Genomic DNA, 57,671 nt, shown 5'->3' with positions numbered 1-57,671 from the left:
ACATCAGCTTGTTGCGCGATGGAAGCCACGGTATCGAAAGCAATGCTGTTACTGTTATCAAGAATATAACGAGCCACCTGCTTCAGGCGTTTACTCAGCGTCTCATAGCGACGACGGATATCGTCCTGCAACAGGGTTAATTGGGTTGGATTATTGGTCATGACTTCGGCCCGTCAAAAAAGAAAATATGGCTGGATAATGAGCGCTATAGTACCAGATGGATGGAAAATTTCATTTGTTTGACGCTATCGTGACGCTTATTTCATCGGTTTATGAAATGCCTCACAAAAAGAATTGATTAGCGGCAGTGCTGATGCCAATAAAAAAGCGGCCCTGACGAGCCGCTTTTGTCCTGCTTTATAACCAATCAGCCACGCGCCGCGCGCCAGTAGCCAATCAGTCGCAGATAGTTGCCTTTCACCGTTTCAATCAGCGCTTTGTCATCCAGCTCGCCGTTGAGCCATTGGCGTGACGGCTGGCCGAAGATGGTACGGCCGACGGCGAAGCCTTTCACCCACGGAGCCTGCGCTGCAGCGGCGAAACCGGCTTTCAGCGTCTCTTCTGGTGCATCAAGACCGAGCAGCAAAATGCCGCGGCAGTGGGGATCGTTCTGCTCGATCAGCCCGCTGATGGCCTGCCAGCTCTCTGCCGACAGCGGTGGCAGTTTCCACCAGTCCGGCTGAATACCGAGGCTGTAGAAGTGGCTCAGCATGTCGTAGTAGTAGGATTCGTTACGGTCTGGATTGCTCTCAGGCAGAATCAGCTCCAGCAGCAGTTCATGCCCGCTCTTGTTACAGCCGTTCCAGACGTCGAGTACCAACTCATCCTGCTCTTTACGCAGTTCGGCGCTGTCGTGCGGATGGTAGAACACCAGGCATTTAACCACGTGTTCTGCCGGCCAGTCGACCAGCTGTGAACCGATGTTGCCGTGCTCCAGACGCAGTGGGCGTGAGCTGGGTAGCTCGATCGGGCGGCCAATCCACCAGTTATTGCCGGTGATGGCATTCAGCGCTTTCTGACCGTAAGTGGTGTCCGCAAGGATGCCGCTTTTCTCATTTAAACCGGCTTCATTAGCGGCTTCCTGCGCGGCCTGCAACAGCAGCAGTTTCAACTGTGGGATCTTATCTTCACTGACGCCGGCTTCGCGCGCCATATCGGCCAGCTGCTTGCGATGGTCGAACGCGAACACGTTCAACTCAGGCCACTGCTGTTTGCGCGTGGTAACGCGGTGCAGATGGTTCAGACGCGCATCCAGGTCAGGACGTTTCACATCTTTATCGCGGCCGAGGAAATCGTCCAGCTCTTCTTTAGTTGGCATTGCTGGTGCGCAGCCGTGGCGAGACACCACCAGTGCGCCGCAGGCATTGGCGTAGCGGCAAGCCTGTTCCCAGCTCTCATCGTTAAGCCAGCCGCGCAACAGGCCAGACATAAAGGCATCGCCTGCACCCAATACGTTCAGTACTTCAACGCGCACGCCGGTTTGCAGTTTGGTCTGCTCCCAGCTGTCTGGAATATCACCTTCGAACACCACGCAACCTAGCGGACCGCGTTTGCACACCAGCGTCGCTTTACTCGCCTGACGCACATTTTTTAGTGCCGTCAGTGTATCAGTGCTGCCGCCGGCAATATGGAACTCTTCTTCCGTTCCGACCACCAAATCGAAATAGTGCAGCACTTCCTGCAGCTGTTTGGTGACTTCACCGGATTCAACGAAACGGGTTTCGCCATCGCCCAGAGAGGTCAGACCCCACAGCACCGGGCGATAGTCGATATCCAGCGCAGTGCGCAGGCCATTACGTTTAGCGATATCCAGGGCTTTCAATACCGCCGCACGGGTCTGCGGATGTGACAGATGCGTGCCGGTTACAGCCACCGCCCGGGAAGAGGTGATGAACTCCTCTTGAATATCTTCCGGCACCAGACCCATATCGGCGCAGTTGTCGCGGTAGAAGATCAGCGGGAAGGTGTCTTCATCTTTAATACCGAGGATCACTAAACCCGTCAGACGGTCTTTATCGGTAATCAATCCATCGGTGTTGCAACCCACGCGCTGCAATGCTTCACGCAGAAAACGGCCGTTGTGTTCATCCCCTACGCGCGCCAGCATGGCCGATTTCAGACCCTGAATAGCCGTTCCATAAGCCACGTTACCGGAAGAACCGCCCAGATATTTATTAAAGCTGGTCATATCCTCCAGACGTGATCCGATTTGCTGACCGTAGAGGTCGACGGCGATGCGTCCGATACAAATCACATCAAGCCGCTTCTGTTGTGTACTCATACCTGTGGTTTCCTTTGTGATAAGCAGACACTGGGGCGAAAACGCCCAACATCAAGCGCTATGCTTCCGGGTTCTCAAGGTGCCTGATTGGCTATGGATGCAGTATGAGGAATGAAAATTCCAAATACAATATGAAATGAAACATTCATCGCGATTTTGTGAGCCAGGTAAAACTCTGTGCCATGCGGTATAACGGCACTCTATTTGGTATGAGTTTCACTGTTGCTCTGGCTTGTGAGCCAGGTCGCAGGAAAATGGCTGGGAATAAAGGAAGCTACTGAAGTGAAATGAAATTTCACTCTCTCACTGAAATGCTATTTTGTTGTTCCACTTTTACCCCTGCAACTGCCTTCGTGGCCAACGTTTCATCGCTGAATTTGATCTCCATCGCAAAATGAAATGTTTCTTCTGTAATCTCGTTTAATGAAAAAATTATTTGTTTATAATCGCCTCACGTTTCACTTATCCGCGGGTGCCGTAACGGCAGCGAAAACCCGAACCGCGTTGTACCTCACGTCAGGTACCAGCATGTAAAGGAAGAAGCATATGGGCACAATCAGACTTACCACGGCACAGGCGCTGGTGAAATTTCTTGATAACCAGTATCTGAACGTTGACGGCGTTGAAACCAAATTTGTGAAAGGCATTTTTGCCATTTTCGGTCACGGCAACGTGCTGGGATTGGGACAGGCGCTGGAGCAGGACAGCGGCGATCTGGTGGTGCATCAGGGGCGTAACGAGCAGGGCATGGCGCATGCGGCCATTGGTTTTGCCAAGCAGTCGCTGCGTCGCCAGATTATCGCCTGTACTTCTTCGGTTGGACCTGGCGCGGCAAACATGATCACCGCCGCGGCCACCGCCACCGCGAACCGTATTCCTTTACTGCTGCTGCCGGGCGATGTGTTTGCCACGCGCCAGCCGGATCCGGTGCTGCAGCAGATTGAACAGAGCCACGATCTCAGCATCAGCACCAACGATGCCTTCCGTGCCGTAAGCAAATACTGGGACCGCGTCAGCCGTCCTGAACAGCTGATGACTGCCTGCATCAACGCCTTGCGTGTGCTGACCGATCCGGCAGAAACCGGCGCGGTCACGATTGCACTGCCGCAGGATGTGCAGGGTGAAGCCTGGGATTTCCCGGAATACTTCTTCCAGAAACGTGTGCATCGTCTGGATCGCCGTTTGCCCACCGCTGCCCAGCTGGAAGATGCGCTGTCGCTCATCGCGCGTAAACACAAGCCGCTGATCATCGTGGGTGGCGGTCTGAAATATTCCGACGCCGGCGCAGCGCTGCTGAAGTTCGCCGAGCGTTTCAATATTCCGTTTGCTGAAACGCAGGCGGGCAAAGGCACCATCGTTTCTGATCATCCACTGAATGTCGGTGGCGTTGGCGAAACCGGCTGTCTGGCGGCCAACCTGCTGGCGAAAGAAGCCGATCTGGTGATTGGTATCGGTACGCGCTACACCGATTTCACCACCGCCTCGAAATGGATTTTCCAGAATCCAGAAGTGAACTACCTCAATATCAACGTCAGCAACTTCGACAGCTACAAGCTCGATGCAGTGCAGCTGTTGGCCGATGCGCGTGAAGGTTTGACCGCACTGGAAAGCGGCCTGAAAGGCTTTGAAAACCACTGGGGCGGTCAGGTTGAGCAGGCACAAAGCAAGCTGTTGAGAGAGACGCAGCGCGTGTATGCCGCCACTTACAACACCGACGATTTCATTCCTGAAATCGCCGACCACATCGATCGTGAAGCGCTATTTGCGGAGTTCGAGCGCCTGACGCAATCGGTACTGACGCAGAGCAGCGTGCTGGGCACCTTAAACGAGCAGCTCCCAAAGGATGCAGTGATTGTCGCGGCAGCGGGCAGTCTGCCGGGCGACCTGCAACGCATGTGGCGCACCAAAGATTACAACTCGTACCACGTTGAGTACGGCTACTCGTGCATGGGCTATGAAGTCAACGCCGCACTGGGCGTGAAACTGGCGCAGCCGCAGCGTGAAGTCTATGTGATGGTCGGTGATGGCTCGTTCATGATGCTGCACTCCGAGCTGGTCACCTCGATTCAGGAAGGGGCCAAAATCAACGTGGTGCTGCTGGATAACATGACCAACGGCTGCATCAACAATCTGCAGATGGAACACGGCATGGACAGCTTCACCACCGAGTTCCGCTTCCGTAACCCGGAAGGCGGCAAGCTGGACGGTGGCTTTGTGCCGGTCGATTTCGCGGCGATTGCCGGTGGCTACGGCTGTAAAACCTATCGCATCACCACGCTGGCGCAGTTAGAAGCCGCGCTGATCGATGCGCAGAAGCAGACCGTTTCGGTGCTGTTCGACATCAAAGTGCTGCCAAAAACCATGATCCACAAATACTTCAGCTGGTGGCACGTGGGCGTGGCGCAAACCTCCACCTCCGAGCGCACGCAGGAAGTGGCCGACAACCTTAACGTGCATATCGAACAAGCACGTAAGTACTAACACCCTTTAGGCCGGCGTTCGTCGGCTTTTATTAACCCTGTATACCCAAAATAATTCGAGATGCAGGAAGGCGGCCAACGAAAGAATCCCGATGAGCTGACTTAAGTCAGTGATTCGGGTGAATGAGAGCAGCCAACGCATCTGCATCTTGAAGTATGAAGGGGATACTTATCCGACTCTACAGGTGTAATTATGACGCTCAAACTCGGTGTAATTGGTGCCGGTGCAATTGGTCAGGATCACATTCGTCGCTGCAACAATGTGTTGCAGGGTGCGAAGGTGGTGGCGGTTTCAGACATCAACGTGGAAGGGGCTCGTGCAGCGCTGCAACGTCTGAATATCGAAGCTGAGGTGTATCAGGATGGCCATCAGGTGATTAACTCGCCGGACGTGGATGCCATTTTGGTGACGTCATGGGATCCCACCCACGAAGAGTTCACCCTCGCTGCGATTGCTGCCGGGAAGCCGGTGTTCTGCGAGAAGCCGTTAGCGATGAGCGCCGATGGCTGCCGTCGCATCGTCGATGCGGAAATCAAACACGGTAAACGCCTGGTGCAGGTGGGCTTTATGCGTCCGTACGATTCAGGCTATCGCGCACTGAAGAAAGTGATCACTGACGGTGAAATCGGCGAGCCGCTGATGCTGCACTGCGCGCACCGCAACCAGAGCGTGGGCGAAAATTACACCACCGATATGGCGATCACCAACACCCTGATTCACGAGCTGGACGTGCTGCGCTGGCTGACCGAAGACGATTACAAATCGGTGCAGGTAGTGTTCCCTCGCTCCACCTCGAAGACCCACGCCAAATTGAAAGATCCGCAAATCGTATTGTTCGAAACCCAGAAGGGCATTCGTATCGATGTCGAGATCTTCGTGAACTGCGCTTACGGCTATGACATTCAATGTGAAGTGGTCGGCGAAGAGGGCATTGCCAAACTGCCTGAGCCTTCCGCGATTCAAATGCGCAAAAACGCGCGTTTGGGCAATGCGCTGCTCACTGACTGGAAAGACCGCTTTATCGAAGCTTACGACGTTGAGCTGCAAGCCTTCATCAATGACGCCACCGCAGGTAAGTTGACCGGGCCTTCCGCCTGGGATGGTTTTGCCGCTTCCGTTGCGGCGGATGCCTGCCATAAAGCGCAGAACAGCGGCGCTATCGAGCCGGTGACCATGCCAGCGCGTCCAGACTTTTACGCCAAATAACTGAGCCCGTGCGCTAACACTTCTCTCTCAGAATCAGGGAATTGAAATGAACAAAGACAATGTAAAACTGGCGATTGCGCCAATCGGCTGGACCAACGATGACATGCCAGAGCTGGGCAGCGAGAACACCTTCCAGCAGACCGTGAGTGAAATGGCGCTGGCCGGATTCACCGGCAGTGAAGTGGGCAGCAAATATCCGAAAGATCCGGCGGTGCTGAAGCCAATGCTGGAGATTCGCGGTATTCAGATCTGCAACGCGTGGTTCAGCACCTTCTTCGCCAACGGTGACAAGGCGAAAACCATCGACGAGTTCACCAATCACATGAACTTCCTGCACGCCATGGGCGCGCGCGTGATTGGCTGCTCTGAGCAGAGTAAGAGCATTCAGGGCACCACGCTGGCGGTGCTGGAGCAGAAGCCGATTTTCACCGATGAAGAGTGGCGTCTGACGGCGGAAGGCTACAACGAGCTGGCGGAGATCGCCGCGAAGAAAGGCATGCGTTTGACGCTGCACCATCACATGGGCACCGGCATTCAGACGCCAGCGGAAATCGATCGCTTTATGGAATCGACCAATCAGAATGTGGGTCTGCTGTATGACACTGGCCACATCTACTACTCCGAAGGTTCGCAGCAGGCGATGCTGGACGTGCTGACCAAATACCTGCCGCGCATTTTCCACGTGCACCTGAAAGATGTGCGTGACAGCGTGGTAGCTGAGGTGCGCGAGAAATCCCTGTCGTTCCTCGATGGTGTGAAGAAAGGCACCTTCACCGTACCGGGCGATGGCGTGATTGATTTCAAACCGGTGTTTAAAATCCTCGACGATTACGGCTACAAAGGCTGGATGGTGGTGGAAGCGGAACAGGATCCGGCGCTGGCTAACCCGTTCGAATATGCGGTGAAAGCGCGCAAATATATTCGCGAGAATACCGGCTTATAAGTTCATTGAGGCACAATAAAAAAGGCCGTTATCCCTTTCAGGATAACGGCCTTTTATTTGGCCAGGATTACGATGCCAGCGACAGCGCCGGTTTCTGACCGTGTTCTGCCAGCCACTCGCTAATGCGCGCCTGCTCAGCTTCTGTCAGCCACATACCTTGTTTAGTACGACGCCAGATTGCATCATCCAGTTCACGCACCCATTCGTTTTTCACCAGGTAGCGCAGTTCGGCTTCATAGAACTCGTGACCGAAGTTCTCGCCCAGATCCGCCAGACTGGTTGCGCCCGCCAGCAACTCTTCAGTGCGGCTGCCGTAAGTGCGGGCAAAGTGGCGTGCCATACCTTCGCTGATAAACGGATAACGACGGCGCAGACCTGCAGCGTAATCTTCACGTGAACCCGAGAAATCACCGCCTGGCAGTACTGCTGATTTAGTCCATGCTGGACCAGCGTTTGGATAGTATTTCGCCAGTTTCTCCAGCGCGTGTTCTGCCAGTTTACGATAGGTGGTCAACTTACCGCCAAACACTGACAGCAGCGGCGCCTGGCCATTGTCGTCATGCACATCCAGCGTGTAATCACGGGTGATCGCCTGCGGTGAATCGGATTCGTCATCACACAGCGGACGCACACCAGAATAAGTCCAGACGATGTCGTCTTTGCTCAGCTGCTGTTTGAAGTGTCCGTTGAACACCTTCAGCAGATAGCTGATTTCGTTGTCATCAATCTTCACGTCTTTCGGATCGCCTTTGTACTCCACGTCGGTGGTACCGATGATGGAGAATTCATCCATCCACGGAATGACAAACACGATACGGTTATCTTCGTTCTGCAGGATGTACGCCTGCTTTTCGCGATGCACGCGCGGCACCACGATGTGGCTGCCTTTGATCAGGCGAATACCGTACGGCGATTTCAGCTTCAGGCCATCATCAAAGAATTCTTTTACCCAAGGTCCAGCTGCATTGACCAGGCCTTTGGCACGCCATGTGAAGGTTTTGCCGGTATCAATATCTTCCGCTTCCACCATCCACAGGCCGCTTTCACGCCAGGCACGGGTCACGCGGGTGCGGGTGCGCACTTCGCCGCCCTGTTTCACCACTTCCTGGGCGTTCAGTACTACCATGCGCGCATCGTCCACCCAGCAGTCGGAATATTCGAATCCGCGCGTGATTTCAGGCTTTAGGGCCGATTCCGCGCCAAAACGCAGGCCTTTACTGCCTGGCAGCGTGGTGCGTTTACCTAAGCGATCGTACATAAACAGGCCAAGGCGAATCATCCACGCCGGGCGCAAATGCGGGCGGTGTGGCAAACGGAAGCGCATAGGGAAGGCAATGTGCGGGGCCATTTTCAGCAGTACTTCGCGTTCGGCCAGCGCTTCGCCCACCAGGCGAAATTCGTAATGTTCCAGGTAGCGCAGGCCACCGTGAATCAGCTTCGAGCTATTGGAGGAGGTAGCACAGGCCAAATCTCGCGCCTCCAGCATCAGCACTGACAGTCCGCGTCCTGCAGCGTCCACTGCAATGCCGGCTCCGTTAATGCCGCCGCCGATCACGATCAGGTCTTTGGTTTCCACGTCATCTCCTCCGATGTTCGGAATAGTTCTTAAATGTTCGTTTTCGAGCGTAATAATAATCGGAAAGCAACATTGACGCCAGCGCTTAACTCAATAAAAACATTTTTGCGTGATATAGCTAACATTCCTGCAGGAAAAAAAATCCATAGCCATAACTTTTGTCAGGTTATCGCGACGGATTCTCAGGTTAAACTAGGCGCTAATTGTGACGACCTTATGAGAGACACCATGGAAAATTTCGAATGTATTTCGGTTCAGCAGGCTAACGAGCACCTGGCACAAGGCGCGCAGCTGGTGGACATTCGCGACCCACAAAGCTATGCCATGGGCCATGCAGCAGGCTCGTTACACCTGTCGAATGACAATCTGGCAGACTTTATCGCGCAGGCTAATCATGATTTGCCGGTGCTGGTGATGTGCTATCACGGCAACAGCAGTAAAGGTGCTGCGCAGTTCCTGCTAGGACAGGGATTTAACGCCGCGTATAGCATTGATGGCGGTTTTGACGCCTGGCGTGCCGTGTTCCCTGCGCAGGTGGCCACGGGCAGCGTCTGAGACGATCACATAAAGGAAGGAGAACCCGCACGATGCGCATCACTCAGTTCAACAACCCACGTATGGCTCAGGCGTTTGTGGATTACATGGCGACGCGCGGCGTCACGCTGCGGATTGAGCGCGAAAGCCACTATGTGATTATGCTGGATGATGAAGCCAGGCTGGAGATGGTTGAAAACGAACTTGCCCAGTTCGTACGCGACCCTAATCATCCACGCTATCAGGCCGCCAGCTGGCACACCGGCAGTACCGAAAGTGGCTTACGCTATGAGCGCGCCAATATCTGGACCAACATTCGCGAACGCGCAGGTCCGCTCACCATGACCATCATGATCGCCTGTGTGGCGGTGTTCATCATGATGCAGATTGTCGGTGATGATGTGGCACTGGATTGGCTGGCCTGGCCCGCCGACTCCTCACAGTATTTCCAGGTGTGGCGCTGGTTTAGCCATGCACTGCTGCACTTCTCGCTGTTGCACATCCTGTTCAACCTGATGTGGTGGTGGTATCTCGGCGGGGCAGTGGAAAAGCGTATTGGCAGCGGTAAGCTGTTTGTGATTATGCTCATTTCCGCGCTATTGAGCGGCTGGATGCAGGCCAAATTCAGTGGCGTACTGTTCGGTGGCTTGTCTGGCGTGGTGTATGCATTGATGGGTTATTGCTGGCTACGAGGCGAGCGCGATCCCGAAAGTGGTATTTATCTGGAGCGCGGTCTGATGGGCTTCGCTATTGTATGGCTGATTATTGGCTGGTACGGCGCATTTGGCCTGTCGATTGCTAACGCTGCCCACGTCACCGGCTTACTGGTGGGCCTGGCCATGGCGTTTGTCGATACGCGCAACGTTGCGCGACGTTAGCAGAAATAAAAAGAAAACGGCTTTGAGCCGAGGAGAGAGATGTGAAGCAGACGCAACGTCATGACGCCATTATCGATTTGGTGCGACGCCAGGGATATGTCAGTACGGAAGAGCTGGTGGATCACTTTGAGGTGAGCCCGCAAACCATTCGGCGTGACCTGAACGATCTGGCCGATCAGAACAAAATCCAGCGCCATCACGGTGGCGCGGCGCTGCCTTCCAGCTCTGAAAACACCGCATGGCAAGACCGCAAAATGATGTGGTCGGCGGAAAAGGCGCGCATTGCCGAGCGTGTGGCGAGCCAGATCCCGGATGGTGCCACGCTGTTTATCGATATCGGCACCACGCCGGAAGCGGTGGCGCATGCCTTGCTGAATCACAACAATCTGCGTGTGGTCACCAACAACCTCAACGTGGCAATTTTGCTGATGGCGAAGCCGGATTTCCGTGTGATCATCGCCGGCGGCGAAGTGCGTACGCGTGATGGCGGCATCATGGGCGAAGCGACGCTGGATTTCATCTCCCAGTTCCGCCTCGATTACGGCATTCTCGGCATCAGCGGCATTGATATGGATGGCTCACTGTTGGAGTTCGATTACCACGAAGTCCGCACCAAACGCGCGATTATCGAAAACTCGCGCTGCGTGATGCTGGTGGTGGATCATTCGAAATTTGGCCGAAATGCCATGGTGAACCTCGGTAACATGAGCCTGATTGATTACATGTATACCGATCAAACGCCACCCGCCACCGTGCTGAAGGTGATCGAGCAACACGAAGTCCATCTCGAACTCTGCTAATCGATTCTGCCTGGGCGTCCATTGGGTCGCCCGCAGTGTTGAGTGGACGCATGAGGTTGAGCGCCACGCATAAATCCACTTTTTTTCCATCCATCCGCATTTCCCTGTCGCTTTTTTCTTCGCCCCCGGCTTTACTTATCCTTTCTGGTTATGCGCTCGCCCGTCTTTACCGTTAACGGACTCGAAGGGATTGATATGTCGCAGCAAAAATTTAATAAAACACGTTTCGACGCCGCTCTTACCCGCCAATGGCAGCACCTTGGACTCACCTCCGCTCAGCAAATGACACCGCATCAGTGGTGGCAGGCATTAAGCCGTGTACTAACAGAGATGCTCGCCACGCAGCCGCCCGCTACAGCGCGTGCAGGCCAACGCCATGTGAACTATCTGTCGATGGAGTTTCTTATCGGACGCCTGACCGGCAATAATTTGCTGAATTTGGGTTGGTACGACGAAGTGAAGGAAGCGCTGGCGGCGCATCAGGTAGAACTCAGTGAGTTGCTGGAGGAAGAGGTGGATCCGGCGCTCGGCAACGGTGGATTAGGGCGTTTGGCCGCATGCTACATGGACTCGATGGCCACTGTCGGGCAGGCCGCGATGGGGCATGGCCTCAATTATCAGTACGGTTTGTTCCGCCAGACCTTTGACGATGGTCAGCAAAAAGAGGCGCCGGACGACTGGCAGCGCAACAGTTATCCATGGTTCCGCCATAACGCCGCGCAGGATGTGCAGGTTGGCATCGGCGGTAAAGTGAAGAAAAACAGCGATGGCACCCTGCAGTGGCGGCCTAAATTTCATCTCAAAGGTGAGGCCTGGGATCTGCCGGTCGTGGGCTACCGCAATGGCGTGACGTTGCCGCTGCGATTGTGGAAAGCGACCAGCGTACATCCGTTCGATCTGACTCTGTTTAATGATGGTAAGTTCCTGCAGGCTGAACAGCCCGGTATTGATGCTGACAAACTCACCAAAGTGCTGTATCCCAACGATAATCACGCCGAAGGCAAGCGTCTGCGCCTGATGCAGCAATATTTCCAGTGCGCCTGTGCGGTGGGGGATATTCTGCGCCGCCACCATCTTGCCGGGCGCTCGATTCACACCTTGCCCGATTTTGAAGTCATCCAACTCAACGACACGCATCCCACCATCGCCATCCCGGAGATGCTGCGTATCCTGCTGGATGAGCATCAGCTGGGTTGGGATGAAGCCTGGCATATCACCAGCCGCGTTTTCGCCTATACCAATCACACGTTGATGCCGGAAGCGCTGGAGCGTTGGGATGAGTCGCTGGTGCGCGATCTGCTGCCGCGCCATATGCTGATCATCCGCGAAATTAACCAGCGTCTGAAAAAAATCGTCAAGAAGCAGTGGCCCGGGGAAAGCGCAACATGGCAAAAGCTGGCGGTGGTGGCTGATGGCCAGGTGCGTATGGCGAACCTGTGTGTGGTGAGTTGCTTCGCGGTAAATGGCGTGGCCGCGCTGCACTCTGAACTGGTGGTAAAAGATCTGTTCCCGGAATACCACCAACTGTGGCCGAACAAATTCCATAATGTCACCAACGGCATCACGCCGCGCCGCTGGTTGAAGCAGTGCAATCCTTTGCTGTCGAACCTGATTGACGAAACGTTGCAGGTGGAGTGGGCCAACGATCTGGATGCGCTTGAGTGGCTGGCGCCCTATGCGCGCAAAAAAGCTTTCCGTCAGCAGTTCCGTACCATCAAGCAGCAGAACAAGCTGCGCCTGACCGTATATATCAAACGCGTGACCGGTATTGATGTGAATCCCGATGCACTGTTCGACGTGCAGATTAAGCGACTGCACGAATACAAACGCCAGCACCTCAGCCTGCTGCATATGCTGCACTGTTATCGTCAACTGCGGGACAATCCCGATAACCCTGACTTCGTGCCGCGCGTGTTCCTGTTTGGTGCCAAGGCCGCACCGGGCTACTACCTTGCTAAGAACATCATTTACGCCATCAACAAAGTCGCTGAAGTGATTAACAACGATCCGAAAGTCGGCGATCGGTTAAAAGTGGTGTTTATTCCTGACTATCGCATTACCGCCGCCGAGTTGATGATTCCGGCTGCGGATCTCTCGGAGCAAATCTCGACCGCCGGTTATGAAGCGTCAGGCACCGGCAATATGAAGCTGGCGTTGAACGGCGCGCTGACCATCGGCACGCTGGATGGCGCGAACGTCGAAATCGCCGAAGCGGTGGGCGAGAAGAACATTTTTATCTTCGGTAATACGGTGGATGAGGTGAAGGCACTCAAAGCCAACGGTTACAGCCCGAAAAAACTGCGCAAGCAGAATAAGTATCTGGATGGTTTGCTGAAAGATTTGGAGAAGGGCAAGTTCAGCGAAGGTGACAAGCAGGCATTCGATATGCTGCTCACCAGCCTGACCAAAGGCGGCGATCCCTGGCTGGTGCTAGCCGATTTCGAGGCGTATCTCGAGGCGCAGCAACAGGTTGAAGCTTTGTGGAAGAACCCGGAAGCCTGGACCAAAGCGGCGATTCTCAACACCGCCCGCACCGGACGCTTCAGCTCCGATCGTTCGATTCGCGATTACCAGCAGCGTATCTGGCAGGCCGCGCGCTGATTTCCAGCTCGCTATTGATGGCCGCTCGACATGGTTTCGATAAGGTTTTCGTTGGATACGCATTGATGCGTACCGCACCCAAGGAGACGTGATGACGCTCAGCAAACTGGATCAGGCCGCGCAGGACGCAGGCATTGCGATAGATTTTACCAACGCGAACGGCGAGCAGGTGCGTATTCACGACGACACCAAGCGCGCACTGCTGGCGGTGATGAATACGCCGCAAGGTAAAGCGCCACCGTTGCCGCCGGTGCTGGTTTTCACTCCGCGCCGTCCGCGCCAATGTTGCCCGCAGGGCAAAGGCGAGTTTAGCTGGCAGCTTGAGACCGAACGGGGCAAAACTTACAGTGGCCTGCTTCAGGCAGGAGAGCCCCTCACATTGCCACCGCGTCTGCCGCAGGGTTATCACCGTTTAACCTTACGGCAAGGACGTCAGCAGTGGCACTCGCGCATCATTATCGCACCGCGTCGCTGCTATTTATCTGAACCGCTGGCGCAGGGCGACAAACGCTGGGGGGCGCTGGTACAGCTTTATACACTGCGATCCGAGGGCAATTGGGGAATCGGCGATTTTGGCGATCTTACGCAGATGCTGGAGCAGGTCGCCGCTCACGGCGGGGATTTTGTCGGCCTGAATCCCTTGCATGCGCTCTATCCGGCGCAACCTGAGCACGCCAGCCCTTACAGCCCTACCTCGCGTCGCTGGCTGAATATGCTCTATATCGACGTCAATCAGGTGGCGGCATTCACACAAAGCGCTGAAGCACAGCGCTGGTGGAAACTCGCCAAAACGCGCAAGGCTGTGCAAGCCGCGCGCGCGACAGACTATGTCGATTATCGAGCGGTGGCTGAGTTGAAAATCACGGCGCTGCGTCTGGCCTGGAAAACCTGGCAGCCTGATCCGGCGTTTCAGCAATTTGTGGCTGAGGGCGGCGATCATCTGCGTTATCAGGCGGCTTTTGACGGCATTCTTGCAGAACACAGTTCGCAGCAGGCGAAGGAGTGGGGTTGGGCGTCGTGGCCGGAAACCTGGCGCAATGCCCATCAGCCAGAGGTGCAGCAGTGGTGTGCCGCACATGAGGATGAAATTCAGTTTTGGAGCTGGCTGCAGTGGCTGGCGCAGCAGCAGTTCGCGGCTTGCTGGCAGCGTAGCCAGCAGCTCGGCATGACGGTGGGATTGTACCGGGATTTGGCGGTGGGTGTGGCGCAGCACAGTGCAGAAACCTGGCAGGATCCGCAGTTGTATAAGCTGGGTGCTTCAGTGGGTGCACCGCCGGATCGATTGGGTCCGTTGGGGCAAAACTGGGCGTTGCCACCGCTTGATCCGCACGAGATGCGCGCGCGTGGCTATCAGCCTTTTATCGATTTACTGCGCGCCAATATGCGCGATTGCGGCGCGTTGCGTATCGACCACGTGATGGCGTTATTGCGGCTGTGGTGGATTCCGTACGGCGAGACAGCGGATAAAGGCGCTTACGTTTCGTATCCGGTGGAAGATTTGATGGCGATTCTGGCGCTGGAGAGTCAGCGCCATCGCTGTATGGTGATTGGCGAGGATCTGGGCATTGTGCCGCCGGCCATTGTCCGCATGATGCGTAGCCACGGCATTTTCTCGTGGAAAGTGCTGTTCTTCGAGCAGGAGCGCGATGGCTGCTATCGCCTGCCAGCGGCTTATCCACGCCAGTCGATTGCCAGCGCCAGTACCCACGATCTACCCACGTTAAGCGGATTCTGGCTGGCGGAAGATTTGGCGTTGGGTGAAAAGCTCGGCATGTACCGCGATAGCGTGCTGCATTCCCTGCAACAGCAGCGCGCTTCACAGAAGCAGGCATTACTGGATGCCTTACATCAGGCGGGGGCAATGCCGGCACGCGGTCGCCAGCTGGCGGAGAAACAGCCGCTGACGCCGGCGCTCAATGTGGCGATGCACCGTTTTCTGGCCCGGACTGAAAGCGCATTATTGGGATTGCAGCCAGAGGATTGGCTGGGCATGACGATGCCGGTGAACGTGCCGGGTACAGTGGATGAGTATCCAAACTGGCGGCGCAAGTTGTGCGTCACGCTGGAAGCGATGTTTGCCGATAAAGCGGTGAAGCAGGTATTGAAAGCGGTGAATGACGGGCGCAAAGAGAGGTAAAATCTGCGGCAGCTCGGGTGTGCTGCCGCAGTTAAATCAGTAGTAAGAGTGCTCGCCGCGCTGGTGTTCAGTGAGGTCGCGCACACCTTTCAGCTCAGGGAAGGCCGCCAGCAGCTCTTTCTCGATGCCATCTTTCAGTGTGACGTCGATCATCGAACAGCCGTTACAGCCGCCGCCAAACTGCAGAATGGCGATACCGTCATCGGTAATTTCCATCAGCGACACACGACCGCCATGGCCAGCCAGCTGTGGGTTGATCTGCGCTTGCAGCAGATATTCAACGCGCTCAACCATCGGCGCTTCGTCAGACACTTTACGCATCTTGGCGTTCGGCGCTTTCAGCGTCAGCTGAGAACCGAGGTTATCGGTGACAAAATCGATCTCAGCATCTTCCAGATAAGGCGCGCTTAGCTCATCAATGTAGGCTGACAGCTTTTCGAACTTCATTTCAGTATCAGTGGCTTCTACTGCATCGGGTGGGCAGTAAGAAACACCGCATTCAGCGGTTGGCGTACCCGGATTAATGACGAATACGCGAATTTGTGTGCCATCTTCTTGTTTGGACAGCAATTTTGAGAAGTGCTCTTGCGCAGCATCAGTAATAACGATCATGGCGATTGCTCAATAGTTGACTAAATTACCTGGTTATAATACGCCCAACGCCGACGCTCTACAAGGTACGGCACAGGCAGCCAATATGCACGCTGGCCGCGCCTTGCGCCAGCAAAATGCGGCTGATTTCTGCCACCGTGCTTCCGGTGGTAACCACATCGTCGATGAGCAGGATATGGCGTCCGCACACCGGTATTTCAAGGGAAAAGGCGCCGCGCAGATTCTTTTTCCGCGCTGATGCCCGCAGCACATGCTGAACCAACCCTCGTCGTCTGCGGCGCACGCCTGCACGATATTCACAACCTAGCCAGCGTGCCAGCGGTTTTGCCAGCAGTTCAGCTTGATTATAGCCGCGCTGCCAGGCACGACGCCGATGTAACGGCACGCTTAATACCAGATCGATGCGCGGCAATAGGTTATCGCGGCGACTATTTAACAATTTTAACAAAAGTAGCCGTGCAAGCATCACTCTGAGTGCGGTTGCCCGAGAAAATTTTAGCTGGATGACCCAATCACTCATCGGAGGCAGGTAATCGCTGACGCAGGTCAGACTGCGCCACGGCGGCGGACGATGCAAACAACGGCCGCACAGATCGGTGCCGTTGGCCGGCAGTGCACAACAGGGGCAGATCGCGGGCAGCGCCGGAATCTGCTGTATACAGAGGCTGCACAGCCCATGTCTGGCAATCTGTAATGGCAGGCGGCATAGCCAACACAGGGCAGGGATTGATAGCATAGCGGCCTCTTTTTCACTTTTCGGGAGTGTAACCGATGAGTTCGCTTTACTGGCACACCACAGGCACGGGCGATCGCGATCTTGTGCTGCTGCACGGCTGGGGCTTGAACGCCGAGGTATGGCAGAACATTGTTCCGCGACTCAGCCCGCATTTTCGTCTGCACCTGGTGGATCTGCCTGGCTTTGGCCGCAGTCAGGGTTTTGGCGCACTGAACTTAGCCGAGATGGCTCAACAGCTGCTGCCGCAGCTTCCTGAACGTGCTTTGCTGCTCGGCTGGTCGCTGGGTGGATTGGTTGCCAGCCAGATTGCGCTGACGCAGCCTGAACGCGTCATTGCGCTGATTAGCGTGGCATCGTCGCCCTGTTTTACCGCACATGAGGATTGGCCGGGCATCAAGCCTGAGACGCTGGAGAGCTTCCAGCAGCAGTTGAGTAATGATTTCCAGCGCACCGTAGAACGTTTTCTGGCGTTGCAAACCATGGGCACGGAAAACGCGCGCCAGGATGCACGCCAGCTCAAAGAAGTGGTGTTGTCGCAGCCGATGCCTTCGGTCGATGTACTGGAGGGCGGGCTGGAAATATTACGCGAAGTGGATTTGCGCGCGCAGCTTCCGCAGTTGGCAATGCCTTTATTGCGTTTGTATGGATCGCTGGATGGGTTAGTCCCGCGGCGCATTGCAAAGCAGTTGGATGAAGCGTTACCGCGCTCACCTTCAGTTGTGATGGAAAAAGCGGCGCATGCGCCATTTGTTTCGCATCCTGACACATTTTGCCAGCATATTACCGAATTCATCCAAGCGGTTACCCGTTAAATCTATTGTGGCAGTGGAAATTCCTTCATCAGCGGTAATACTTTTGACGTGAGCTGAGCTGCTTCGCGGTGTGTTCTGTTGCTATCTCGCCTGTTGTGCTTCGCGGCCGCTGACATCTCAATAATGCAAAAAATGGATGAGGGTATTGTTATGAAGATGATGAAATGGGCTGTGGCTTCTCTGGTGATGAGTGCGGTGTCGTTTTCAGCGTTCGCCGCAAAGGAAGTGACTAAAGAAGAAGTGCAGAAAATGAATCTGGAGAAAATCGGTACGGTGACCACCACGGCGGAGACCACTTCACCGATGGATGCGAAGCGCGAACTCTCCAAAGCGGCCGATGAGAAAGGCGGCAAATACTTTCTGGTGATTGCGGGCCGCGAACATGGCAAGTTCAGCGCCACGGCGGATGTTTACAAATAATCAGCCACGCAACCACATAAATTGCCATGCAGCCAGCGTCATTGGCTGGCTGCCATCGATTTTCTCGCCACTGATCACATCCTGAAAATGTCTCGCCTGCGGCAGATGCGTGATGACTTCACGGCTGCTGAGATTAAACACGCACAATAAGCCATCTTCACTGCCTGGCGGATGTCGCCGCAACATCAACAGGGTATTTTCACTCTCCAGCAGCGTCATCGCATTATCCGGATGGAACGCGCTCTGGCGGGTGCGCAGCTGGATCAACGCGCTGAGCCGTTCATACACCTGCTGACGCAATGGATCATCGCCGCTGATCCACTGTTCCATCTCATGCAAACGGTATTTCTGACGATTGATGGCGCGGTTGTGTCCTGCCGCGCGTACGCCTTCGTTATCGTTGCGAGAGCCTAAAATACTTTGGATATAGATCGCTGGCACGCCCGGAAAGGCGAGCAGAATGGCGTGTGCCAGCAGAAATCGACGCAAACGCGTGTCATCGTCATCATTTTGCTGGTTGAGGGCATCGAAATAGGTGACGTTAATCTCGTAAGGGCTGGTGGTGCCATCGGGATTGTTTTTGTATGACACCAGCGCCCCTTCCAGCGCCAGATCTCGCACCAGAGCGACGATCTCCACTTCGGACAAAATGCCGCGCGCAGGATTGAGGCCAATGCCATCGTGCGAGGCGAGGAAGTTGAAAAAGGTGGTGGTGCCGTTACCGGTGCCGAGCGTGCTGGCCCATTGACGAAGCGCGCGCGCCGATCCCGAATGAATGGCGTGCAGCACCAGCGGTGGCAGTGAAAATTGATACACCATCTGCGCTTCGTCGCGCCCGTTACCGAAATAGCTGATGTTGTCTTTGTGCGGCACGTTGGTTTCGGTGACGATCACTGTGCCCGGTGCCACTTCATTAGCGATGGCGCGGAACAGCTTCACCAGCTGGTGGGTTTTCGGCAGGTGAATGCAATTCGTACCCGGCGTCTTCCACATATATCCCACCGCATCGAGCCGCACGTAATCGGCGCCTTTGATCAGGTAATCCAGCAATACGCCCGCCATGCGAATCAGCACTTCAGGATGGGCAAAGTTAAGGTCGATTTGATCGGCGCTGAAGGTGGTCCAGATAAAGCGCGTCTCACCATTGGCCATTTCAAAAGGCGTGAGCAACGGTGAGGTGCGAGGACGCGTCACCGCGCTGAGATCGGTGGCCGGTGGCATGCTGATAAAGAAGTCATCCCAACCGGGATCCTGTGCCAGAAAGTGACGAAACCATTGGCTGTGTGCCGACATATGATTGCAGACAAAATCGAACATCAGCCGGGTTTCACTGTGCAGCGCTGCGATATGCTGCCACTCGCCGCAAAGGGGATTCACCTGGTGATAATCAATTACGGAGAAGCCATCGTCTGAAGAGTAGGGGAAGAAAGGCAGCAGATGCACCAGGCTGAAAGTAGATTGCAGGTGTTGCTGATAGAAGTGCGAGAAGCTGGCGAGCGTGGGCTGATCGGGTTCACGGAACTGATCGGCGTAGCTAATCAGCACCACATCCTTTTCATCCCAGTGTGCTTTGCGCGGCAGTTTAGCGGTATCACGCGCAGCACGAATGTGGGAAAGCAAACGCTCACGTGCGGCGACGGGGAAGCGGCCTTCGTAAATCTCATCAAGTAGGGCGTTGATTATGTCCATCAGATCGTTGGGCCACGCGGAAGGTCATTTTTTCACACGGATTTTTTCAGCGTAGACGCGGGGAGGGATTTTTCAACTTTAAACGCGCGGAAGCAAGATGGCCTCCGCGCGTGATTCAGGGCAGGAACTTAACGTTTTTTACCGAACGCGGCGGCCAGTGCATCACCCATTGCGCTGTTGCCAGCAGGTGAACTAGCCGGTTTGCCGCGTGCTTTGTTATTGGCCGCAGGGCGTGCATTCTCTTTGCCATTGCTGCGGTTATTGCCGCCGCGCGCATTGCTTTCACCAGGCTGCTCATCCAGACGCATGGTGAGGGCGATGCGTTTACGCTGCATATCCACTTCCATCACCTTCACTTTGACGATATCGCCCGCTTTCACCACCTGATGTGGATCTTCGACGAATTTGTCAGAGAGTGAAGAGATGTGAACCAGACCATCCTGGTGCACGCCGATATCCACGAAGGCACCAAAGTTGGTGACGTTGGTCACCGCGCCTTCCAGAATCATCCCCGGCAGCAGATCGTTCAGCGTTTCCACGCCTTCGGCAAACTGCGCGGTTTTGAATTCCGGACGCGGATCGCGGCCCGGTTTCTCCAGCTCTTTGATGATGTCGGTGACGGTTGGCAGACCGAAACGCTCATCGGTGAAGTCGCGGGCGTTGAGATCGCGTAATCCACCCGGATTGCCCATCAACTCATTCAATGCCTGTTCGGTTGCGGCAAGAATGCGTTCGACCAGCGGGTAAGCTTCCGGGTGAACGGTGGATGCATCCAGCGGATTATCACCGTGGTTGATGCGCAGGAAGCCAGCGCACTGTTCATAGGCTTTCGGCCCCAGTCGGCTGACTTTCAACAGCTGCTGACGATTCTGGAAGCGGCCGTTCTCATCACGCCAGGTGACAATGTTCTGCGCCATCATGCGGGTTAAGCCCGCAACGCGCGTCAGTAACGCCACCGATGCAGTATTCAGATCCACACCAACGGCGTTTACACAGTCCTCAACCACCGCATCCAGCTTCTTCGCCAGCTGGCTTTGGCTCACATCATGCTGATACTGGCCGACACCGATGGATTTCGGATCAATTTTTACCAGCTCGGCCAGCGGATCCTGCAAGCGACGTGCAATGGAGACTGCACCGCGAATAGAAACATCCAGATCCGGGAATTCCAGTGCTGCCAGTTCCGATGCGGAATAGACCGATGCGCCGGCCTCACTGACAATCACTTTCTGCGCGTTGATCTGCGGGAACTGCTTCTGCACGTCGAGGAAGAAACGCTCGGTTTCACGTGAAGCGGTGCCGTTACCGATCGCGACCAACTCAACCTGATGTTTGATGCACAGCGCCGCGACAGCGGATGCAGCTTTCGCTGCCTGACCGGTGTGCGGATAGATGGTGTCATACGCCACCAGTTTCCCCGTGGCATCCACCACCGCGACTTTCACGCCGGTGCGCAGGCCGGGATCGAGGCCCATGGTGGCGCGCATACCTGCCGGTGCTGCCATCAGCAGATCGTTGAGGTTGCGGGCAAAGACATTGATAGCTTCATCTTCAGCGCGTTCACGGATGGTGCCCATCAACTCCGTTTCAAGGTGTAGCAACACCTTGATGCGCCAGGTCCAGCTAACAACCGCTTTACGCCAGCTATCAGCAGGGGCGTTATTCAGTCGCAACTGCAGATGATCGGTAATTAGCGTCTCACCATGACTTTCTCGCGGGGCTTCTTCGAATTGGGGATCAGCGTTCAGAGAGAGTTGCAGCACGCCTTCATTGCGGCCACGGAACATCGCCAGGGCGCGGTGGGAAGGGACGGTGCTGAGTGCTTCGTGGTGATCGAAGTAGTCGCGGAATTTCGCGCCTTCTTCCTCTTTACCTTCCACCACGCGGGCCACCAGGTGCGCGTTCTTCCACAGATAGTCACGGACTTTTGCCAGCAGCGTGGCATCTTCGGCGAAGCGTTCCATCAGGATATAGCGCGCGCCGTCCAGTGCTGCGCGCACATCGGCCACGCCTTTATCCGCATCAACATAGCCTGCGGCCAATGACTCAGGCTCTTGTGAAGGATCGTTCCACAGCGTCTCAGCCAGCGGCTCAAGGCCTGCTTCAATGGCGATTTGCCCACGCGTGCGACGTTTCTGCTTATACGGCAGATAAAGGTCTTCCAGCTCGGTTTTATTCAGCGTGCCATTGATGGCGGTAGCGAGTTCGGGAGTGAGTTTCCCCTGCTCGTCGATGGATTTCAGAATCGACTGGCGGCGATCTTCCAGCTCACGCAGGTAGCCAAGGCGGCTTTCCAACTGACGTAACTGGGTATCATCCAGCCCACCGGTCACTTCCTTACGATAACGTGCGATAAACGGCACGGTGTTCCCTTCATCCAGCAAGCGAACGGCGGCGTCAACCTGGTCGGCGCGTGCCTTCAGCTCACTTGCGATAATCTGGCTCAGTGAATCTTTCATCATCATTAACAATGCTTACACAGGGTTGGAAAATAGGGGACAGTTATACGGATTGGGGCGGCAAATTGCCAGCCGGGGACAGGCGAATCCGTCTTTTTCTGAATGCAGCACGCACATCGTTGCGCGCACCTTGCTGATAACAATCCAGTCGCTTATTGTTGGCCTCTTTGCTGTAAAGACCCATTGTTGCCACGAGTAGATGTTATGAAAACCCAACTGATTACCCGCGAAGGCTATAACAAATTACGTGCCGAGCACGACCATTTGTGGAACGAAAAGCGTCCGGAAATCACCAAAATTGTCTCCTGGGCGGCCAGCCTTGGCGATCGTTCGGAAAACGCCGATTACACCTATAACAAGCGCCTGTTGCGTCAGATTGACCGCCGCGTGCGTTATCTGCGCAAATGCCTCGCCGATCTGAAAATTGTCGATTATGCGCCGCAGCAGGAAGGAAAGGTGTTCTTTGGTGCCTGGGTTGAGGTGGAAAACGAGCAGGGCGATGCGAAGCGATTTCGTATCGTGGGGCCGGATGAAATCTATGGTGATGCGATGAAAGATTACATCTCTATCGATTCGCCGATGGCTCGCGCGTTAATCAAGAAAGAGGTGGATGACGAAGTGGTGGTGAATACCCCAGAAGGACAGAAGGTTTGGTTTGTTAACCGCATCGAGTACGTGAAAAACCCAGAGTAAAAAGAGGCGGAGAATAATGGCTTGGGTAAAAAAGCCTTGGGTGCAACTTATTCTCCGGTGGCGAAAAGGGCTGGCAGTAAGAGGGGGAAGCGCCGCAGCCTTGCCGCGCCTTAAATATTTGGATTATTTGCCTGGTGTGGTCGCAGTGGTGGTGGATGTGCTGCTGGTACCTTTGTCACCGCCGCCCATGGTCGCTAATGCCACACCCAGCAGGGCACCTACCGCACCCACGCCAATCGCGTCTGAGTTGCCTTTGGCAGTGGTGGAGGCCTGGGCACCCGCCGCTTCACCCGCGCTAGTGGCAGCATGAGCCTGAGAAAGGCTGACCAGCACCAGTGCACTCAGCAAGACCGCAGTTTTTTTCATTTTTTTCTCTCCAAAGATGCGCAATATCAGCAGGAACCCTTGCAGTTTCTGAGATCGTCGCACAAGAGGAAAGTGCTGATTAATCACTGATTAATCAGACTTTATTTAACGCTGGCCTTGTCTGGCGTGAGGGGCGTATTGTTCCGAGAGCAGATGGGCACTGAAAATGGAAAGTGCCAGATTTTATGCTGCAAATGATCGGTCATCGAACGATTCTGGCCTGCTGACTTAAGTCAAATGGTCCAAAATGCCGAGATAACGAGCGGCATGCGGCCGGATGATCCATTTTCGAAAAGAAAACCGCGGAAATTTTCGGATTAGCGCTAAGCGGCTGGAAAGCCCCGATAAAAAGCGCGAGACAACGCGCATTTCAAGGCTTAAATTAAATATAAGCTGCTGTTTAATATGCTTTGTAACAATTTCGGCTAGAATATAAACCATTAATAACTGTCACATGCAGGCATCTTTTTTACACAATATTGACTCAGGCAATGGCGCCTTTGGGAGTTGAACAATGCAAGAGAACTACAAAATTCTGGTCGTCGATGATGATATGCGTTTGCGCGCACTGCTCGAACGCTATCTCACCGAGCAGGGCTTTCAGGTGCGCAGTGTCGCCAACGCCGAGCAGATGGATCGTCTGCTGACCCGTGAATCATTCCATTTAATGGTGCTGGATCTGATGTTGCCGGGCGAAGATGGTTTGTCCATTTGCCGTCGTCTGCGCAGTCAGAGCAACCCGATGCCGATCATTATGGTGACGGCAAAAGGCGAAGAAGTGGATCGTATTGTCGGACTGGAAATCGGTGCTGATGACTACATTCCGAAGCCGTTTAACCCACGTGAACTGCTGGCACGTATTCGTGCTGTGCTGCGTCGTCAGGCCAATGAATTGCCAGGTGCGCCTTCACAGGAAGAAGCGGTTATTGCCTTTGGTAAGTTCAAACTGAACCTCGGCACGCGTGAAATGTTCCGTGAAGATGAGCCAATGCCGTTGACCAGTGGTGAGTTTGCGGTGTTGAAAGCATTGGTGAGCCATCCACGTGAGCCACTGTCTCGTGACAAGTTGATGAATCTGGCGCGTGGTCGTGAATACAGTGCAATGGAACGTTCTATCGACGTGCAGATTTCTCGTCTGCGCCGCATGGTAGAAGAAGATCCGGCGCATCCACGCTACATTCAGACCGTTTGGGGTCTTGGCTACGTCTTCGTTCCGGACGGCAGTAAAGCATGAGGCGATTGCGCTTCTCTCCTCGCAGTTCGTTTGCCCGCACCCTGTTATTGATCGTTACCTTGCTGTTTGTCAGCCTGGTAACGACCTATCTGGTGGTGTTGAATTTCGCCATTCTTCCGAGTTTGCAGCAGTTCAATAAAGTCCTCGCCTACGAAGTGCGTATGCTGATGACCGATCGATTGCAGCTGGAAGATGGCACGCAACTGGAAGTGCCTCCGGCCTTCCGGCGTGAAATTTATCGTGAACTGGGTATTTCGTTGTACACCAACGCGGCGGCGGAAGAGAGCGGCCTGCGCTGGGCACAGCATTACGAGTTCCTTAGCGAGCAGATGGCGCAACAGCTGGGTGGCCCGACCGATGTCCGTGTCGAGGTTAACAAAAATTCTCCTGTGGTATGGCTGAAAACCTGGTTGTCGCCAGACATCTGGGTGCGCGTGCCGCTAACTGAAATCCATCAGGGCGATTTCTCGCCACTGTTCCGCTATACCCTGGCGATTATGTTGCTGGCGATCGGTGGGGCCTGGCTATTTATTCGCATTCAGAACCGACCCCTGGTCGACCTGGAGCACGCAGCGCTTCAGGTCGGTAAAGGCATCATTCCTCCACCGCTACGTGAATATGGCGCATCGGAAGTGCGTTCCGTAACGCGAGCCTTTAACCAGATGGCGGCGGGCGTCAAACAGCTCGCAGACGACCGTACGCTATTGATGGCGGGTGTGAGCCATGATTTACGCACGCCTCTGACACGCATTCGCCTCGCCACCGAAATGATGAGTGAACAGGATGGCTATCTGGCGGAATCGATTAATAAAGATATCGAAGAGTGCAATGCCATCATCGAGCAGTTCATCGACTATCTGCGTACGGGCCAGGAGATGCAGACCGAACGCGCCGATCTCAACGGTGTGTTAGGTGAAGTGGTGGCGGCAGAAAGCGGCTATGAACGCGAGATTGAGAATGCGGTGATGCCGGAAGAGTTGATGCTGGATATCAATCCGCTGTCGATTAAGCGTGCGGTGGCAAATCTGGTGGTGAACGCGGCGCGTTATGGCAACGGCTGGATTAAAGTCAGCAGTGGTCAGGAGCTGAATCGCGCCTGGTTCCAGGTAGAAGATGATGGTCCGGGTATTAAGCCCGATCAGCTTCAGCATCTGTTCCAGCCCTTTGTTCGTGGCGATAGCGCGCGCAGTACCAGCGGCACTGGCTTAGGCTTGGCGATTGTGCAGCGTATTATCGATGCGCATGAAGGATCGCTGGAGATAGGTGAGAGCGAGCATGGTGGATTGCGTATTCGCGCGTGGTTGCCGATTCCGGAAAATAACGGTACGGCGTTAATCACGACGCATCACAGTTAACGCCCCGCTCAGAACGATGTGGATCTATTGACTGTTAGCCTCCAGCAACACGGCGGCTGGTATATGCGATTGGCTGCTTAGCCCTTAGTCACACCGCTGCGGTTCTACGCGTCAAAACCTGTCGCTACCGACAGGACCTCAATGAGCCGCCATTTGGCGGCTCATTCACTTCACAGCTGCGGGCCAGCCTGAACCAGCGCTTTGCCTGCATCGTTATCGGTGTACTTCTCAAAGTTAGTGATAAAACGCTGCGCCAGATCCTGCGCCGCCGCTTGCCACGCGGCTTGATCCGGCCAGCTACGACGCGGATCCAGAATCGCGTCATCGATATTAGCCAGAGTGGTAGGTATCTGCAGGTTAAAGACCGGCAGCGTTTCCGTTTCCACCTTATCCAGTTCGCCCGCCAGAATCGCATTGATGATCGCGCGGGTGTCTTTCAGTGAAATACGCTTGCCGCTGCCGTTCCAGCCGGTGTTAACCAGATACGCTTTCGCTCCTGCCGCTTCCATACGCTTTACCAGCACGTCGGAATATTGCGTTGGATGCAGCGTCAGGAAGGCCGCGCCGAAGCAAGCTGAGAACGTCGGGGTGGGCTGTGTGACACCGCGCTCGGTACCGGCCAGTTTGGCGGTGAAGCCCGACAGGAAGTGGTACTGGGTCTGTTCCGGCGTTAAGCGCGACACCGGCGGCAGTACACCAAAGGCATCAGCGGTCAGGAAAATAACGCGCTGCGCATGGCCCGCTTTGGAAACCGGCTGCACGATGTTTTCAATGTGCTCAATCGGGTAGGAAACGCGCGTATTTTCCGTTTTGCTGGCATCGGCAAAATCAACGCTGCCGTCCGCCCGCACCACCACGTTTTCCAGCAACGCATCACGGCGAATAGCGCGATAGATCTCTGGCTCGGCTGTCTCCGACAGATTGATGGTTTTGGCGTAGCAGCCACCTTCGAAGTTAAACACGCCAGCATCATCCCAACCGTGTTCGTCATCGCCAATCAGCTGACGATCGGGATCGGTGGACAGCGTGGTTTTACCGGTGCCAGACAAGCCGAAGAACACCGCGACGTCACCTGCTTTACCCACGTTCGCCGAGCAGTGCATTGACGCGATACCTTTAAGCGGCAGCAGGTAGTTCATGATGGCGAACAGGCCTTTCTTCATTTCGCCGCCGTACCAGGTGCCGCCAATCAGCTGCATGCGTTCGGTGAGGTTAAAGGCGACAAAGTTCTCTGAGTGTAAACCCTGAGCCTGCCAGTCCGGGTTGGTGCACTGCGCGGCGTTCATCACCACGAAATCCGGCTTAAAGGATGCCAGTTCGGCTTCATCCGGGCGGATAAACATGTTTTTGACGAAGTGTGCCTGCCAGGCCACTTCCATCACAAAGCGCACGCTCAGGCGGGTATCCGGATTCGCACCGCAGAAGGCGTCGATGACAAACAGACGTTTGCCAGAGAGTTGTGCTGTGCAGCGATCTTTCAGCGCCTGCCAGGTTTCCTGCGACAGCGGCTGATTGTCATTTTTACCGTTGCCGACATCATTCCACCACAAGGTGTCACGCGTGGTGTCATCGCGCACGATGTATTTATCTTTTGGCGAGCGCCCAGTGAAGATGCCGGTATCCACGGCAATCGCGCCGCTCTGCGTCAGGGTGCCTCGCGCATAACCTTCAAGTTCCGGGCGGGTTTCTTCCTGAAACAGCGTGTCAAAGTCAGGGTTGTAGACCACTTCTGTGGTGCCGCTGATGCCCAAAGCGGCAAGGTCTTGCGATGTCAGGCCGTGAACGCGCATGTGGCTGCTCCTTAGATCGATGCTTCATAGCATTTTTATGAGGGGTTCTGCGTCCTGTCGTACATAGCCAGGCAGGGCAGATCGCGCGCAGTGTACACGTCTGAGCAGGGCGTAAAAGTGATGAGAGTTAAAAATGCGAGCTGGAACGTGACAAGCAGTGAAATCTGCCAGTTAAGAAACTAAAGTCAGTGTAAGTTAGTTAAATTACGCGAAAAGTGATGAATTCATACCTGACAGAAATGCGGGCGGCGATGCCGCCCGTAGGGGGATTAGTGCAATTGATCGCTGTTGTTAGTCGGTGCGTTACGAATGGCGGCAATGTCCACGGCATCATAAACATAATGCGAACCGCAATAATCGCAGTGCATATCGATCTTGCCATCCTCTTCGAGGATTTCATCCACTTCTTCGACAGGCAGCGTATTCAGTACTTCGCCACAGCGTTCGCGTGAACAGGTGCATTTGAAACTGACCGGAGTCGGATCAAACACCGTGGCTTCTTCCTGGTGATACAGACGCCACAGCACATCTGTTGCGGGCAGCTCAATCAGCTCTTCGCTTTTCACGGTTTCGGTCAGAGTGGCCAGATGATTAAAATCATCCTGGCTCGGCTCTTGCGCAGGCAGCACCTGCAGCAGAATGCCGGCGGCGCCTTTATCGCTGGTGCGAATAAACAGGCGGGTTGGCAGCTGCTCAGAACGCATGAAGTAATCTTCGAGGCAGCCAGCCAGTGTATCGGCTTCCAGACCAACGACGCCTTGATAACGTTCACCTTTTTCCGGCGAAATGGTAATCACCAGATAACCGTTACCCACCATATCTTTCAGGCTGCTGTCCGGTGCGATTTCGGCGTCTTCCTTCACGCGTGCAACGCCACGTAATTCCTGTTTGTTGTTGCCGTTGATCACCGCCAGCGTCAGTGGTCCATCGCCCTGTAACTGAACGGTGATGTCGCCATCGAATTTCAGCGTCGCGGTCAACAAGCTGGTCGCAACCAGCAACTCACCCAGCAGGATTTTCACCGGCTCGGCGTAATCGTGGTTTTTGACAATCTCACGCCAGGTTTCGGATACGTTGACCAGCTCGCCGCGCACGGCAACATTTTCGAACAGGTAACGGTGCAGTTGATCTTGAACAGACATAGTGTTTCTCTCGTTGGGGCGACGGTTATTCATCGCCCGACAATTTAAATTTCATCAGATCGCGGCGCTCTTTTTTATCCGGGCGGCGATCGGGGTGCGGCATGGTCAGGGCATTCATTTTGCGTGCCAGTGCCATTTTTTCACGCTTCTCAATGCTGGCGGCGGTCTCCGCATACATCTCTTGCGCTTCAGTGGCAGGGCGACGTTGATCGCCAATGGCGGTGATCACCACCGTTCGCTCATCGTTGCCCTGGCGCAGCGTTAACTCGGCATGCAATTCCACGATTTTACTCGGCTTGCTGCGCTGGCCGTTGTAATGCACTTTACCGCCTTCGATCACTTCGCGAGCGAGCGCGCGCGTTTTATAAAAACGCGCAGCCCACAGCCATTTATCGAGGCGGACACCTTCGCTGGTTTTCTCTTTCATTGCGGCTCCTGCTTTAACGCAGCGTTTCACACAACTGGCGATAGTCTCGCACTGCAGCATGACGCTGGAAAGATTGATCGGGCCGACCGGAATCCGGATTGCTGACGCCTAAACACCAGCGAATGCCCCAGCGCGCCGCCGCATCGAGGATCGCTTCACTGTCATCAATAAACAGGGTGCGATCGCTATCGAATGCAGTTTGCTGCTGAACGGCCTGCCAGAGACGTGGATCCTCTTTCGGATACCCAAAGGTATGGGTAGAAAGTAATAAATCAAGGTAGGGAGCCAAACCGGTTTGCTCCAGCTTTACCTCGAGATTGTACGGATGCGCATTGGTCAGCAAGATCGTGCGTTTACCTGCAGCACGCAGTGCCTGGAGTAACGGCAGCGTATCCTCGCGCATGGCCGCACGGTGACGCTTTTCCCATGTCATGGCGCGGATATCTAATTCCAGCTCTTGCGACCAGTAATCAAGACAATACCAGTTTAGCGTATGCACCACGGCTTGATACTTTTGCTGAATCAGCTGATGGGCCTCGGCCAGGGTGATATCACGCTCGCGGCTCAGGGTTTCCGGAACGTGTTCCAGCCAGAAATGGCGGTCAAAGGCGAGATCGAGCAGCGTGCCATCCATATCCAGCAGCACGGTATCTATCCCGGACCAGTTTAGCGTCATCGTATTCTCTCTCGCCCTAAAAAATAGGGCGACAGGGTAGCACAGAAGGGGAGGGGTCAGAACAGGGAGCGCACGCTCTGCATAGTGCTCAGATTGTGGTTGAAGCACTTGTCGTAATACTGCTGAATTTCCACCATGCGCAGACGATTACGATGCACACGACGCAGCGCCAGCAGGCCATTGGTGACGCCGCACAGGAGCAGCACCAGCATCAATAACGCGGTACCGAGGTAGCGCCATTGCGCCATCGCATCCGGTTCATTGTGCAAGGCAATGTGTCGTGTGCCATTGGCGTCAGTGGTGATGCTGGTAATGATGCCATTAGCAGCAAACGGCGTATGCAACAGCATGCCGGACATGCGTTGCAATTCGCGCCACTGAGACGCTGCATCGAGGTCAAACAGTGACACAGAAGGCTGCGGCTGGGTCACCATCTGACGGCCTTCATCACTGATAATCAGGAAGCCGCCTGGTGGTGGGCTATTCAGATTTTCTGCTGCACGACGGGTCTCACGCGAGAAGAAGGTTGAGGTCGCGGTATTCACCAGGTTTTCCAGCGCTTCTGCACTGACCGGGCGCAGCAGCACATTCATGCCGTTGAGCTTGCCGGAGTCTGCACGGTGAATCAGGGAATCCCAATCCTTCGCATTGCCAAGATTCACCAATGCATTCTTTAGTCGAACACAATCCTGCTGCTGGCTGCACAGATCCTGAGTTTTCAGCACCAGGTCGGAGAAATCATCCAGCAGGATCATGCCCGATTTCTGGATAGCTGAGGCGAGCTGTGGGTTGAGTTTCGGATCGGTGTTGGTTTCCGGATGCAGTTGACGCGTGGTGGTATCAAGCAGTGCGGCGGCTTTATCAATGATATCTGACTGCGGCTGCGGCAGAGGCGTTGCGTTATTCCAGTAAATGGCTGAGCAGTCGAACGGCATATACGCATAGCTGCGGTTGCTCTGATAGTTGCCAGGTACGGAACACATACCGGTACCGCTCACCTTCAGGTTGTCACCAATGTGCAGCGGCAGGGCGTTGAGTTTATCCACGCTATTCACTTCGATGCTTTCGGTGCCTTTCACCCAGGCGAGGCTAAGCTTGATCGGCATGCTGAGCGGAATCCAGGTAAACAGCATCACTAGCACCAGCAGTGAACCACATGCCAGCACCAGATTTTTGCGCCAGCGCTGAACCGGGAAATTGCGAACTTCATCATGCAGGGAGAGGAAACGCCCCTGGCGCACCACCTGTCGATTCAGGTAGATGTCGACATCCGTGACCTGACCCAAATCGTGCGCCACATAGGGCTGCCAATGGGCGGGATAAATCAAATCGATAATGCCCAGCGAGATATTGCTCTGCTCCTGATTGGATTCACCAAACAGGCCCCAGCGCTTGGGTGCTCCGCGCAGGCAGTGCACATCGCGCAGCCCTTTTTCGCCAGGGAAACGATAAAGGAACCACAGGCTGACCGCGATCATGGCGCAGGCAGGCAGCGCGATCCACACCATCAGACTTCCGGGCAGTACCAGGCTGAGGAAGAACAGCAGGAAGGCAAAACAGATGGCGATAGCTTCGCGCGTGCCATCCGCGCGCGACAGGCGATACTCTTCCGGCGATTCTTTACGCACCTGCAGCAGCTCGACATTTTCGCTCTCCTCTTTACGGATGGAGGCGTTGGTCGACATTGAGCGCACCAGCGGGGGCAAGGCGGGTTGTTCTACAGCGTAGTTCACTAACGAGTGACCGTTAAGTGAGATCACCAGCGGCAGCGTTTGGGTGCGAATCAGCTCAACATAATTCTCTTCCGCAATGTGCTGCTCCCACAACGGCGGCAGATGCACTTCTACTTCATCGAGGTAGTAGCGCCATTGATGCGCATCATCGGTTGAGAGGCCATAGCGAGTAATGGAACGCGTGACGGGATAGACGTTGTTGCTCTGTGCTGTGAGCGTCAGGGATTCTGCCTCACGCGACTTCTTTGTGGAGCGGGCTGTGCTCTGTTTTTGCTGTTTCGCCAGAGACGCAATGTACGCTTCAACGGCGAGACGTTCTTCATCAGTGAGTTTGCGGCAGGGGGGACTAATGAACGGCAGAGGTTTCGCCAACGGCGGACGATGCCGCATAGCGTACCAATAACCTATCCCTGCTACTAAGGAGCAGGCCAGCATGACAGCCAGAATGATGATAAAAGTGCTCATGCTTTGCTCAATCCAGCCAAAAAACTGCCTTCACGTTTACGATGTGCTCCCGACGGAACCCGTTAATACAAGTCAATTTTGGCGAGCAGAAGTCATTCTTACAAGAAAAAACTCAGATAAAATAACGCACAAAATCATTGAATTATAATTTATTAGATTATTCCTTAATGGGATGTTAACCACAGCGCACTCAATTAAATATCGGTATTTTCTGAATTTAACAAAACCCCATTGACATATTGTGAAAATTTAAGTGTATAGATAACAAGAAGTTGTTAGCAGGCGTAAGCAAATGTGTGGCATCTTGCTTTCCCTGTACTGCGTGTCGCACATTGCTGCGGGCTTCGGTATGCTGGCGACATCGCGATTCACATGGTTGTGCTAAGTTTGAGGCTGATATGAAAATTCCAATGAAAAAACCTGACATCCTCAACGTGGAAGCGGTGGCCCGCTCCCGCTTGTTTACTATTGAAGCGGTTGACCTCGCCTTCAGTAACGGTGCACGCCGTGTCTATGAGCGTATGAAACCTTCCAACCGGGAAGCGGTGATGATCGTGCCGATTCTGGGGGATGATGTGATCCTGATTCAGGAATATGCCGTAGGGCTGGAAAGTTACGAACTGGGCTTTCCCAAGGGCTTAATCGATCCAGGCGAAAGCGTGTTTGAAGCCGCAGACCGTGAGTTAAAAGAAGAAGCCGGCTTTGGTGCCCAAGAATTAGAAACGCTGGGCAAACTGACCATGGCGCCGTCTTACTTCTCCAGCAAAATGAATATTGTGGTGGCGGAAGGGCTGTATGAAGAGAAGCTGGAAGGGGATGAACCTGAACCGCTGATTGTGCATCGCTGGCCGCTGAATAACCTGCTGGCGTTACTGGAAGAGCCCGATTTCCGCGAGGCCCGAAATGTCAGCGCGCTGTTCCTGGTGCGTGAATGGCTGGTGAAGCAGGGACGATTGACCTACTGATTACGACAAGTGCGCAATAAAAAAGCCGGCGAATTCGCCGGCTTTTTTGATCAGAACAGTTCGTGGCTTTGGCCGTTGTCCATGAGTGTGGTTCCCACATCATGCACAGAATACTCCGTTGGCTGTGTGCCGTTGATGAAGTACTCCTGACGGGTATTGCCGCCGCCGTTGGCCAGCTTGCCCGTACCGCGATCGATGGTCACGGTGACAACGCCATCTGGCGGTGTCACCGGCTGTACCGGTACGCCATCCAGCGCAGATTTCATGTAATCATCCCACGCTGGCTGAGCACTTTTCGCGCCGCCCTCATAGCCTGAAATCTGATCCGGAATCGCGCCTGACATGGTCGAGCGGCCTAGCGCGCGTGAATCATCGAAACCAATCCACACTGAAGTCACCACACCAGGACCGTAACCAGAGAACCACGCATCCTTCGAGCTGTTGGTGGTACCGGTTTTTCCGCCGATATCGTTACGTTTCAGGTCACGACCTGCACGCCAGCCTGTTCCCATCCAACCTGGCTCACCGAACACGTTAGAGTTCAGCGCGCTTTTGATCAGGAACGACAGCGGCGTATTTATCACATGCGGTGCGTATTGCTGGTCACCCGCGGGTTGCGGTTGAGCAGGCACTTGCTCCAGCTCAGGCTGTGGTACCGCCTGATTCTGCGATTGATCGGAGGTTGCGACGTTTTCCACGCTCTCTTCATTCAACGCCAGCGATTTTTTGGTGTCGCCGTAGATCACCGGCAGATTGCACTGCGGGCAGGCAATCTTCGGTTTCTCTTCAAACACCACGCCGCCTTGCTCATTTTCAATTTTGGTAATGAAGTAAGGATCGACAAGGAAGCCGCCGTTGGCCATCACGGCATAACCGCGCACCACCTGCATTGGGGTAAACGAAGCCGCACCCAGTGCCAGTGATTCGGTATGGATGATGTTCTGTGCCGGGAAGCCGAAGCGCTGCAGATATTCTGCGGCGTAATCCACACCCATCGCACGCATTGCACGAACCATCACCACGTTTTTCGACTCACCCAGGCCCTGACGCAAGCGGATAGGTCCCGCATAGGTCGGCGGTGAGTTTTTCGGGCGCCAGTCCGCACCGGCACCTGCATCCCAACGTGAAATGGGCACATCGTTCAGAATAGATGCCAGCGTCAGACCACGATCCATTGCGGCGGTATACAGGAACGGTTTGATGTTTGAACCGACCTGGCGCAGCGCCTGCGTCGCACGGTTGAACATACTTTGGTTGAAGTCGAAACCACCGACCAGTGCACGTACCGCACCATCTTCTGGGTTAAGCGAGACGAGCGCTGAGTTAACCAGCGGGACCTGACCTAACCACCAGTCGTTGTTCACTTTACGCACCCAAATCTGCTGACCTGCCTGAAGTACCTGCGTCACGCTACGTGGCGTCGGGCCTTGCAGCGTGTCGGATTTGTAAGGGCGCGCCCAGCGAACGCCTGCCAGATTCAGTGAGACACTGCTGCCGTCTTTCAACATCGCGGTGGCTTCATCGGCTGAGGCAGTGGTAACCACGGCAGCATTCAGTGGACCGTAGGCGGGCAGATCTTTCAGCGCTTTTTGAATGCGGCTCTGATCCCAGCTTGCTTCGCCCACTTTCCACAGCACGTTAGTCGGGCCGCGATAACCATGACGCATGTCATACGCCATCACGTTATTGCGCACCGCTTGCTGTGCGGCTTCCTGCAGATGACGCGTCACGGTGGTGTAAACCTTGTAGCCATCATCGTAGGCGGCGTCACCGTAGCGTTTCACCATCTCCTGACGCACCATCTCACTCAGATAAGGCGCGGAGAAGGCAATTTCGGGACCATGATAGGTTGCGACCAGCGGCGTGTTGCGCGCGGCATCATACTGTTGCTGAGTGATGTAGTTCTGATCGAGCATACGCGCCAGTACCACATTACGACGCGACAGTGCGCGCGCATGCGAGTAAAGCGGGTTGAAGGTTGACGGTGCCTTTGGCAGACCGGCAATCATCGCCATCTCACTCAGTGATAGCTGATCAACCGGCTTACCGAAGTAAACCTGCGCTGCCGCACCGACACCGTATGCACGGTAGCCAAGATAGATTTTGTTGAGGTAGAGCTCGAGGATTTCATCTTTGCTCAGCAGCTGTTCGATGCGAATCGCCAGGAACGCTTCCTTAATCTTACGCATCAGCGTGCGTTCAGGGCTGAGGAAGAAGTTACGCGCCAGCTGCTGGGTGATGGTACTGGCACCCTGCGAAGCATGACCGGACACCAGCGCGACGCTGGCGGCACGGAAAATACCCACCGGATCGACACCATGGTGCTCATAGAAACGGCTGTCTTCGGTTGCAATGAACGCTTTGATCAGCTCAGGCGGCATCTGTTGCAAGGTGAGCGGCACGCGGCGCTTCTCACCGTACTGGGCGATCAGTTCGCCATCCGCGCTGTAAACCTGCATTGGGGTTTGCAAACGCACGTCTTTCAGCGTGTTCACATCGGGCAGCTGCGGCTCTATGTATTTGTACAAACCATAAACCGTGCCTGCTCCCAGCAGAATGCAACACACTGTAAGAATCAATAAATACTTTACGAACTTCACCTGAGAATTCCCATCTGTTGTCGTTTGGGCAGTTTATAAACAATCGCGCGGTAGTATAAAGGCAAGCCTGACGCTTTGATATACCCGTCATACTTCGAGCGGCAGCTGCTGCGGCTGCGCGAGCTCACCTAAGACACTGACTTCAGTCAGCGCCTGAAAATCAGCTCGTTTTTCGCCTTGCCGCCACTCGAATGATTGAGGGTATCTCTTTTTTTACCTTAAAAGATAAGGAGATCGCGCATATGGCTTTTCAGCGCTGGCAAATCGGATTGGACATCCAAAACGGGCAACTCTGCGCCCTGGGCATTGAACGCCGACGTCATGGCTGGCAGTTACGCCACTGGTGGCAACAACCGCTGCCGCACGATACGTTACGCAACGGCGTGTTGCAAACTACCCCACTGTTACAGGAGATGTTGACGCGCTGGCAGCGCCATCTGCCGAAACGCTATTCACTGCGGGTTGGCTTGCCCCCGCAACTGGTGTTGCAGCGGACACTACCGTTGCCAGAAACCTCGCTCAGTGAACCGGCAATGAGCCGCTATGTGGCGTCTTCAGCACCGCGTCTGTTTCCGGTTGAGCCCGCCACACTGTCGATTGACTACCGCTCGGCGCAAAATTCGACGCAACTGTGCATTACGGCGGCCCGACGTGAAGTGATTGCGCAGTGGCTGGCACCCTTAAAGCAGGCTGGCCTGCGGCCCGATGTCTTTGAACTAAGTAGCCTGGCGTTGACGCAAATCGCCATGCGCATGCCGCTGCATCGTGGACAACTTTTGATTCATCCTCTTAGCGATCACTGGCTATGGACGTTAGCCGGTGAACCGGGCACCTCAGGCGCAGCCACAGAACCCTTAACGCTGGCGCAACTGCGTGAAACCTTCCCTCAGGCATCATCGATCTTTTGCACCTCGACCTTTAGCCTGGATGAACCCAGCGTGACGCAATGCCGACCGCTTTCATTGCTGCATTACCGGCAACCGCCGTTGCCGGCGCACGAAGGGGAGTTTGCCATCGCGCTGGGTCTGGCGCTGCGCCCGGAGGATGCATGATGCTGGCCGTTAACTTATTGCCCTGGCGTATGCAGCTGCAGCAACGTCGCCGCCAGCAAAGTTTGACCCTGCTGGGATGTGTCCTGCTGGTTACCGGGATCATGGTGCTGACGCTCTGGTGGCGCGGCAGCGAGGCGCAGTATCAGCTGCAGCGGGCGTTAGCAGATATCAGCCAACAGCACGAAGCCTTGCAACGGCAACTGGCGCAACAGCAATTGCTGCTACAGCAACGCGATGGCCTGTTACAGGCGCAGCTTATTCGGCAGCAAAAAAAGGAGGAGCATCAGCGCTGGCAACAATTCTGGCAGCGCTTGCCCATGCTGATGCTGGACACGCTCTGGCTTAAGCGCGTTGAACGGCGCCGAAGTATCCTGCTGTTCGAAGGACAGGCGCACAGCATGATGGCGGTCCAGGAATTTCGTCATCAACTGATGGGGCAGCCGCTATTTGCCACGGTTAAACCGGCTAGCGTGCAGCGCCAAACCGCTGGGCACTATCGCTTTGTCTTGCGCGCGCGGATGCAGGAGAACGTCAGTGAATGATGTATTACAGCGCTGGATCGCGTTAGCCCTGATGTGGCGCATGGCTTGCCTGTTGGGCATGTCACTGCTGCTCCTGATGCTGGCGTGGTGGGTTTTGCTGCGGCCGCAACAACAGGTACGCGCGTCTCAATTACACCAGCAGGCGGCGATGTCACAACAGGTGATGCAGCGCCAGCAGCTGTTGGCTGCACGGCCTGCGATTAACGAACTGGAACTGGAAATCGCACGGTTGCAGCAGCCTGTGGCTGAATTTGCTGAACAAGCCACGCTTGAAGCTCTGATTACCGCGCGCGGCGATCAACTGGAAAGCTGGCTGCCAGATAATCAGCCGCAGCAGTTTCAGCTGCGACTCGGCTGGACGCAATTTGTTCCGCTGTTTTCTGAGCTGGCGCTGACGCGCCTGCCTGTGCCGCAGCGCTTTGAACTCAAAGAGGAGCAGGGAGCGCTGCACACGCAGCTGTGGCTGGAGGACGACGATGCGGAATAGTGCCTGGCTGGTATTGCTGTGGAGCGGTTTTGCCCTGGCACGCGATCCCTTTCAACCACAGGCGGATGTGCAATGCCTAATGCAGGTGGCTGAACCGGATGGCTGGCGATTGCAGGGCATTATCGGCACCCCCACGCGCTATGTCGCCTGGCTCCGTTCGCCAGAAGGAAAAAATCATCGGCTGGGTCTTTCGGCTCTATTACCGCGCTCAAGCTGGCAGGTGGCAGAGCTGACGGCGAATCGCATTACCTTGCATGTCGCGCAAAGCTGCCCACCACAGCAAATCACCTGGTCAATAAAAGGAGGATATTATGAAATGGATGGCCCTGATGCTTTGCCTGAGTTTGAGCCTGCCCCTGCAGGCAAATGAAGATCGCTTAAGCCTGGTGTTTGATGATGCCCCTGTTGAACGTATTTTGCAGGCGCTGGCAGATTATCAACAAACCAACCTGCTAATTGCACCCGGCGTTGAAGGGCGCTTATCACTGCGCCTGGAAAATGTCGGATGGGAGCGCGCACTGGCGCTGGTGACCCGGCTGGCAAAACTCACCGTGGTGCAGGAAGAGGGGGTGCTGCTGGTTTATCCCGAAAGCTGGCAACAGATGCAGGTGCAACAGGCGAAAACAGAACACGAAGAGAGGCAACAGCAGGTTCCCCTCGAACAGCAGTCCGTCACGCTGCATTACGCCAATGCCGGCGATGTCTATCGTAGTCTGCAAGCGGAGCGCTCACTCCTCACTCCACGTGGCAGTGTGACGGTCGATAGCCGTACCAACAGCTTGTTGCTGCGTGACACCGCCGCTGCATTGCGTGACGCCACGCGCTGGTTGCGTGCGCTGGATATGCCGCTCGAACAGGTCGAGTTGTCTGCCCACATCATCACCATCAATGAAGAACATCTGCGTGAGTTGGGAGTGAACTGGCACACCGCACCGGCCCAAAGTGTGACGGCGGCATTGCATCATCCACAGCTGGAGATCCCATTGGCCGTGAATAATCCTGCATTGCGTGCCGGTGTTACGCTGGGTCAGGTCAGTGGCGGATTGCTGAATCTGGAGCTCAGTGCGCTGGAGCAGGAGAACCAAATCGAAATCATTGCCAGTCCGCGACTTTTTACTTCTCATCAGCAAACCGCTTCCATCAAGCAGGGCACCGAGATTCCTTACGAGGTAAAGTCGGGCAGCAGTGGTGCGACGGCGATTGAGTTCAAAGAGGCGGTGTTAGGGATGGAAGTGACGCCGGTGGTGCTGGGGAATGGACGGATTCAGCTAAAACTGCGCTTAAGCCAAAACATGCCAGGGCGCAGCCTGAACGTGGGCGAAAGCAATGTGCTGAGTATTGATAAGCAGGAGATTGAAACGCAGGTGACGCTGCGTGATGGCGAAACGTTGGCGCTGGGCGGAATTTTTCAGCAGCAGCGCATGCAGACCGAACAGCGGGTGCCGTGGCTGGGTGAAATGCCTTTGTTGGGGAATCTGTTTCGTCAGCAAACCAAAGAACATAAAAAGAAGGAGTTGGTGATCTTCATTACCCCCAGACTGGTCAGGGAAGCAGCGCTTACAGCCGGATAAAGCGGAAAATTCACTCTGATTTGCCATCTGCGTTGACGCAGGGCAGGAATTAGCTTACAAGGTTTAGCGATTTTTAAAACGGTGTAGCGGAACGCGGCAGGATAACCTTCCGATGGGCGTCAGTCACAAGCGATACTGACGTCAGAATATATTTTCCCTAAATAATTCGAGTTAATGCACGGCGGTGAAAGCGTTAATTCCTAAGCTTATATCTGTAAGTTTCAGGGACGCGAAAACACGGCCAGCGCGCATGTAGCTTGAAGTGTGAGGGAAAACAGGAGGGGCGTTACCGTCTCGCGAACCACAGACCGGTCCTGTTACAAGGTCGCCGGGGGCAATTTATTCGGTTGCCAAACGGCCATGAGTGTTGAGATAATTTTCCGTCTGACTCTTGTTAATGCTCATGAGGTCTCAGTTCCTGTCCCGCCAGCACTATGCTGAACGCGGGGTATCATCAACGAATTCTTAGTAATACCGATAAAATGGCAGAGAAACGCAATATCTTTCTGGTTGGGCCGATGGGTGCCGGCAAAAGCACTATTGGTCGTCAGTTAGCTCAGCAACTCAATATGGAATTTTTCGATTCCGATCAGGAAATTGAGCGACGTACCGGAGCGGATGTAGGCTGGGTATTTGATGTGGAAGGCGAAGACGGTTTCCGCGATCGCGAAGAAAAGATCATTAATGAACTCACCGAGAAGCAAGGCATTGTCCTGGCGACTGGTGGTGGTTCAGTCAAATCCCGTGAAACCCGCAATCGTCTCTCCGCCCGCGGCGTGGTCGTTTATCTTGAAACCACCATCGAAAAGCAACTTGCTCGTACGCAGCGTGATAAAAAACGTCCGCTGTTGCAGGTTGAAGAGCCGCCGCGCGAAGTACTGGAAGCTTTAGCTGGCGAACGTAATCCACTTTATGAAGAGATCGCTGACGTCACCATTCGCACTGATGATCAAAGTGCAAAAGTTGTCGCCAATCAGATCATCAACATGCTGGAAAAAAATTAATCCAGCGCCCTGACGGCTCAGCAATAGGTATCGGTCATCATGGAGAAGATCACTGTCTCACTCGGGGATCGTAGTTACCCCATCACCATCGCTGCCGGACTGTTTAACGATCCGGCTTCTTTTTGGCCGCTAAAAGCAGGCGATAATGCCATGCTGGTGACCAATGAGACGCTTGCACCGATTTACCTCGACAAGCTATCAGCACTGCTTTCGCAGGCGGGCGTGAAGGTGGATCAGGTGATTTTGCCTGATGGTGAAAAGTACAAGACGCTCGCTGTGATGGACGATGTCTTCACCGCGCTGCTGCAGAAACCGCATGGACGTGATACCACGCTGATTGCGCTCGGCGGCGGTGTAATTGGTGATCTCACTGGGTTTGCCGCTGCGAGCTATCAACGTGGTGTGCGCTTTATCCAGGTGCCGACAACGCTGCTGTCTCAGGTCGATTCTTCGGTAGGCGGTAAAACAGCCGTCAACCATCCGCTGGGCAAAAACATGATTGGTGCCTTCTATCAGCCTGCATCTGTGGTGGTGGATACCGATTGCCTGGCTACGCTGCCGGCGCGCGAATTGGCGTCCGGTCTGGCGGAAGTGATCAAATACGGCATTATTCTCGATGGGGAATTCTTCCAGTGGCTGGAGCAGAATCTTGATGCTCTGCTGGCACTGGATCAGCAAGCCCTGGCCTACTGCATCCGTCGCTGCTGTGAACTCAAAGCTGAAGTGGTCGCCGCCGATGAGCGTGAAAACGGTCAACGCGCGCTGCTTAATCTGGGCCATACTTTTGGTCATGCGATTGAAGCGCACATGGGCTATGGCAACTGGCTGCACGGCGAAGCGATTGCGGCAGGTATGGTGATGGCTGCACGAACCGCTGAACGACTGGGTCAGTTCTCATCGACGGATACCGATCGCATTATCGCGCTCTTTTTGCGTGCCGGTTTGCCGGTGCATGGCCCAGCAAGCATGAAAGCAGAAGAGTATATTCCGCACATGATGCGCGATAAAAAAGTGCTGGCGGGTGAAATGCGTTTGGTGCTGCCTCTCGCAATTGGCCGCTCTGAAGTGCGCGCAGGTGTGGCTCATGATATGGTGCTGGCTGCGATTAACGATTGTATAAAATACTGAAGATATCCTGAGTAATTCGAGTTGCAGCAAGGTGGTCATCACAAGCTTTCCAGAGGCTGATATGCGTCAGCGACGGGATGATTGAGGAGTGCCGCCAGTGCCGCTTCAGTTTGAAGTATGACGGGTAGAGCAGTGAGTGGTGATGCGGTGCGTGGGAAGCGTGCCGTTTTACGGAGGAGGCTAGATGGATGAGTTCAAACCGGAAGACGAGTTAAAACCTGATGCCAGTGACCGCCGTCCAACGCGGCCTCGCAAAACGTCTTCTGCGCCGAAAGCGAAGGTACCTGTTTCTCGTCAACATATGATGATGGGGATCGGCATCCTGGTTCTGCTGTTGGTGGTGCTGGGTATCGGTTCGGCATTGACCGGTCCGGATGAGAAGAAACCCGCAGCAACCACGGCCAGCAATGGTAACGCGGCGCCGACGGCAACCGGCGGTGAAAAGAACATCGACCTTTCCGGTTCGACGTCCATGAGCGGCCAGCAAAACGCCACGCCTTCAGCGGAAGGAAGCGCACCACAGACGCCAGCTTCATCATCCTCGCCAGCAGGCAGCGATCCCAACTCGATTTCAATGCCAGCGGTGTCTTCAACGCCGACGCAGGCTGCGCCTGTCGATACGCCAGCCAACCAGCAACGTGTGACGCTGCCGGGCGATCTCAACAGCGCGTTGAGCAACCAGCAAGGCCAGGTTGATAACGCTGCACAGGGTGCACAAGGCAACAGTTCACTGCCTACCGCGCCTGCTACGGTGAGCGGTAACGGTAAAGCGATAACGCCTCCGGCGATGCGCTCTGAAACGCCTGCTCGTACCAATAGCAATGGCTCGCGTGAAGCGCACAGCAACACCGGACACAAAGCGCCAGCAACGTCGAAACCCGCAGCCGTAGCTAAAGAGAGCAAAACCCATACTACCGCCGCACACAATGCGCCGGTGAGCGCCAGCAGCGGTGCCAGTAAGTCACTGCCAACCGGTGGCAGCTACACGCTGCAGTTGAGCGGTGCGTCGAAAGAAGAGAGCCTGAATGCCTGGGCGAAGAAACAAAATCTGAGCGGTTATCACGTGTATAAAACCACGCGTAATGGTCAGCCCTGGTATGTGTTGGTGAGCGGCGCTTACGCCACGCCAGCCGATGCTAAACGCGCAGTGGCGTCATTGCCTGCTGAAGTGCGTGCGGCGAATCCGTGGGTTAAACCGCTGAGTCAGGTGAAGAAAGAAAGTCAGTAATTGATGTGGGGCTGCGATCGCGTGGCCCCGTTTAAAGCGCAGAGCTGCTGTCGGTTCCACCACAGCCAATAATTAAGATGTAATAACCACGACAGCATGAAGAAAAATCGCGCTTTCCTTAAATGGGCCGGAGGGAAATACCCGCTGCTTGACGATATCCGTCGTCATTTGCCACAAGGTGACTGTTTAGTCGAACCTTTTGTGGGTGCCGGTTCTGTGTTCCTCAACACCGATTATGACCGCTATCACCTGGCGGACATCAACGGTGACCTGATCAATCTCTATAACATCGTCAAAAACCGCACGGCTGAGTTCATCGAAGACGCGCGGCAGCTGTTCACGCCTGAAGGTAATATCGCAGAGACCTATTACGCGCAACGTCTGGCCTTTAACGCCAGCAAAGATGAATATCAGCGCGCACTGCTGTTTCTCTATCTCAATCGCCATGGCTATAACGGTTTGTGCCGTTACAATCTGCGCGGTGAGTTTAATGTGCCTTTTGGTCGTTATCGCAAACCTTACTTCCCGGAAGCGGAGCTGTTGTGGTTTGCCGAACGGGCGCAAAAAGCGACCTTTGTCTGTGAATCGTACGATGTTACTCTGAACAACGCCCTTGCTGGCTCAGTGGTTTATTGCGATCCGCCGTATGCGCCCTTATCGGCGACGGCGAACTTTACCGCATACCACACCAACAGCTTTAGTCTGCGCGAGCAGCAGCATCTGGCCGAGCTGGCCAACAAACTGGCCTATGAAAACAGCATACCGGTGCTGATTTCCAACCATGACACGCTGCTGACGCGTGAGTGGTATCAGAATGCGGTTTTACACGTAGTCAAAGCCCGGCGTTCCATCAGCCGAAGCATAAGTGGTCGCACTCAGGTTGACGAACTGCTGGCGCTTTTCCGCTAGCCTGTTTCGTCCGCGACCAACGCATTACGCCAGCTCAGGCTGGCGCACAAAATTGGGAGAATCGGATGAAACAATTTTTGCTGGCCCCTTCAATTCTTGCTGCTGACTTTGCTCGCCTGGGCGAAGATACCGCGAAAGCGCTGGCGGCAGGGGGGGATGTGGTGCATTTCGACGTGATGGATAACCACTATGTGCCCAACCTGACCATGGGACCGATGGTGCTGAAAGCACTGCGCGACTATGGCATTACGGCACCGATTGATGTGCATCTGATGGTCAAACCGGTCGATGCGCTGATCCCAGAGTTCGCCAAAGCGGGCGCGACCTACATTACCTTCCATCCTGAAGCCAGTGAGCATGTTGATCGCACGCTGCAACTGATCAAAGAGCACGGCTGTAAAGCAGGCCTGGTGTTCAATCCAGCCACGCCTCTCGATTACCTCGACTATGTGATGGATAAACTCGACATCATTCTGCTGATGTCAGTGAACCCTGGCTTTGGCGGCCAATCCTTTATTCCTGGCACGCTGGACAAACTGCGTCAGGCGCGTCGTCTGATTGATCAGAGCGGCTATAACATCCGTCTGGAAGTGGACGGTGGCGTGAAGATTGACAACATCGGTCAGATCGCGGCAGCAGGTGCGGATATGTTTGTGGCCGGTTCTGCGATCTTCGGTCACCCCGATTACAAAAAAGTGATCGACGAAATGCGCGGCGAACTGGAGAAAGTTAATGGCTCATTTCACTGATATCCGCGCGCTGGCGTTTGATCTCGACGGCACGCTGGTTGATAGCGCACCGGGTCTGGCGCAGGCGATCGATCATGCTTTAGGTGATTTGCAGTTGCCGCCTCCTGGCCTGGCGCTGGCTTCCACCTGGATTGGCAATGGCGCGGACGTGATGATGACGCGCGCGCTGACCTGGGCTTTAGGCCGCGAACCGCATGCCGAAGAGCAGCGTGACGCACGTGCGCTGTTTGATAAGTACTACGCCGAAACGGTGGAAGCGGGCAGCACGCTGTTCCCGCAGGTTAAAGAGACGCTGGTTGCTTTGCACGCCAAAGGCCTGCCGATGGCCATCGTCACCAACAAGCCGACGCCGTTTGTCGCGCCACTGCTGGAATCGCTGGGCATTGCCGATCTCTTCACGCTGATTATCGGCGGTGATGACGTGGTGGTGAAAAAACCGCATCCTGCAGCGATCTTCCTTGTTTTGGGTCACTTTGGTGTACTGCAAAAAGAATTACTGTTTGTCGGTGATTCTCGCAATGATATTCACGCGGCTCAGGCCGCTGGCGTGCCGAATATCGGCATGACTTTCGGCTACAACTACGGCGAGCCGATTGCTATCAGCCAACCCGATTTAACTCTCGATACTTTTAGCGAACTTTTGCCCGCTCTCGGGCTGTAATTATCAGGATATAACATGAGCAAACCCATCGTTTTCAGCGGCGCCCAGCCTTCCGGTGAACTGACCATTGGCAACTACATGGGTGCGCTGCGTCAGTGGGTGCAGATGCAGGATGATTTCCACTGCATTTACTGCATCGTCGATCTGCACGCCATCACCGTTCGTCAGGATCCTGTTGCACTGCGTAAAGCCACGCTGGATACTCTGGCGCTGTACCTGGCCTGCGGTATCGATCCGGCGAAAAGCACCATCTTTGTTCAGTCCCATGTGCCAGAACACGCGCAGCTGAGCTGGGTGCTGAACTGTTACGCCTACTTTGGCGAGCTGAGCCGCATGACGCAGTTCAAAGACAAGTCTGCGCGTTATTCCGAGAACATCACTGCGGGTCTGTTCGATTACCCGGTGCTGATGGCAGCCGATATTCTGCTGTATCAGACCAACCAGGTACCGGTGGGCGAAGATCAGAAGCAGCATCTGGAACTGAGCCGTGATATCGCCGGTCGTTTCAACGCGCTCTATGGCGATGTGTTCAAAATCCCTGAGCCGTTTATTCCAAAATCAGGCGCACGCGTGATGTCGTTGCTGGAACCGACCAAGAAGATGTCGAAGTCGGATGACAACCGCAACAACGTGATTGGTCTGCTGGAAGACACCAAAGCGGTGGTGAAGAAGATCAAGCGCGCGGTAACCGATTCCGCCGAGCCGCCAGTGGTGCGTTACGACGTGAAAGAAAAAGCCGGTGTATCTAACCTGCTGGATATTCTTTCTGGTGTCACCGGTAAGTCAATTCCGCAGCTGGAGCAGGAATTCGAAGGCAAGATGTATGGCCACCTGAAGGGCGAAGTGGCGGAAGCGGTTTCCGGCATGCTGACTGAGTTGCAGGAGCGTTATCACCGTTTCCGTAACGATGAAGCTTTCCTGAATCAGGTGATGCGTGATGGCGCCACCAAGGCCCGCGCACAGGCGCAAGAAACGCTGAAGAAAGTCTACGAAGCGGTGGGCTTTGTGGCTCAGCCTTAATCAGCTAACTGCGTGAACTAAGAACGGCGAGTTGTGATGACTCGCCGTTTTTTTATGTTTAAAACCAGCGTAACTGGCGACGCAGGCTCACCACATGACCGACGATAATCAGCGCCGGGCTGGCAAACTGTTGTGCCAGCGTGTTGAGTTCAGCTAACGTCGCGGTATCCACCCGTTGCTCTGACGTCGTGCCATTCTGCACGATGGCGACCGGCATCGCGGCATCCATCCCATGCTGCAACAGCTGGCGCTGAATCTCTGGCGCCTGATTCAAGCCCATATAGAACACCAGCGTTTGCTGTTCTGCTGCCAGCTTACTCCACTCAATCTCACCCTGCTGTTGCAGATGACCGGTGACAAAGCGCACGCTCTGTGCGTGATCGCGGTGCGTCAGCGGAATGCCGCTGTATGCGGCACAGCCGGAGGCGGCGGTGATACCCGGTACTACGCTGAACGGAATGTTGTGGTGTGCCAGTACTTCCAGCTCCTCACCCCCGCGACCGAAAATAAAGGGATCGCCGCCTTTCAGACGCACTACACGTTTACCGCTCTGCGCTTGTTCCAGCAGCAGCTGATTGATTTGCGACTGCGGCACACAGTGATGTCCGGCCTGTTTACCGACGAAGATGCGTTCAGCATCGCGCCGCACCAGGTTGAGAATCGGTTCGGATACCAGACGGTCATAAACAACCACATCGGCCTGCTGGATGCACTGTAAGCCTTTAAGCGTCAATAATCCGGCATCGCCTGGACCCGCACCCACCAGCACCACTTCACCTTGTTGAGACCGCGGCGCGTCGAACAGCGTATCAACGATATGATCGGCGCGTGGCTGGTCACCATTGGCCAGCGTTTGCGCCAGACGATCGCTGGCAAAGAAGCGTTCCCAGAATGCCCGGCGCTGTCCCATGCTCGCAAATGTCTGCTTTACCCGGCCGCGTAGTGACCCGGCGAGTGAGGCCAGTTGGCCTAAATGTTGCGGCAACATGGCTTCCAGCTTTTCACGCATCAGGCGAGCCAGCACCGGCGCGCGTCCGCCGGATGACACGGCAATCATCAGCGGGGAGCGATCGACAATCGACGGCATGATGGCGGTGGCCTCCTGCGGTGCATCCACCAGATTACAGAAGATGCGGCGCAGTTCGGCAGCATCGCCCACCTGTTGATTCACGGCGTCATCGTCGGTGGCGGCAATCACCAGCCAGCAGCCTTCCAGCCATTGCTCTTCAAAGCTGCCGGGGAGTAAATGTAACTTTCCCTGTTCAGCCCACTGTTGAAATACAGGGGAAAAATCCAGTGCGCCGACGTGCAGATCGGCTCCGGCATCCAGCAGCAGGCGCGCTTTGCGTTCTGCCACATCACCGCCGCCGACCAGTAAACAGCGTTTGCCCTGCAGGCGGCAAAACAGCGGAAAATAGTCCATCGCTCATCCTCAAAAAAGCCCGCAATGTGCGGGCTTAGAAACGTTAAACAGATTTAAGCGCAGTGGCTTGTGGCGCCACTTGCGGTCGTTGTGCCTGTGGTGTGGCGTACCAGTATCCGAGGCCCATCAATATCATCCCAGAGAACATGTTACCCAGCGTCACCCACAGCAGATTATGACCGATGCCGCTTAAGGTCAGATCGGCATTATGCTGACCAAACCACGACAGTGCAAAGACCGTCATGTTCGCCACGGAGTGTTCGTAGCCTGAAGCGATAAAGGCCAGCAGGCACCACCAGATGGCAAGGAATTTCGCCGTGCCTTCGGTGCGCACCGCCATCCAGATCGCCAGACATACCAGCCAGTTACACAGTGCGCCCTTGAAGAACAGCGCCATGGCGGGCTGCGTAGTTTTCGCCAACGCGGCACTGTGAATCAGTGCGCCTGCATTGGGCAGCATCGCACCGGCTGCGTAGTAATAGAGCAGGGCGACAAACACCGAGCCAATCAGGTTGCCCAGCCAGGTTTGCGGCAGCACGCACCACATCTGACCCTGGCTGATGGTGCCAGCTTTGACGCCGACGGTGAGGAACATCGTATGGCCGGTAAACAGCTCCGACCCGGCAATGATCACCAGCGTCAGGGCGATACCAAAGGTTGCGCCCATAATCAGCGGACGCCAGGCAGGATCGGCCAGGTTGCCGAGGGTGAAAATCAGAATGATGGCGAGGCCAACGTAAGCGCCCGCCATCGCCGAGCTGATCCAGAAGGCCAGCGGGCTGTGCTGCGCCGTTCGCACAATGCGTGCTGCGTTGTTGGCGCAGGTGTTCAGGGTGTCAGTAAACATAGTGACGTCTCATAAAGTGAAGGAATTCTGTCAGGCGCACACTTCGACCAGGCCCGCAGTGACGCGCACCGGATAGCTCGCCACCGATCGGGATGCATCTTCGAGGCAGACGCCATCGCTCAAGCGGAAGCGTTGTTTTTTCAGCGGGCTGGCAACCCATAGCGTGTGCTGGTGCTCCGCAATCAGGCCACGTGACAGCACGCTGGCCTCGGCGAAAGGATCGATGTTGTTGAGTGCATACAGTTGCTCATCGTCTCGTGGACGGAAGATGGCAATCTGTTGACCTTTCACCAGCGCGCAGACGCCGGTGGCAGGCAGGATTTGCTCGAGTTCACATACTGAGTGCCACTGGCTCATGCGTCGATCTCCTCAATCTGGGTGACCGCAATACGCTCGGCAGGGCGTGCCGGACGATGCTGATCGCGCTGGTTAATGTGCTGCACCAGCGGGTCGCGCTGATCGCTATTGATAAAGGTGCTGAAGTGGATTTGCTGCAGCGGATCGTTCACCGCTGCGGCCCATTCACATTCGACTTTGCCGCGCAGGCGCGTCATCTCACTCTCCAGCTGCGCGTTGAGGCTGAGTTTGTCGTCAACAATCACGCTGCGCAGATAGTCGATACCGCCTTCCATGCTTTCCAGCCACAGCGAGGTGCGCTGCACGCGATCGCCGGTGCGGATATAGAACATCATGAAACGATCGAGGTAGGTGAGCAGGGTATCGCGATCCAGATCCGCTGCCAGCAAGTCGGCGTGGCGCGGCTTCATGCCGCCGTTGCCACACACATACAGGTTCCAGCCTTTCTCCGTGGCGATGATGCCGACGTCTTTGCCCTGTGCCTCAGCACATTCACGTGTACAGCCGGAGACACCAAACTTCATTTTGTGCGGCGTGCGGATGCCTTTGTAACGATTCTCCAGCTCAATGCCGAAGCCCAGACTGTCGCCGACACCGAAACGGCACCAGCTGCTGCCAACGCAGGTTTTCGCCATGCGTAGCGCTTTGGCATACGCCTGACCGGTTTCAAACCCGGCATCAATCAGCAGGGACCAGATGGCGGGCAGATCGTCGCGCTGGGCACCAAACAGGCCAATGCGCTGTGAACCGGTGATTTTTGTGTAGAGATTGTACTGACGGGCCACGGCACCGATGGCCATTAAACCTTCAGGGGTGATTTCACCGCCGGGTGAGCGCGGGATCACCGAGTAGGTGCCATCTTTCTGGATATTGCCGAGGAACAGGTCATTGCTGTCTTGTAGCGGTGCCAGCTGAGGCTTGAGCACATAGTCGTTCCAGCAGGAGGCCAGCAGCGACGCCACAGTGGGTTTACACACCTCACAGCCATAACCCTGACCGTATTTCGCCAGCAACGCATCGAAGGATGCGATCTCTTCAACGCGAATCAGGTGATACAGCTCCTGGCGCGAATAGGGGAAGTGCTCGCACAGGTGATTGTTGACTTCGATACCCTGGCGGCTCAGTTCAGCATTAAGCACCTGGGTGATAAGTGGGATGCAGCCACCGCAGCCAGTGCCGGCGCGGGTTTCGCTTTTGAGCATCGCCACGGTATGGCAACCGCCTTGCACCGCCTTGACGATATCGCCTTTGCTGACATCGAAGCAGGAGCAGATTTGCGCGCTATCCGGCAGGGAATCGACGCCTAATACCGGCTTCTCACCACTGCCTGCAGGTAGAATCAAACCTTCGGGATTCTCAGGCAGCGCGATGTTATTCAGTGCCAGCTGCAGCAGATTGCCGTAATCGCTGGTGTCACCCACCAACACCGCGCCAAGCAGCGTGCGATTGTCTTCACTGACAATCAGGCGCTTGTAGATGTGTTTCTGTTCATCGAGCCACATATAGCTACGCGCACCTGGCGTGCGGCCATGCGCATCGCCAATGCCGCCGACATCCACGCCCAGCAGCTTGAGTTTGGCGCTCATATCCGCGCCAGAGAAGGCATTCTCACGTCCCAGCAACACATCGCTGGCGACCTGTGCCATTTTGTAGCCGGGTGCCACCAGGCCGAAAAGACGGTTCTGCCAGGCGGCACACTCACCAATCGCATAAATCGCGGTATCACTGGTTTGGCAGCGATCGTCAATGGCGACACCACCGCGCTGGCCGAGATCCAGCCCGCACTGTTTCGCCAGTTTGTCTTGTGGGCGAATGCCGGTGGAGAACACAATGAAATCGACATCCAGCGCGCTGCCATCCGCAAATTCCAGCGTCTTACCGCCTTTGGCGTGATGCACAATTTGTTGAGTGTTTTTGCCAGTATGCACTTGCACACCCATCTGCTCGATTTTGCGGCGTAGCTGTTCGCCGCCTTGCACATCCAATTGCTCGGCCATTAACCCCGGCGCAAACTCAATAACATGGGTTTCGATGCCGAGATTTTTTAGTGCTCCTGCGGCTTCCAGGCCGAGTAATCCACCCCCAATCACCGCACCACGTTTAGTGCGGCGCGCACAGGCTTCAATGGCGTTGAGATCTTCGATGGTGCGGTAGACAAAACAGTCGCTACCCTCTGAGCCTTTGATCGGCGGTATCCACGGATAAGAGCCGGTGGCGAATATCAGCGTGTCGTAATGCACCGCGCGACCGGTATTGGAGTGAATCAGTTTTTCGTCGCGGTTGATGGTAATGGCCCGTTCACCGATCAGCAGGTTGACCTGATGTTTTTCATAATAGCCGGGGCGAACCAGCGACAGCTCTTCAGCGGTGTGATGGGAGAAATAGGCGGAAAGGTGGACGCGGTCATAGGCGACGCGCGGTTCTTCACAAAAGACGGTAATAGCGAATTGGCCGGGCTCGGCTTTGTCGATCAGTTCTTCTATAAAGCGGTGGCCCACCATGCCGTTGCCAATAATCACGACACTGTGCTTGCTCATGCTTGCCTCAAAAATTGCGGTATCTGCGCTTACGATAGCGCGCTGCATCAGGCGCTTATTGATGCACATCAAGCGCACAGCTATATACCCATTTCGAGGTATGTAATTGATTTCGAAAGAAATTGATAAGTGGCTTATTTGGTTGGATATTGTGCTGCGTCGGTCGCTATCAGTGCCGCCCCAGCAAACTGAGCAGAGGACGTTTTCGGATGGTGATTTTGGCAGTCCAAAAACCTATGAGGCTGACGGACGGATTTTCGTGCTAGCTTAACTTGTTGCTTTGAAACAGGAGGAAGGCATGGCAAACCGGTCACTAAAGTGGATCAACAACCTGCGTCTGGCGGGCCAGCAGGGTCTGTGGCAGATGGAAATCAACGGCGGCAAAATAATGACATTACGCCCCCAGCCACCGCAAATCACGCAGCAGGATGATGCGCTGGATGCCGAAGGCGGACTGGCAAGTGCCCCTTTTATCGAACCACACATCCATCTCGACACCACCCAAACCGCCGGGCAGCCCGCCTGGAACCAATCTGGTACGCTGTTTGAAGGTATTGAACGCTGGGCCGAACGCAAAGCGCTGCTCAGTCATGAAGATGTGAAGCAACGCGCACAGCAGACGCTGAAGTGGCAAATTGCCAACGGCATTCAGCATGTGCGCACTCACGTTGATGTGTCCGATCCCACACTGACCGCGTTAAAAGCGATGCTGGAAGTGAAAGCGGAAATGGCGCCATGGATCGATATCCAAATCGTGGCGTTTCCGCAAGAGGGGATTCTCTCCTATCCCAACGGTGAAGCCTTGCTGGAAGAGGCGTTGCGACTCGGCGCAGATGTGGTAGGCGCCATTCCGCATTTTGAGTTCACGCGCGAGTACGGTGTGGAATCGCTGCACAAAACCTTCGCGCTCGCCAACCGCTATGACCGTATGGTGGATGTGCACTGTGATGAGATCGATGATGAGCAGTCGCGCTTTGTCGAAACCGTGGCGGCGCTGGCACATCGTGACGGTAATGGCGAACGTGTGACCGCCAGCCACACTACAGCGATGCACTCCTACAACAACGCCTACACCTCGCGCTTATTCCGCTTGCTGAAGCTGTCGAAGATTAATTTTGTCGCCAATCCGCTGGTGAATATTCATCTGCAGGGACGTTTTGACAGCTATCCCAAACGTCGCGGTATCACGCGGGTGAAGGAGTTACTCGACGCCGATATTAACGTCTGTTTTGGTCATGATGATGTGTTTGATCCCTGGTATCCGCTGGGTACGGCCAGCATGCTGCAGGTGCTGCATATGGGATTACATGTTTGCCAGTTGATGGGCTACGAGCAGATCGACAACGGCCTGAGCCTGATCACCACCAACAGCGCGAAAACCATGCAATTGAAGGGTTACGGTCTGGCGGTGGGTGACGATGCCAGCCTGATCATTCTGCCAGCTGAGAGCGGCTTTGATGCGGTGCGCAGACAAGTGCCCGTGCGCTATTCGATCCGTCAGGGAAGCGTGGTGGCGGCAACGCAGCCCGCAAGCAGTGAAATCTATTTAGGTGAGACGGAAGCAGTGACGTTCCGGCGATAATCGCTGCAAAAAAAGAGTGCGCATCACTGCGCACTCTCTTAATACTGCACCAGGCAACAAAGGCGAACCTTTATTACGCCCCTGCATATCACTCTTTATTGCGTCACATGGCCGTGCTGGCGATGTTTAGTCACAAAGCCGAGCAGCACACACATCACAAACACCACGGCATACAGGCCATTGGCGGTAGAGAGCGCTGCATGCGCGCCGCCTTTCGCCACGATCGGGCCGGTGACCACGAAGGTCAGCATGGTGCCGACGGTGCCGCAGGTCAGGATAAAGTTCACCAGCTTCGGCGAAGATACTTTGGTTTGCAGCGAACCGAGCGTGATGATGGTGGTGTAAATGGCGCTGGAGCTGAAGCCGAGAATCATGATGATCCAGTGCAGCATGCTGGCGTCGTTGGTGGTGACAAACCAGTACATTAAACCCGTCGCCAGTGCCGCCAATACCATCAGGATGCGCTGCAGATCGAAGAAGCGCAGCAGGAAGCTGAAGACCCACATGCCGACCATGTACGCGGTCCAGAAGTTACCCACTAATTGACCGGCTGCCGAAATATCCATACCCATCGATTTGGTCGCATACTCTGGCACCCAGGAGATAAAGCCCAGCTGACCGAGGATATAGCATAGCGCCGCAATCGACAGGAACAGCACGCCGATGCCCCATTTCTCTTTCTCGCCACCTTGTACGGCAGCTTCGCTTTTCAGCACAGGGAATTCCACCATCAGCGTCAGGATGAAGATGGCGATGTAAATCACACCGATGCAGGCGTATACCCAGTACCACGGCAGCATGCGAGCCAGCAACACACCGGCGATGATCGGGAAAATGGTACCTGCCATGCTGAAGAAGGAGTCGGTAAACAGCAGACGCGAACCACGCTGACGGCCATCGTACAGATGGGTAATCAGGAAGGTACCGATCGACATGGTGATACCGCTGACCACACCGAGCACAAACATGCACAGCGAGAAGACGCTCAGGTTATGGCTGGTCATCAGGCCCGCCACCGCGAGGATCATCAGTACAAAGCCAAAGATCAGCTGGCGTTTCAACGGCACAATCACCATCAGCCAGGCGTTAAGGAATACCGCCGCCAGGATACCGGCATTCAGGAAAGTGAAGGTGTTGCTCATTTCTGAGATGGGCAACTGGAAATATTGGGCAATATTATCCAGTACCATACCGGTAACGATCACCAGCGCGCCGGTGAGCGCGTAGGAGAAAAAGCTGATCCAGGTAAGGCCAATGCGATTACGGTTTGTCATGTTCTGAACCTGTGAAGCGCCGGGATTGGCAAAAAGTGTCATGAATTGTAAATGCAACTGTGATCTTAATAAACAACGAGTGTAACGAGCGCGAAATATTTCATTAATAGTGTGATTTTGGTCACGCAAATGATTGCGCGCCCCAAAAAGTATGACAATCGCAACATCAGCGTAAATATCGGTAAAACGCTGGCTCTTGTATAACTTGCTCTTTACAATCGATCTCGTTTTTGAGCTTGCACTCCATGGTAAGGAATCTTTCATGTTTAAACGTACTTTGACAGCGGCAGTCGCCCTGTTAGCGCTCTCTTCTGTATCCGCTACCGCTCTGGCAGCCAAAGGGGATACTCATGTGCTGCTCACCACCTCTGCGGGCAATATCGAACTCGAACTGAATAACCAGAAAGCCCCGGTCTCGGTGAAAAACTTTGTCGACTACGTCAACAACGGTTTTTATAACAACACCATCTTCCACCGCGTGATTCCTGGTTTCATGGTTCAGGGCGGCGGTTTCACCACGGATATGCAGCAGAAGCAGACCGTGGCACCGATCAAGAATGAAGCCGATAACGGTTTGCGTAACCTGCGTGGCACCATCTCGATGGCGCGTACTGCAGATAAAGATAGCGCCACCAGCCAGTTCTTCCTCAACGTCGCGGATAACGCCTTCCTCGATCACGGCCAACGTGACTTCGGGTATGCGGTATTTGGTAAAGTTGTGAAAGGTCAGGATGTGATCGACAAGATTGCTCAGGTGCCTACCAAAGATGTCGGCCCGTACCAAAATGTGCCGTCAAAACCGATTGTTATCCTGTCTGCTAAAGTCCTGCCTTAATGATTTAACGCGCCGCTGCTCGCTGGCGCGTTCTGCTGCTCTCCGGCAAAGCTAAAATTTGCTCTTATACTTAGGGCAAATTGCTTGTCGGAGGCGCAATGACCAGCCAACTCACCGAAAAACAGAAAGCCACCCTGTGGCAACAGCGCCGCATGGCCAATTATCAGGCCAGCTGCCGTCTTGCCGGTTACGTACTCAGCGATATCACGGCTGAGCAACATGAAGATCGACTTGAGTCACTGAGGAGGCAATATGGCGGATAACAGTCTGGCTGTGCGCGACCCTTACGTCTGGCACAACGACACGGTGCTGAAAAATCGTCTCGATATTCATGATGAAGCGCAACTGCGTAAAGCGGAGTTGGCGTTTAGCGCGGCACGTCTGGCGACACTGGAACTCGGCCCGAGCAGCACCGGTATGCCGTGGTTGTGCCATATTCACCGCACGCTGTTTCAGGATCTCTACAGCTGGGCGGGGGAGCTGCGCAGCATTGATATCTGGCGCGACGAAACACCCTATTGCCATTGCGAATACATCGAGAAAGAGGGTAATGCGCTGATGAGCGCGCTGGAAGATGAGCAACAGCTGACAAACCTGACGCAGGATGAGTTTGTCGCGCGGCTTGCGCATTATTACTGTGAGATCTTCGTATTGCATCCGTTCCGCGCGGGCAATGGCCGCACGCAGCGCATTTTCTTCGAACAGCTGGCGCTGCATGCCGGCTACCTGCTGACGTGGGACAAACTGGAGCGAGAGACTTGGCGTACCGCGTTGTTTAACGGTGTATCGGGGGATTTAGCACCGCTAACGGCGCAGTTTGCGAAAGTGGTGAGCCCTGCACGCTAAAATGCGTAGAATAGCGGCGGTTTGACTGGCCTGAGGGCACTATGCTGCTGTTAATTGATAACTACGACTCCTTCACCTGGAATCTCTACCAGTACTTCTGTGAGCTGGGCGCAGAAGTGCGCGTGGTGCGTAACGATGCCATCACGCTTGCGGAGATGGAGACGCTGCCACTCACCCATTTGGTGATTTCCCCCGGCCCCTGTACGCCGGATCAGTCCGGTGTTTCTCTTGACGCCATCCGCCATTTTGCCGGACGCTTGCCGATTCTCGGTGTCTGCCTCGGCCATCAGGCGATTGCGCAAGCCTACGGTGCACAGGTCGTGCGTGCACGTCAGGTGATGCATGGCAAAACCTCTGTTATCCAGCACACTCATCAAGGCGTATTTCGCGACCTTAATAATCCGCTCACCGTCACGCGCTATCATTCACTGATTGTGGCGCGCGATACGCTGCCCGCAGAATTCGAAGTGACAGCCTGGAGCCTGCGTGATGGCGAGCCCGATGAGATCATGGGCTTCCGCCACCGCACTTTGCCGCTGGAAGGGGTGCAGTTCCATCCTGAGAGTATCCTCAGCGAGCAGGGCCATCAGCTATTGGCTAATTTCCTCAACGCGTAACTTATGTTTGCCTTCGTGTGATTTTTTATGCATATTTTGTGATTATAATTTCACTTCAGCTCAATAAATAACCCAATGAGGTCGGCAATGGCAGCGGAAAAACTAGCGGTAACCCGGGAAACGTTCGATAACGTGATTTTGCCTGTTTATGCACCAGCGCAGTTCGTGCCGGTTAAAGGCAAGGGCAGCCGAGTCTGGGATCAGCAGGGCAGAGAGTATATCGACTTCTCCGGCGGCATCGCGGTGACTGCTTTGGGCCATTGCCATCCGGCGCTGGTGGAAACGCTGAAAACGCAGGGCGAAACCTTGTGGCATACCAGCAACGTGTTCACCAATGAACCGGCGCTGCGTCTGGCTAGTAAACTGATTGCCGCGACCTTTGCCGATCGCGTGTTCTTTGGTAACTCCGGCGCGGAAGCCAACGAAGCTGCTTTCAAGCTGGCACGCTATTACGCCTGCAAAAAACACAGCCCGTTTAAAAGCAAAATCATTGCCTTCCACAATGCGTTCCACGGACGTACCTTGTTTACCGTTTCCGTCGGCGGCCAGCCGAAATACTCCGATGGCTTTGGTCCCAAACCGGCGGATATCGTGCATGTGCCGTTTAACGATCTGGATGCGGTGAAAGCGGTGATTGATGATCATACCTGCGCCATTGTCGTCGAGCCGATTCAGGGCGAAGGTGGCGTGGTGGCGGCGACGCAGGAATTTATGCAGGGCCTGCGTGCACTGTGTGATGAGCACAACGCGCTGCTGGTGCTGGATGAAGTGCAGAGCGGCATGGGTCGTAGCGGTAAGCTGTTCAGCTACGAACATTACGGCATCAAGCCAGACATCATCACCACCGCGAAAGCGCTGGGCGGCGGATTCCCGGTGAGCGCGATGCTGACCACCAATGAAATCGCTTCAGTGATGGCGCCCGGCGTGCACGGCACCACCTACGGCGGCAATCCGCTGGCCTGTGCGATTGCCGAAACCGCACTGGACATCATCAACACCCCTGAAGTGCTGGGTGGTGTGGAAGCCCGTCGTCAGCAGTTCGTTGAAGCGCTGCAGGCGATCGACAGCAAATACGATCTGTTCAGTGAGATTCGGGGCAAAGGTTTGCTGATTGGGGCAGCGCTGAAACCGCAGCACGCCAGCAAGGCGCGCGACATTCTCAACGCATCAGCCGCAGAAGGATTGATGATCCTGACCGCCGGCACCGATGTGATTCGTTTCGTGCCGTCATTGGTGATCGAACCGACCGATATCGAAGAAGGCATGGCGCGTTTCGCCAAAGCCATTGAGAAAGTGCTGGCTGCCTGATTAGCTTTTCGGGCGCAGTACTTTGAGCCAGCTGCCATGATGTGGCCGCTGGCTCCACGCCATTGAAGAGATGGTGTGCATGA

General features: G+C 55.0%; 52 protein-coding genes (2 of these 52 only partly in view). 32 read left to right on the top strand and 20 right to left on the bottom strand.

Annotated features, from left to right (window positions below; translation table 11 throughout):
* Both ACXI0A_RS20220 and ACXI0A_RS20215 read right to left on the bottom strand, forming a co-directional pair.
* On the bottom strand, window positions 1-161 hold the 5' end (the start) of the coding sequence (locus ACXI0A_RS20220; protein ID WP_476150774.1) for an SIS domain-containing protein. It extends 688 nt beyond the left edge of the window; only the first 161 of its 849 coding nucleotides appear in the window; the start codon lies at window positions 159-161; the stop codon falls past the left edge of the window.
* A gap of 206 nt (window positions 162-367) precedes the next feature.
* Window positions 368-2,281, bottom strand: a complete 1,914-nt coding sequence (locus ACXI0A_RS20215; RefSeq protein ID WP_224934349.1) for a bifunctional 5-dehydro-2-deoxygluconokinase/5-dehydro-2-deoxyphosphogluconate aldolase — start codon at window positions 2,279-2,281, stop codon at window positions 368-370.
* Between the two features lie 546 nt (window positions 2,282-2,827).
* Between ACXI0A_RS20215 and iolD the strand changes: the two genes are divergently transcribed.
* From iolD to iolE, 3 genes are all read left to right on the top strand, one after another.
* Window positions 2,828-4,762 (top strand): 3D-(3,5/4)-trihydroxycyclohexane-1,2-dione acylhydrolase (decyclizing), encoded by a 1,935-nt coding sequence (gene iolD / locus ACXI0A_RS20210; RefSeq protein ID WP_476150775.1) that lies wholly within the window; start codon window positions 2,828-2,830, stop codon window positions 4,760-4,762.
* A 192-nt stretch (window positions 4,763-4,954) separates the two neighbouring features.
* Window positions 4,955-5,968, top strand: a complete 1,014-nt coding sequence (iolG, locus tag ACXI0A_RS20205) for a bifunctional inositol 2-dehydrogenase/D-chiro-inositol 1-dehydrogenase (RefSeq protein ID WP_224934351.1) — start codon at window positions 4,955-4,957, stop codon at window positions 5,966-5,968.
* A 46-nt stretch (window positions 5,969-6,014) separates the two neighbouring features.
* On the top strand, window positions 6,015-6,911 hold the full coding sequence (iolE, locus tag ACXI0A_RS20200; RefSeq protein WP_224934352.1) for a myo-inosose-2 dehydratase: 897 nt from the start codon (window positions 6,015-6,017) through the stop codon (window positions 6,909-6,911).
* 67 nt (window positions 6,912-6,978) lie between these two features.
* Here the strand turns inward: iolE and glpD are convergent, their stop codons facing one another.
* Entirely contained in the window at window positions 6,979-8,487 is a 1,509-nt protein-coding gene (gene glpD / locus ACXI0A_RS20195) for a glycerol-3-phosphate dehydrogenase (RefSeq protein WP_476150776.1), read from the bottom strand.
* A gap of 228 nt (window positions 8,488-8,715) precedes the next feature.
* On the opposite strand from glpD, the gene glpE reads away from it, so the two are divergent.
* The 5 genes from glpE (at window position 8,716) to malQ (ending at window position 15,437) form a co-directional block, all read left to right on the top strand.
* The gene (gene glpE, locus ACXI0A_RS20190) at window positions 8,716-9,042 is read left to right on the top strand and encodes a thiosulfate sulfurtransferase GlpE (protein ID WP_476150777.1); all 327 of its coding nucleotides are present in this window, start codon (window positions 8,716-8,718) and stop codon (window positions 9,040-9,042) included.
* A gap of 32 nt (window positions 9,043-9,074) precedes the next feature.
* A complete protein-coding gene (gene glpG / locus ACXI0A_RS20185) occupies window positions 9,075-9,899 on the top strand; it encodes a rhomboid family intramembrane serine protease GlpG (RefSeq protein WP_224934355.1) in 825 nt (274 codons plus the stop codon).
* A 41-nt stretch (window positions 9,900-9,940) separates the two neighbouring features.
* The gene (locus ACXI0A_RS20180) at window positions 9,941-10,699 is read left to right on the top strand and encodes a DeoR/GlpR family transcriptional regulator (RefSeq protein WP_224934356.1); all 759 of its coding nucleotides are present in this window, start codon (window positions 9,941-9,943) and stop codon (window positions 10,697-10,699) included.
* A 195-nt stretch (window positions 10,700-10,894) separates the two neighbouring features.
* Entirely contained in the window at window positions 10,895-13,300 is a 2,406-nt protein-coding gene (gene malP / locus ACXI0A_RS20175) for a maltodextrin phosphorylase (RefSeq protein WP_476150778.1), read from the top strand.
* 91 nt (window positions 13,301-13,391) lie between these two features.
* Entirely contained in the window at window positions 13,392-15,437 is a 2,046-nt protein-coding gene (gene malQ, locus ACXI0A_RS20170; protein WP_476150779.1) for a 4-alpha-glucanotransferase, read from the top strand.
* A 36-nt stretch (window positions 15,438-15,473) separates the two neighbouring features.
* Here malQ and nfuA read toward each other — a convergent pair whose 3' ends face one another.
* Complete coding sequence (nfuA, locus tag ACXI0A_RS20165) at window positions 15,474-16,049, bottom strand: Fe-S biogenesis protein NfuA (RefSeq protein ID WP_224934359.1); 576 nt, start codon at window positions 16,047-16,049, stop codon at window positions 15,474-15,476.
* A 58-nt stretch (window positions 16,050-16,107) separates the two neighbouring features.
* Window positions 16,108-16,785 carry a phosphoribosyltransferase family protein gene (locus ACXI0A_RS20160; protein ID WP_476150780.1) on the bottom strand — a complete coding sequence of 226 codons (678 nt, stop codon included), beginning with the start codon at window positions 16,783-16,785 and terminating at the stop codon, window positions 16,108-16,110.
* Window positions 16,786-16,820: 35 nt separating this feature from the next.
* Here ACXI0A_RS20160 and bioH point away from each other — a divergent pair, with 35 nt between their 5' ends.
* Window positions 16,821-17,597: a pimeloyl-ACP methyl ester esterase BioH gene (gene bioH, locus ACXI0A_RS20155; protein ID WP_476150781.1), complete on the top strand. Its 777-nt coding sequence runs from the start codon at window positions 16,821-16,823 to the stop codon at window positions 17,595-17,597.
* A gap of 150 nt (window positions 17,598-17,747) precedes the next feature.
* A complete protein-coding gene (locus ACXI0A_RS20150; RefSeq protein WP_034820058.1) occupies window positions 17,748-18,017 on the top strand; it encodes a YdgH/BhsA/McbA family protein in 270 nt (89 codons plus the stop codon).
* Here ACXI0A_RS20150 and ACXI0A_RS20145 read toward each other — a convergent pair whose 3' ends face one another.
* Together ACXI0A_RS20145 and ACXI0A_RS20140 are read right to left on the bottom strand one after the other, a co-directional pair.
* Complete coding sequence (locus ACXI0A_RS20145; protein ID WP_476150782.1) at window positions 18,018-19,706, bottom strand: alpha-amylase family glycosyl hydrolase; 1,689 nt, start codon at window positions 19,704-19,706, stop codon at window positions 18,018-18,020. It lies immediately after the preceding gene.
* Between the two features lie 128 nt (window positions 19,707-19,834).
* On the bottom strand, window positions 19,835-22,165 hold the full coding sequence (locus tag ACXI0A_RS20140; protein WP_476151203.1) for a Tex-like N-terminal domain-containing protein: 2,331 nt from the start codon (window positions 22,163-22,165) through the stop codon (window positions 19,835-19,837).
* 204 nt (window positions 22,166-22,369) lie between these two features.
* Between ACXI0A_RS20140 and greB the strand changes: the two genes are divergently transcribed.
* Entirely contained in the window at window positions 22,370-22,858 is a 489-nt protein-coding gene (gene greB, locus ACXI0A_RS20135; RefSeq protein WP_034819665.1) for a transcription elongation factor GreB, read from the top strand.
* A 123-nt stretch (window positions 22,859-22,981) separates the two neighbouring features.
* Here the strand turns inward: greB and yjbE are convergent, their stop codons facing one another.
* Entirely contained in the window at window positions 22,982-23,224 is a 243-nt protein-coding gene (yjbE, locus tag ACXI0A_RS20130; protein ID WP_038644267.1) for an exopolysaccharide production protein YjbE, read from the bottom strand.
* A gap of 514 nt (window positions 23,225-23,738) precedes the next feature.
* On the opposite strand from yjbE, the gene ompR reads away from it, so the two are divergent.
* Both ompR and envZ read left to right on the top strand, forming a co-directional pair.
* The gene (gene ompR / locus ACXI0A_RS20125; RefSeq protein ID WP_001157751.1) at window positions 23,739-24,458 is read left to right on the top strand and encodes an osmolarity response regulator transcription factor OmpR; all 720 of its coding nucleotides are present in this window, start codon (window positions 23,739-23,741) and stop codon (window positions 24,456-24,458) included.
* Window positions 24,455-25,813: a two-component system sensor histidine kinase EnvZ gene (envZ, locus tag ACXI0A_RS20120; protein WP_224934364.1), complete on the top strand. Its 1,359-nt coding sequence runs from the start codon at window positions 24,455-24,457 to the stop codon at window positions 25,811-25,813. Before ompR ends, envZ begins: the two co-directional genes overlap by 4 nt.
* Window positions 25,814-25,983: 170 nt before the next feature.
* Here the strand turns inward: envZ and pckA are convergent, their stop codons facing one another.
* The 5 genes from pckA to ACXI0A_RS20095 form a co-directional block, all read right to left on the bottom strand.
* A complete protein-coding gene (gene pckA, locus ACXI0A_RS20115) occupies window positions 25,984-27,603 on the bottom strand; it encodes a phosphoenolpyruvate carboxykinase (ATP) (protein WP_476150783.1) in 1,620 nt (539 codons plus the stop codon).
* Between the two features lie 269 nt (window positions 27,604-27,872).
* Entirely contained in the window at window positions 27,873-28,745 is an 873-nt protein-coding gene (gene hslO, locus ACXI0A_RS20110; RefSeq protein ID WP_224934366.1) for an Hsp33 family molecular chaperone HslO, read from the bottom strand.
* A 25-nt stretch (window positions 28,746-28,770) separates the two neighbouring features.
* Window positions 28,771-29,172 (bottom strand): ribosome-associated heat shock protein Hsp15, encoded by a 402-nt coding sequence (gene hslR / locus ACXI0A_RS20105; RefSeq protein ID WP_224934367.1) that lies wholly within the window; start codon window positions 29,170-29,172, stop codon window positions 28,771-28,773.
* Between the two features lie 13 nt (window positions 29,173-29,185).
* The gene (yrfG, locus tag ACXI0A_RS20100) at window positions 29,186-29,848 is read right to left on the bottom strand and encodes a GMP/IMP nucleotidase (protein WP_476150784.1); all 663 of its coding nucleotides are present in this window, start codon (window positions 29,846-29,848) and stop codon (window positions 29,186-29,188) included.
* A 56-nt stretch (window positions 29,849-29,904) separates the two neighbouring features.
* Window positions 29,905-32,046, bottom strand: a complete 2,142-nt coding sequence (locus tag ACXI0A_RS20095; RefSeq protein WP_224934369.1) for an intracellular growth attenuator family protein — start codon at window positions 32,044-32,046, stop codon at window positions 29,905-29,907.
* 398 nt (window positions 32,047-32,444) lie between these two features.
* On the opposite strand from ACXI0A_RS20095, the gene nudE reads away from it, so the two are divergent.
* Window positions 32,445-33,011, top strand: a complete 567-nt coding sequence (gene nudE / locus ACXI0A_RS20090; protein ID WP_479485283.1) for an ADP compounds hydrolase NudE — start codon at window positions 32,445-32,447, stop codon at window positions 33,009-33,011.
* 50 nt (window positions 33,012-33,061) lie between these two features.
* On the opposite strand, the gene mrcA is transcribed toward nudE, so the two are convergent.
* Window positions 33,062-35,611 carry a peptidoglycan glycosyltransferase/peptidoglycan DD-transpeptidase MrcA gene (gene mrcA / locus ACXI0A_RS20085; protein ID WP_476150785.1) on the bottom strand — a complete coding sequence of 850 codons (2,550 nt, stop codon included), beginning with the start codon at window positions 35,609-35,611 and terminating at the stop codon, window positions 33,062-33,064.
* A 242-nt stretch (window positions 35,612-35,853) separates the two neighbouring features.
* Here mrcA and pilM point away from each other — a divergent pair, with 242 nt between their 5' ends.
* The 12 genes from pilM to trpS all read left to right on the top strand — a co-directional run bounded on the left by pilM (window position 35,854) and on the right by trpS (window position 45,962).
* A complete protein-coding gene (gene pilM / locus ACXI0A_RS20080) occupies window positions 35,854-36,663 on the top strand; it encodes a pilus assembly protein PilM (protein ID WP_476150786.1) in 810 nt (269 codons plus the stop codon).
* Window positions 36,660-37,205 (top strand): PilN domain-containing protein, encoded by a 546-nt coding sequence (locus tag ACXI0A_RS20075; RefSeq protein ID WP_476150787.1) that lies wholly within the window; start codon window positions 36,660-36,662, stop codon window positions 37,203-37,205. The genes pilM and ACXI0A_RS20075 overlap by 4 nt, the downstream gene beginning before the upstream one ends.
* Window positions 37,198-37,692: a HofO family protein gene (locus ACXI0A_RS20070; RefSeq protein WP_476150788.1), complete on the top strand. Its 495-nt coding sequence runs from the start codon at window positions 37,198-37,200 to the stop codon at window positions 37,690-37,692. Before ACXI0A_RS20075 ends, ACXI0A_RS20070 begins: the two co-directional genes overlap by 8 nt.
* Complete coding sequence (locus ACXI0A_RS20065) at window positions 37,682-38,062, top strand: HofP DNA utilization family protein (protein WP_224934375.1); 381 nt, start codon at window positions 37,682-37,684, stop codon at window positions 38,060-38,062. Before ACXI0A_RS20070 ends, ACXI0A_RS20065 begins: the two co-directional genes overlap by 11 nt.
* Window positions 38,004-39,263 carry a DNA uptake porin HofQ gene (hofQ, locus tag ACXI0A_RS20060; protein WP_476150789.1) on the top strand — a complete coding sequence of 420 codons (1,260 nt, stop codon included), beginning with the start codon at window positions 38,004-38,006 and terminating at the stop codon, window positions 39,261-39,263. Before ACXI0A_RS20065 ends, hofQ begins: the two co-directional genes overlap by 59 nt.
* A 482-nt stretch (window positions 39,264-39,745) precedes the next feature.
* A complete protein-coding gene (gene aroK / locus ACXI0A_RS20055; protein WP_034820046.1) occupies window positions 39,746-40,267 on the top strand; it encodes a shikimate kinase AroK in 522 nt (173 codons plus the stop codon).
* Window positions 40,268-40,306: 39 nt separating this feature from the next.
* On the top strand, window positions 40,307-41,395 hold the full coding sequence (aroB, locus tag ACXI0A_RS20050; RefSeq protein WP_476150790.1) for a 3-dehydroquinate synthase: 1,089 nt from the start codon (window positions 40,307-40,309) through the stop codon (window positions 41,393-41,395).
* Between the two features lie 184 nt (window positions 41,396-41,579).
* The gene (locus tag ACXI0A_RS20045) at window positions 41,580-42,623 is read left to right on the top strand and encodes an SPOR domain-containing protein (RefSeq protein ID WP_224934378.1); all 1,044 of its coding nucleotides are present in this window, start codon (window positions 41,580-41,582) and stop codon (window positions 42,621-42,623) included.
* A 96-nt stretch (window positions 42,624-42,719) separates the two neighbouring features.
* Window positions 42,720-43,532 carry an adenine-specific DNA-methyltransferase gene (dam, locus tag ACXI0A_RS20040; RefSeq protein WP_224934379.1) on the top strand — a complete coding sequence of 271 codons (813 nt, stop codon included), beginning with the start codon at window positions 42,720-42,722 and terminating at the stop codon, window positions 43,530-43,532.
* A gap of 65 nt (window positions 43,533-43,597) precedes the next feature.
* Window positions 43,598-44,281, top strand: coding sequence for a ribulose-phosphate 3-epimerase (gene rpe, locus ACXI0A_RS20035; protein WP_224934380.1), 684 nt, complete (start codon window positions 43,598-43,600; stop codon window positions 44,279-44,281).
* A complete protein-coding gene (locus ACXI0A_RS20030; RefSeq protein WP_224934381.1) occupies window positions 44,265-44,942 on the top strand; it encodes a phosphoglycolate phosphatase in 678 nt (225 codons plus the stop codon). The genes rpe and ACXI0A_RS20030 overlap by 17 nt, the downstream gene beginning before the upstream one ends.
* A 15-nt stretch (window positions 44,943-44,957) precedes the next feature.
* Window positions 44,958-45,962, top strand: coding sequence for a tryptophan--tRNA ligase (trpS, locus tag ACXI0A_RS20025; RefSeq protein ID WP_224934382.1), 1,005 nt, complete (start codon window positions 44,958-44,960; stop codon window positions 45,960-45,962).
* A 58-nt stretch (window positions 45,963-46,020) separates the two neighbouring features.
* Here the strand turns inward: trpS and cysG are convergent, their stop codons facing one another.
* The 4 genes from cysG to nirB are packed head-to-tail and all read right to left on the bottom strand — an operon-like array spanning window position 46,021 to window position 51,126.
* A complete protein-coding gene (gene cysG / locus ACXI0A_RS20020; RefSeq protein ID WP_476150791.1) occupies window positions 46,021-47,385 on the bottom strand; it encodes a siroheme synthase CysG in 1,365 nt (454 codons plus the stop codon).
* Window positions 47,386-47,428: 43 nt separating this feature from the next.
* The gene (gene nirC / locus ACXI0A_RS20015; RefSeq protein ID WP_476150792.1) at window positions 47,429-48,232 is read right to left on the bottom strand and encodes a nitrite transporter NirC; all 804 of its coding nucleotides are present in this window, start codon (window positions 48,230-48,232) and stop codon (window positions 47,429-47,431) included.
* Window positions 48,233-48,262: 30 nt separating this feature from the next.
* The gene (nirD, locus tag ACXI0A_RS20010) at window positions 48,263-48,589 is read right to left on the bottom strand and encodes a nitrite reductase small subunit NirD (RefSeq protein WP_224934388.1); all 327 of its coding nucleotides are present in this window, start codon (window positions 48,587-48,589) and stop codon (window positions 48,263-48,265) included.
* On the bottom strand, window positions 48,586-51,126 hold the full coding sequence (gene nirB, locus ACXI0A_RS20005; RefSeq protein WP_476150793.1) for a nitrite reductase large subunit NirB: 2,541 nt from the start codon (window positions 51,124-51,126) through the stop codon (window positions 48,586-48,588). The genes nirD and nirB overlap by 4 nt, the downstream gene beginning before the upstream one ends.
* A gap of 298 nt (window positions 51,127-51,424) precedes the next feature.
* On the opposite strand from nirB, the gene ACXI0A_RS20000 reads away from it, so the two are divergent.
* Entirely contained in the window at window positions 51,425-52,708 is a 1,284-nt protein-coding gene (locus ACXI0A_RS20000) for a cytosine deaminase (RefSeq protein ID WP_476150794.1), read from the top strand.
* Window positions 52,709-52,803: 95 nt separating this feature from the next.
* On the opposite strand, the gene tsgA is transcribed toward ACXI0A_RS20000, so the two are convergent.
* Complete coding sequence (tsgA, locus tag ACXI0A_RS19995) at window positions 52,804-53,982, bottom strand: MFS transporter TsgA (RefSeq protein WP_476150795.1); 1,179 nt, start codon at window positions 53,980-53,982, stop codon at window positions 52,804-52,806.
* A 262-nt stretch (window positions 53,983-54,244) separates the two neighbouring features.
* Between tsgA and ppiA the strand changes: the two genes are divergently transcribed.
* The 5 genes from ppiA to argD all read left to right on the top strand — a co-directional run bounded on the left by ppiA (window position 54,245) and on the right by argD (window position 57,588).
* Window positions 54,245-54,817 (top strand): peptidylprolyl isomerase A, encoded by a 573-nt coding sequence (gene ppiA, locus ACXI0A_RS19990; protein ID WP_100701782.1) that lies wholly within the window; start codon window positions 54,245-54,247, stop codon window positions 54,815-54,817.
* Window positions 54,818-54,915: 98 nt separating this feature from the next.
* Window positions 54,916-55,080, top strand: a complete 165-nt coding sequence (locus tag ACXI0A_RS19985; protein ID WP_476150796.1) for a YhfG family protein — start codon at window positions 54,916-54,918, stop codon at window positions 55,078-55,080.
* Complete coding sequence (locus tag ACXI0A_RS19980) at window positions 55,070-55,663, top strand: putative adenosine monophosphate-protein transferase Fic (RefSeq protein ID WP_476150797.1); 594 nt, start codon at window positions 55,070-55,072, stop codon at window positions 55,661-55,663. Before ACXI0A_RS19985 ends, ACXI0A_RS19980 begins: the two co-directional genes overlap by 11 nt.
* A 41-nt stretch (window positions 55,664-55,704) precedes the next feature.
* Window positions 55,705-56,280 carry an aminodeoxychorismate synthase component II gene (locus tag ACXI0A_RS19975; RefSeq protein WP_224934398.1) on the top strand — a complete coding sequence of 192 codons (576 nt, stop codon included), beginning with the start codon at window positions 55,705-55,707 and terminating at the stop codon, window positions 56,278-56,280.
* Between the two features lie 87 nt (window positions 56,281-56,367).
* Window positions 56,368-57,588, top strand: coding sequence for a bifunctional acetylornithine/succinyldiaminopimelate transaminase (gene argD / locus ACXI0A_RS19970; protein ID WP_476150798.1), 1,221 nt, complete (start codon window positions 56,368-56,370; stop codon window positions 57,586-57,588).
* On the opposite strand, the gene ACXI0A_RS19965 is transcribed toward argD, so the two are convergent.
* Window positions 57,589-57,671, bottom strand: partial view of a YccS/YhfK family putative transporter gene (locus ACXI0A_RS19965; protein ID WP_476150799.1) — the 3' portion only. 1,993 nt of this gene lie beyond the right edge of the window; the window shows 83 of its 2,076 coding nt (coding positions 1,994-2,076); the start codon falls outside the window, past its right edge — the gene reads right to left on this strand; the stop codon is at window positions 57,589-57,591.

It is taken from the genome of Pantoea sp. C1E2 (assembly GCF_056491465.1).
This window is presented reverse-complemented; position numbering and strand designations above follow the sequence as displayed.

Excerpts from the sequence above, each read along its gene's own strand:
- nirD (WP_224934388.1), bottom strand. The coding sequence starts at position 48,589 with ATGAGCCAGTGGCACTCAGTATGTGAACTCGAGCAAATCCTGCCTGCC.
- iolG (WP_224934351.1), top strand. The coding sequence starts at position 4,955 with ATGACGCTCAAACTCGGTGTAATTGGTGCCGGTGCAATTGGTCAGGAT.
- nirB (WP_476150793.1), bottom strand. The coding sequence starts at position 51,126 with ATGAGCAAGCACAGTGTCGTGATTATTGGCAACGGCATGGTGGGCCAC.
- aroK (WP_034820046.1), top strand. The coding sequence starts at position 39,746 with ATGGCAGAGAAACGCAATATCTTTCTGGTTGGGCCGATGGGTGCCGGC.
- bioH (WP_476150781.1), top strand. The coding sequence starts at position 16,821 with ATGAGTTCGCTTTACTGGCACACCACAGGCACGGGCGATCGCGATCTT.
- malQ (WP_476150779.1), top strand. The coding sequence starts at position 13,392 with ATGACGCTCAGCAAACTGGATCAGGCCGCGCAGGACGCAGGCATTGCG.
- ACXI0A_RS20030 (WP_224934381.1), top strand. The coding sequence starts at position 44,265 with ATGGCTCATTTCACTGATATCCGCGCGCTGGCGTTTGATCTCGACGGC.
- hslO (WP_224934366.1), bottom strand. The coding sequence starts at position 28,745 with ATGTCTGTTCAAGATCAACTGCACCGTTACCTGTTCGAAAATGTTGCC.
- ACXI0A_RS20150 (WP_034820058.1), top strand. The coding sequence starts at position 17,748 with ATGAAGATGATGAAATGGGCTGTGGCTTCTCTGGTGATGAGTGCGGTG.
- nudE (WP_479485283.1), top strand. The coding sequence starts at position 32,445 with ATGAAAATTCCAATGAAAAAACCTGACATCCTCAACGTGGAAGCGGTG.
- ACXI0A_RS20075 (WP_476150787.1), top strand. The coding sequence starts at position 36,660 with ATGATGCTGGCCGTTAACTTATTGCCCTGGCGTATGCAGCTGCAGCAA.
- ACXI0A_RS20095 (WP_224934369.1), bottom strand. The coding sequence starts at position 32,046 with ATGAGCACTTTTATCATCATTCTGGCTGTCATGCTGGCCTGCTCCTTA.
- ACXI0A_RS20000 (WP_476150794.1), top strand. The coding sequence starts at position 51,425 with ATGGCAAACCGGTCACTAAAGTGGATCAACAACCTGCGTCTGGCGGGC.
- envZ (WP_224934364.1), top strand. The coding sequence starts at position 24,455 with ATGAGGCGATTGCGCTTCTCTCCTCGCAGTTCGTTTGCCCGCACCCTG.
- ACXI0A_RS19985 (WP_476150796.1), top strand. The coding sequence starts at position 54,916 with ATGACCAGCCAACTCACCGAAAAACAGAAAGCCACCCTGTGGCAACAG.
- ppiA (WP_100701782.1), top strand. The coding sequence starts at position 54,245 with ATGTTTAAACGTACTTTGACAGCGGCAGTCGCCCTGTTAGCGCTCTCT.
- aroB (WP_476150790.1), top strand. The coding sequence starts at position 40,307 with ATGGAGAAGATCACTGTCTCACTCGGGGATCGTAGTTACCCCATCACC.
- argD (WP_476150798.1), top strand. The coding sequence starts at position 56,368 with ATGGCAGCGGAAAAACTAGCGGTAACCCGGGAAACGTTCGATAACGTG.
- dam (WP_224934379.1), top strand. The coding sequence starts at position 42,720 with ATGAAGAAAAATCGCGCTTTCCTTAAATGGGCCGGAGGGAAATACCCG.
- pilM (WP_476150786.1), top strand. The coding sequence starts at position 35,854 with ATGGCTTTTCAGCGCTGGCAAATCGGATTGGACATCCAAAACGGGCAA.
- ACXI0A_RS20160 (WP_476150780.1), bottom strand. The coding sequence starts at position 16,785 with ATGCTATCAATCCCTGCCCTGTGTTGGCTATGCCGCCTGCCATTACAG.
- malP (WP_476150778.1), top strand. The coding sequence starts at position 10,895 with ATGTCGCAGCAAAAATTTAATAAAACACGTTTCGACGCCGCTCTTACC.
- glpE (WP_476150777.1), top strand. The coding sequence starts at position 8,716 with ATGGAAAATTTCGAATGTATTTCGGTTCAGCAGGCTAACGAGCACCTG.
- iolE (WP_224934352.1), top strand. The coding sequence starts at position 6,015 with ATGAACAAAGACAATGTAAAACTGGCGATTGCGCCAATCGGCTGGACC.
- trpS (WP_224934382.1), top strand. The coding sequence starts at position 44,958 with ATGAGCAAACCCATCGTTTTCAGCGGCGCCCAGCCTTCCGGTGAACTG.
- greB (WP_034819665.1), top strand. The coding sequence starts at position 22,370 with ATGAAAACCCAACTGATTACCCGCGAAGGCTATAACAAATTACGTGCC.
- glpG (WP_224934355.1), top strand. The coding sequence starts at position 9,075 with ATGCGCATCACTCAGTTCAACAACCCACGTATGGCTCAGGCGTTTGTG.
- nirC (WP_476150792.1), bottom strand. The coding sequence starts at position 48,232 with ATGTTTACTGACACCCTGAACACCTGCGCCAACAACGCAGCACGCATT.
- iolD (WP_476150775.1), top strand. The coding sequence starts at position 2,828 with ATGGGCACAATCAGACTTACCACGGCACAGGCGCTGGTGAAATTTCTT.
- ACXI0A_RS20140 (WP_476151203.1), bottom strand. The coding sequence starts at position 22,165 with ATGAAAGATTCACTGAGCCAGATTATCGCAAGTGAGCTGAAGGCACGC.
- cysG (WP_476150791.1), bottom strand. The coding sequence starts at position 47,385 with ATGGACTATTTTCCGCTGTTTTGCCGCCTGCAGGGCAAACGCTGTTTA.
- ACXI0A_RS20045 (WP_224934378.1), top strand. The coding sequence starts at position 41,580 with ATGGATGAGTTCAAACCGGAAGACGAGTTAAAACCTGATGCCAGTGAC.
- pckA (WP_476150783.1), bottom strand. The coding sequence starts at position 27,603 with ATGCGCGTTCACGGCCTGACATCGCAAGACCTTGCCGCTTTGGGCATC.
- ACXI0A_RS20145 (WP_476150782.1), bottom strand. The coding sequence starts at position 19,706 with ATGGACATAATCAACGCCCTACTTGATGAGATTTACGAAGGCCGCTTC.
- ompR (WP_001157751.1), top strand. The coding sequence starts at position 23,739 with ATGCAAGAGAACTACAAAATTCTGGTCGTCGATGATGATATGCGTTTG.
- nfuA (WP_224934359.1), bottom strand. The coding sequence starts at position 16,049 with ATGATCGTTATTACTGATGCTGCGCAAGAGCACTTCTCAAAATTGCTG.
- yrfG (WP_476150784.1), bottom strand. The coding sequence starts at position 29,848 with ATGACGCTAAACTGGTCCGGGATAGATACCGTGCTGCTGGATATGGAT.
- hslR (WP_224934367.1), bottom strand. The coding sequence starts at position 29,172 with ATGAAAGAGAAAACCAGCGAAGGTGTCCGCCTCGATAAATGGCTGTGG.
- hofQ (WP_476150789.1), top strand. The coding sequence starts at position 38,004 with ATGAAATGGATGGCCCTGATGCTTTGCCTGAGTTTGAGCCTGCCCCTG.
- yjbE (WP_038644267.1), bottom strand. The coding sequence starts at position 23,224 with ATGAAAAAAACTGCGGTCTTGCTGAGTGCACTGGTGCTGGTCAGCCTT.
- ACXI0A_RS20215 (WP_224934349.1), bottom strand. The coding sequence starts at position 2,281 with ATGAGTACACAACAGAAGCGGCTTGATGTGATTTGTATCGGACGCATC.
- rpe (WP_224934380.1), top strand. The coding sequence starts at position 43,598 with ATGAAACAATTTTTGCTGGCCCCTTCAATTCTTGCTGCTGACTTTGCT.
- ACXI0A_RS19975 (WP_224934398.1), top strand. The coding sequence starts at position 55,705 with ATGCTGCTGTTAATTGATAACTACGACTCCTTCACCTGGAATCTCTAC.
- ACXI0A_RS19980 (WP_476150797.1), top strand. The coding sequence starts at position 55,070 with ATGGCGGATAACAGTCTGGCTGTGCGCGACCCTTACGTCTGGCACAAC.
- tsgA (WP_476150795.1), bottom strand. The coding sequence starts at position 53,982 with ATGACAAACCGTAATCGCATTGGCCTTACCTGGATCAGCTTTTTCTCC.
- ACXI0A_RS20065 (WP_224934375.1), top strand. The coding sequence starts at position 37,682 with ATGCGGAATAGTGCCTGGCTGGTATTGCTGTGGAGCGGTTTTGCCCTG.